Source organism: Streptomyces sp. NPDC054813 (genome assembly GCF_053611365.1).
This window is the reverse complement of record NZ_JBSHAF010000021.1, coordinates 154601-205866: the sequence shown is the minus strand read 5'-3', so window position 1 is coordinate 205866 and position 51266 is coordinate 154601. Positions and strand designations below refer to the sequence as shown.

At 71.4% G+C, this 51266-nt stretch carries 40 protein-coding genes, 1 tRNA gene and 1 rRNA gene; 23 read left to right on the top strand and 19 right to left on the bottom strand.

The annotated features are described in order from the left end of the window. From rrf to ACWGJB_RS35240, 3 genes are all read left to right on the top strand, one after another. Positions 1–93 (top strand): 5S ribosomal RNA (gene rrf, locus ACWGJB_RS35250); the annotation flags it as partial. Between the two features lie 114 nt (positions 94–207). After that, a complete protein-coding gene (locus ACWGJB_RS35245; protein ID WP_453384109.1) occupies positions 208–870 on the top strand; it encodes a DegT/DnrJ/EryC1/StrS family aminotransferase in 663 nt (220 codons plus the stop codon). A 76-nt stretch (positions 871–946) separates the two neighbouring features. Next, a tRNA-Thr gene (locus ACWGJB_RS35240) sits at positions 947–1022 on the top strand. Positions 1023–1081: 59 nt separating this feature from the next. Here the strand turns inward: ACWGJB_RS35240 and ACWGJB_RS35235 are convergent. Beyond that, positions 1082–3838, bottom strand: coding sequence for a SpoIIE family protein phosphatase (locus ACWGJB_RS35235; RefSeq protein WP_453384102.1), 2757 nt, complete (start codon positions 3836–3838; stop codon positions 1082–1084). 428 nt (positions 3839–4266) lie between these two features. On the opposite strand from ACWGJB_RS35235, the gene ACWGJB_RS35230 reads away from it, so the two are divergent. The 9 genes from ACWGJB_RS35230 to ACWGJB_RS35190 all read left to right on the top strand — a co-directional run bounded on the left by ACWGJB_RS35230 (position 4267) and on the right by ACWGJB_RS35190 (position 18842). Continuing rightward, positions 4267–9726 carry a HAMP domain-containing protein gene (locus ACWGJB_RS35230; RefSeq protein WP_453384101.1) on the top strand — a complete coding sequence of 1820 codons (5460 nt, stop codon included), beginning with the start codon at positions 4267–4269 and terminating at the stop codon, positions 9724–9726. Between the two features lie 274 nt (positions 9727–10000). Continuing rightward, the gene (locus tag ACWGJB_RS35225) at positions 10001–10681 is read left to right on the top strand and encodes a response regulator (protein WP_351728264.1); all 681 of its coding nucleotides are present in this window, start codon (positions 10001–10003) and stop codon (positions 10679–10681) included. Between the two features lie 124 nt (positions 10682–10805). Beyond that, the gene (locus ACWGJB_RS35220; protein ID WP_453384100.1) at positions 10806–13562 is read left to right on the top strand and encodes a DNA translocase FtsK; all 2757 of its coding nucleotides are present in this window, start codon (positions 10806–10808) and stop codon (positions 13560–13562) included. Positions 13563–13837: 275 nt separating this feature from the next. Beyond that, entirely contained in the window at positions 13838–14680 is an 843-nt protein-coding gene (locus tag ACWGJB_RS35215) for a helix-turn-helix domain-containing protein (RefSeq protein WP_453384099.1), read from the top strand. A gap of 91 nt (positions 14681–14771) precedes the next feature. After that, positions 14772–16244, top strand: coding sequence for a 30S ribosomal protein S12 methylthiotransferase RimO (rimO, locus tag ACWGJB_RS35210; RefSeq protein WP_453384098.1), 1473 nt, complete (start codon positions 14772–14774; stop codon positions 16242–16244). Continuing rightward, positions 16241–17140: a CDP-diacylglycerol--glycerol-3-phosphate 3-phosphatidyltransferase gene (gene pgsA, locus ACWGJB_RS35205; protein ID WP_453384097.1), complete on the top strand. Its 900-nt coding sequence runs from the start codon at positions 16241–16243 to the stop codon at positions 17138–17140. The genes rimO and pgsA overlap by 4 nt, the downstream gene beginning before the upstream one ends. Continuing rightward, entirely contained in the window at positions 17137–17682 is a 546-nt protein-coding gene (locus tag ACWGJB_RS35200) for a CinA family protein (RefSeq protein ID WP_453384096.1), read from the top strand. Before pgsA ends, ACWGJB_RS35200 begins: the two co-directional genes overlap by 4 nt. Positions 17683–17791: 109 nt before the next feature. Beyond that, a complete protein-coding gene (locus tag ACWGJB_RS35195) occupies positions 17792–18166 on the top strand; it encodes a helix-turn-helix domain-containing protein (RefSeq protein ID WP_132894382.1) in 375 nt (124 codons plus the stop codon). A 205-nt stretch (positions 18167–18371) separates the two neighbouring features. Beyond that, positions 18372–18842: a Dps family protein gene (locus ACWGJB_RS35190; protein WP_453384095.1), complete on the top strand. Its 471-nt coding sequence runs from the start codon at positions 18372–18374 to the stop codon at positions 18840–18842. Between the two features lie 327 nt (positions 18843–19169). Here the strand turns inward: ACWGJB_RS35190 and ACWGJB_RS35185 are convergent, their stop codons facing one another. The 3 genes from ACWGJB_RS35185 to ACWGJB_RS35175 form a co-directional block, all read right to left on the bottom strand. Beyond that, positions 19170–19934 carry an SDR family NAD(P)-dependent oxidoreductase gene (locus ACWGJB_RS35185; protein ID WP_453384094.1) on the bottom strand — a complete coding sequence of 255 codons (765 nt, stop codon included), beginning with the start codon at positions 19932–19934 and terminating at the stop codon, positions 19170–19172. 32 nt (positions 19935–19966) lie between these two features. Further along, positions 19967–20809, bottom strand: coding sequence for an Fpg/Nei family DNA glycosylase (locus ACWGJB_RS35180; RefSeq protein ID WP_453384093.1), 843 nt, complete (start codon positions 20807–20809; stop codon positions 19967–19969). Positions 20810–20903: 94 nt separating this feature from the next. After that, positions 20904–25892, bottom strand: a complete 4989-nt coding sequence (locus ACWGJB_RS35175) for an ATP-dependent helicase (RefSeq protein ID WP_453384092.1) — start codon at positions 25890–25892, stop codon at positions 20904–20906. 170 nt (positions 25893–26062) lie between these two features. Between ACWGJB_RS35175 and ACWGJB_RS35170 the strand changes: the two genes are divergently transcribed. The 3 genes from ACWGJB_RS35170 to ACWGJB_RS35160 are packed head-to-tail and all read left to right on the top strand — an operon-like array spanning position 26063 to position 28087. Continuing rightward, complete coding sequence (locus ACWGJB_RS35170; protein WP_453384091.1) at positions 26063–27025, top strand: AraC family transcriptional regulator; 963 nt, start codon at positions 26063–26065, stop codon at positions 27023–27025. A 10-nt stretch (positions 27026–27035) separates the two neighbouring features. Next, positions 27036–27782 carry an AzlC family ABC transporter permease gene (locus ACWGJB_RS35165; RefSeq protein WP_453384090.1) on the top strand — a complete coding sequence of 249 codons (747 nt, stop codon included), beginning with the start codon at positions 27036–27038 and terminating at the stop codon, positions 27780–27782. Beyond that, positions 27779–28087, top strand: a complete 309-nt coding sequence (locus tag ACWGJB_RS35160; RefSeq protein ID WP_453384089.1) for an AzlD domain-containing protein — start codon at positions 27779–27781, stop codon at positions 28085–28087. Before ACWGJB_RS35165 ends, ACWGJB_RS35160 begins: the two co-directional genes overlap by 4 nt. Positions 28088–28126: 39 nt before the next feature. Here ACWGJB_RS35160 and ACWGJB_RS35155 read toward each other — a convergent pair whose 3' ends face one another. Further along, on the bottom strand, positions 28127–29071 hold the full coding sequence (locus tag ACWGJB_RS35155; protein ID WP_453384088.1) for a hypothetical protein: 945 nt from the start codon (positions 29069–29071) through the stop codon (positions 28127–28129). Between the two features lie 80 nt (positions 29072–29151). Between ACWGJB_RS35155 and ACWGJB_RS35150 the strand changes: the two genes are divergently transcribed. After that, a complete protein-coding gene (locus ACWGJB_RS35150) occupies positions 29152–29346 on the top strand; it encodes a DUF3046 domain-containing protein (RefSeq protein WP_453384087.1) in 195 nt (64 codons plus the stop codon). Positions 29347–29406: 60 nt separating this feature from the next. Next, positions 29407–30660 carry an AI-2E family transporter gene (locus ACWGJB_RS35145; RefSeq protein ID WP_453384086.1) on the top strand — a complete coding sequence of 418 codons (1254 nt, stop codon included), beginning with the start codon at positions 29407–29409 and terminating at the stop codon, positions 30658–30660. 87 nt (positions 30661–30747) lie between these two features. On the opposite strand, the gene ACWGJB_RS35140 is transcribed toward ACWGJB_RS35145, so the two are convergent. The 4 genes from ACWGJB_RS35140 to ACWGJB_RS35125 form a co-directional block, all read right to left on the bottom strand. After that, positions 30748–31575, bottom strand: a complete 828-nt coding sequence (locus ACWGJB_RS35140; RefSeq protein ID WP_453384085.1) for a hypothetical protein — start codon at positions 31573–31575, stop codon at positions 30748–30750. Between the two features lie 100 nt (positions 31576–31675). Further along, positions 31676–32836, bottom strand: coding sequence for an oxygenase MpaB family protein (locus ACWGJB_RS35135; protein ID WP_453384084.1), 1161 nt, complete (start codon positions 32834–32836; stop codon positions 31676–31678). Positions 32837–32915: 79 nt separating this feature from the next. Further along, entirely contained in the window at positions 32916–33968 is a 1053-nt protein-coding gene (locus ACWGJB_RS35130; protein ID WP_453384083.1) for a polyprenyl synthetase family protein, read from the bottom strand. Then, entirely contained in the window at positions 33961–34236 is a 276-nt protein-coding gene (locus tag ACWGJB_RS35125; protein ID WP_453384082.1) for a polyprenyl synthetase, read from the bottom strand. Before ACWGJB_RS35125 ends, ACWGJB_RS35130 begins: the two co-directional genes overlap by 8 nt. Before the next feature lie 575 nt (positions 34237–34811). Between ACWGJB_RS35125 and recA the strand changes: the two genes are divergently transcribed. From recA to ACWGJB_RS35110, 3 genes are all read left to right on the top strand, one after another. Continuing rightward, positions 34812–35942 carry a recombinase RecA gene (recA, locus tag ACWGJB_RS35120; protein WP_450767132.1) on the top strand — a complete coding sequence of 377 codons (1131 nt, stop codon included), beginning with the start codon at positions 34812–34814 and terminating at the stop codon, positions 35940–35942. A 4-nt stretch (positions 35943–35946) separates the two neighbouring features. Then, on the top strand, positions 35947–36852 hold the full coding sequence (gene recX, locus ACWGJB_RS35115) for a recombination regulator RecX (protein ID WP_453384081.1): 906 nt from the start codon (positions 35947–35949) through the stop codon (positions 36850–36852). Positions 36853–36984: 132 nt separating this feature from the next. After that, complete coding sequence (locus tag ACWGJB_RS35110) at positions 36985–39513, top strand: ABC transporter permease (RefSeq protein ID WP_453384080.1); 2529 nt, start codon at positions 36985–36987, stop codon at positions 39511–39513. Here ACWGJB_RS35110 and ACWGJB_RS35105 read toward each other — a convergent pair. The 8 genes from ACWGJB_RS35105 to ACWGJB_RS35070 form a co-directional block, all read right to left on the bottom strand. After that, positions 39510–39929: a rhodanese-like domain-containing protein gene (locus tag ACWGJB_RS35105; RefSeq protein ID WP_453384079.1), complete on the bottom strand. Its 420-nt coding sequence runs from the start codon at positions 39927–39929 to the stop codon at positions 39510–39512. The genes ACWGJB_RS35110 and ACWGJB_RS35105 overlap by 4 nt on opposite strands. After that, on the bottom strand, positions 39926–40480 hold the full coding sequence (locus ACWGJB_RS35100; protein ID WP_453384078.1) for a cysteine dioxygenase: 555 nt from the start codon (positions 40478–40480) through the stop codon (positions 39926–39928). Before ACWGJB_RS35100 ends, ACWGJB_RS35105 begins: the two co-directional genes overlap by 4 nt. 75 nt (positions 40481–40555) lie before the next feature. Then, positions 40556–40627, bottom strand: a complete 72-nt coding sequence (locus ACWGJB_RS35095) for a putative leader peptide (RefSeq protein ID WP_311737274.1) — start codon at positions 40625–40627, stop codon at positions 40556–40558. A gap of 78 nt (positions 40628–40705) precedes the next feature. After that, positions 40706–42322 (bottom strand): FAD-dependent monooxygenase, encoded by a 1617-nt coding sequence (locus tag ACWGJB_RS35090; protein WP_453384077.1) that lies wholly within the window; start codon positions 42320–42322, stop codon positions 40706–40708. A gap of 235 nt (positions 42323–42557) precedes the next feature. Next, positions 42558–43460, bottom strand: coding sequence for an amino acid ABC transporter permease (locus ACWGJB_RS35085; protein ID WP_453384076.1), 903 nt, complete (start codon positions 43458–43460; stop codon positions 42558–42560). Further along, complete coding sequence (locus ACWGJB_RS35080) at positions 43457–44122, bottom strand: amino acid ABC transporter permease (RefSeq protein ID WP_453384108.1); 666 nt, start codon at positions 44120–44122, stop codon at positions 43457–43459. The genes ACWGJB_RS35085 and ACWGJB_RS35080 overlap by 4 nt, the downstream gene beginning before the upstream one ends. A 149-nt stretch (positions 44123–44271) precedes the next feature. Continuing rightward, complete coding sequence (locus ACWGJB_RS35075; RefSeq protein WP_453384075.1) at positions 44272–45108, bottom strand: glutamate ABC transporter substrate-binding protein; 837 nt, start codon at positions 45106–45108, stop codon at positions 44272–44274. Positions 45109–45167: 59 nt separating this feature from the next. Continuing rightward, complete coding sequence (locus ACWGJB_RS35070; protein ID WP_453384074.1) at positions 45168–45944, bottom strand: amino acid ABC transporter ATP-binding protein; 777 nt, start codon at positions 45942–45944, stop codon at positions 45168–45170. A gap of 319 nt (positions 45945–46263) precedes the next feature. On the opposite strand from ACWGJB_RS35070, the gene ACWGJB_RS35065 reads away from it, so the two are divergent. Both ACWGJB_RS35065 and ACWGJB_RS35060 read left to right on the top strand, forming a co-directional pair. After that, positions 46264–46950, top strand: a complete 687-nt coding sequence (locus tag ACWGJB_RS35065; protein ID WP_453384073.1) for a response regulator transcription factor — start codon at positions 46264–46266, stop codon at positions 46948–46950. Between the two features lie 9 nt (positions 46951–46959). Further along, positions 46960–48357 (top strand): sensor histidine kinase, encoded by a 1398-nt coding sequence (locus ACWGJB_RS35060; protein WP_453384072.1) that lies wholly within the window; start codon positions 46960–46962, stop codon positions 48355–48357. A 52-nt stretch (positions 48358–48409) separates the two neighbouring features. On the opposite strand, the gene ACWGJB_RS35055 is transcribed toward ACWGJB_RS35060, so the two are convergent. Next, the gene (locus tag ACWGJB_RS35055; RefSeq protein WP_453384071.1) at positions 48410–49408 is read right to left on the bottom strand and encodes a TAXI family TRAP transporter solute-binding subunit; all 999 of its coding nucleotides are present in this window, start codon (positions 49406–49408) and stop codon (positions 48410–48412) included. Positions 49409–49502: 94 nt separating this feature from the next. Between ACWGJB_RS35055 and ACWGJB_RS35050 the strand changes: the two genes are divergently transcribed. Next, positions 49503–49913 carry a pyrophosphohydrolase domain-containing protein gene (locus ACWGJB_RS35050; protein ID WP_453384070.1) on the top strand — a complete coding sequence of 137 codons (411 nt, stop codon included), beginning with the start codon at positions 49503–49505 and terminating at the stop codon, positions 49911–49913. A gap of 7 nt (positions 49914–49920) precedes the next feature. Here the strand turns inward: ACWGJB_RS35050 and ACWGJB_RS35045 are convergent, their stop codons facing one another. Then, positions 49921–51063, bottom strand: coding sequence for a hypothetical protein (locus ACWGJB_RS35045; protein WP_453384069.1), 1143 nt, complete (start codon positions 51061–51063; stop codon positions 49921–49923). Positions 51064–51266: the final 203 nt, after the last annotated feature.

Here is a 51266-nt window from a genome sequence, read left to right as displayed (position 1 = left end):
ACGCCCGGTTACATTCCGAACCCGGAAGCTAAGCCTTACAGCGCCGATGGTACTGCAGGGGGGACCCTGTGGGAGAGTAGGACACCGCCGAACAATCATTCAAAGGGCTGGACCCGGAACTTCCGTTCCGGGTCCAGCCCTTTTTTGGTATGCGTAACGCAAAGTTCACGTTGCGCGCCGAGCATCGCTGCCATGGGTACTGCTGCAATGCTCAGGGCCGCCGGCGTCGGAGTCGGCGACGAGGTCATCGTGCCGGCCTTCGGGAACGTGGAAGTCGCCGAGGCCGTGACACTCGCCGGCGCGCTTCCGGTGTTCGCCGACATAGATCCGGTGACCTACTGCCTCGACGTCTCGGCGGTGGAAGCGGCGGTAACCGCCCGGTCCGCAGCCGTGGTTGTCGTGCACCGATTCGGACGATGGGCCGACATCCGGGGGTTGCACGCGCTGGGGCAGCGACACGGGCTGCTGGTCCTGGAGCAGGGCGAGTCCGAGGCCCCGTACGACGAGATCGCACAGCGGCGGCAGCGGGCCGCCTACCTCGATGCGAAGCTGCGTGGCGTGCGGACGCCGGACGGTGGCGACGGGCACACCTACCAGCAGTACGTCGTGCGGGTGCCGGGGAACGGCCGGCCCGACCGGGACGCTTTCGCGCGGGCTCTACGGGGCAAGGGAGTTGACTGCCGGGTGCCGGTGAAGACGCCCGTGCACCGGTTGCCGGAATTCCGGCGTTGTGTCTCGCTGCCGGAGACCGAGCTGGCGGCCGACGGGACGCTGGCGCTGCCCGTGGACGCCTCGTTGACGAAGCGGGAGATGCAGCGGATCGTCTCCGCCTGCAACGCTCTGGGCGGACTGCTCCAGCCCGCCTTCTGAACGGGTTTGGGAACTCGGCTTCGTTCGGGGTATGATCTATTCCGTTGCCGCGGGGGAAACTCCGAAAAGGCAACAGGCCCCTATAGCTCAGTCGGCAGAGCGTCTCCATGGTAAGGAGAAGGTCAACGGTTCGATTCCGTTTGGGGGCTCCAGCAAGAAAAGTCCCGCCCTTTAGGGCGGGACTTTTTTGTGTCCTCCTCCGCCCCCGCCCTCAGTCCTTCTGAAGGCCGGGGACCCGCATCGCGAGAATCGCCATGTCGTCCGACGGGGCGTCGGACGCGAAGCGCTCCACCGCGCGCATGATGCGTGCGGCGACCGCACCCGCCGTCAGGCCCGTGCAGGTCGTGAGGACGTCCGCGAGACCGTCGTCGCCGAGCATGCGGGTGCCCTCCCGGCGCTCCGTCACGCCGTCCGTGACGCACAGGAGGACATCACCCGGGTCGAGGGTGATCGTCTGCTCGTAGAGCTCCAGGTCCTCGATGACGCCGAGCAGCGGCTGGGGTTCGGCGGCGGCCTCCACCGTGCCGTCCTGGCGCAGGCGCAACGGCAGCGGATGGCCGGCGCACACCACCTTCATCTCCGCGCTGCCGTCCTCCTGCGGGCGCATCTCGCCGTACAGGAGGGTCAGGAAGCGGCTGCGGGCGCCCTCGTCCAGAATGGCCGAGTTGAGGCGCTCCAGGACCGCGGGGCCACTGAGACCCTCCCGGGCCAGGAGCCGGAGCGCGTGCCGCGCCAGCCCCGTCACGGCGGCCGCGTTGGGGCCCGTACCGCAGACGTCGCCGATGGCGAAGCCGTACGTGCCGTCGGAGATGGGGAAGACGTCGTAGAAGTCGCCGCCGACCTCGTTGCCCTCGCCGGCCGCGCGGTAGATGACCTCGACCTCGACGCCGTCGATGTGCGGGGTGCCCGGGGGCAGGAGGCTGCGCTGGAGGGCCTGGCTGATGGCCGTGCGCTCCGAGTACAGGCGGGCGTTGTCCAGGGCGAGGGCGGCCCGGCGGGACAGGTCCTCGGCCAGTTCCAGGATCTCCTGGCGGAAGTGTTCGTCGGTGGGCTTGCCCAGGGTGAGCATGCCGATGACACGGTTGCGGGCCACCAGGGGGAGAACGACGGTCTCGCCGCCCACGGCGGAGGCGGTCGCGAGCGTCGGGCCGATGGCGGAGGAGACCTGGCGGGCGGGGCCGCCGGTCATGCCCAGACTGCGCATGGAGCTGCGCAGAGCGGCCCGGTGGGCGTGCTCGCCGGGGGCCGCCCAGACGCGGGCGCCCGGGGTGGGTACCGGGTCCGGCGGGGGCACCTTGGAGAGCAACGACTTGATGCCGTCGATGAGTTCCTCGTCCTCGTGCAGGACGTACGACAGGTAGGGCTCGGAGGCCTGGTCGGCGATCGTGTAGACCGCGCACCAGGTGGCGAGGGTCGGAACCGTCATCTGTGCCATCAGGGCGAGGGTCTGGTCGCGGTCCAGGGTGCCGGCGAGCAGGTCGGAGGCCTCGACCAGGAAACTGAGCGAGCCGCGGCGCAGCCGCTCCAGTTCGCCCAGGCGGGCCGACTCGACGGCGAGGGCGATGCGGTCGGCGGCGAACTGGAGGCGCAGTGCCTCCTCGTTGGAGTATCTGCCCTGGGCCTCCGCGGCGACGCCCAGGGAGCCCGTCAGGCGGCCCTCGACCTTCAGCGGGACCGTGACGACCGAGCGCATGCCGGTGCCGCCCAGGAGGGGGACCGCGCCCGGAACGGCCATCAGATCCTCGTGGACGGCGGGCATACGGGCCGAGCCGTAGCGGCCGGGGCCGGCTTCGACGGGCACGCGCGCGAAGCGCTGACGGGCGGACGGCAGCCCCGTGGAGGCGCGGACCTCCAACTCGGTCTCGTCGTCGGTCGCCAGGAGCAGGAACGCGGAGTCGCCGTCGAGCATGTCGCGGGCGCGCTCGACCGTGCGCTGGAGGAGGCCGTCGAGGTCGTCGGGGGCCGGTGAGCCGATGAACACCTCGAAGGGGTCGGTGCTCTGGCCGTCGGGGGCGCCGCCGCCGTCGGAGGCGGGCAGGCGCAACGGGGTCTGCAGGACGGCCCGTTCGTGGTCGCGCACCAGCAGGCAGACGGTGGAGGGCTCGCCGCCGGTGTCGCGGACCCTCAGGTGCGAGGCGTAGACGGGAGTGACGCGGCCGTCGGCGCCGCGGATGCCGTAACTGCCCTCCCAGCGGGAGAGCTGCAGGGCCTCGGCGACACCGGTGCCGGTGCCGGGGGTGTGCGGCCAGGCGGCGAGGTCGGCCAGCGGCTTGCCGGTGACCTCGGCGGCGGTGTGGCCGAAGAGTTCCTCGGCGTCCTCGTTCCAGGCCGTGACGGAGCCCTTGCGGTCGATCTGGACGACCGCGACCCGGACCCGGCCGTCCGCGAGGGGCAGCAGGTCGGCGGGGAGCGACGGGCCGGCCGCGCGCGTGCCCACCGGACGCTCGGGGAGATCGATCTGGAACCAGACATTCTTGTACGTGGGCGTGTACTCGACACCCCAGCGGGCGGCGAGGGCCGCGCAGAGCTGGAGACCGCGGCCGCCCTCGCGGTCGGGGCTGCCCATGTTGACGGCGGAGCCCTGGAGCGGGACCTCGCGTTCCGGGTAGCGGTCGGCGACCTCGATGCGCACCCCGTCGTCCGCGCGCAGGCACAGGACGTCGGCGTGGGTGCCCGCGTGCACCACCGCGTTGGTCACCAGTTCGCTGGTGAGGACCACGGCGTCGTCGACGACGTCCGCGAAGCCCCAGCCCTGGAGTGTGTCGCGGACGAAGGCCCGGGCGGTCGCGACCGATCGCCCGACGGGCTCGAAGCTGGCGGCCGCGCGCGCGGTGATCACAGAACTCCTCGACCGGTTCTCGACATGCGGGCTTACCTGGCCGGCCGGCTCGTGCCGCTGCTGCGGCATCCGCTCGCCCGTGGGACGTGGCTCCGGGGTGTGTCCCCCGGGGATCACTCCGGTGGTCATGGTCTGCGGCCGCCCCTCCGAATGCCCGCTCGTTCTCGTGCCACCGCCCAGGCCGAACAAACCGGCGCGGCTGGACAGCCGCATGCAAGGTTACTTACCTTCGCCGTCCGAGCGGATGCCGGTCGCCAGTGTTTACGCCCCAGGGTGTGCGGACGATGTGCGAAGCTGCCGAACTGTTATGGCCTGGTTCGGACAGGGTGAAACACTGGGCAAGCTTCTGATGAAGGTACGGGCAGGCTGAGTGCGTTGCGTGTACAGCGGGCAGCAGCCCCTGGTGTGGCCGGATCCGATCTGGCAGAAATACGCAGCAGTAACGGGTACGCAGCAGTAACGGGTACGCCGGAGTAAGCGGTACGCCGACTCTGGCGGTATCCCAGCACAGTGGTACGGGCACAGTGGTAACGGTCGACCCCTGCGGGAGGGACACAGTGGAGTCTGGCGCAGCGGCGCGGGGCACTAAGGCGCGCGCGAAAGGCGGACCGTCCCTGAGCAGGCAGCGGGGCGGTGACGGGACCACGGCGGTGGACACGGCTGCCCTGAACCGGCTGCTGGTGGCTCTCGAGGCGATGCGCGACGGGAACTTCCGCAAGCGGCTCACGGTGTCCGGTGACGGCGTGATGTCGGAGATCGCGGCGGTCTTCAACGAGGTCGCCGACCGCAATCTCCACCTCACGGGTGAGCTGTCACGGGTGCGGAGGGTCGTCGGGCGTGAGGGAAAACTCACGGAACGGCTGGAGACGGGTGCCTGTGAAGGCTCCTGGGCGGCCGCCGTGGACAACTCCAACGCCCTTGTCGACGACCTCGTGCGGCCGGTCTCCGAGGTGGGCCGGGTCCTGACGGCGGTGGCCGAGGGTGACCTGTCGCCGCGGATGGATCTGCGGTCGCCGTCGGTGGACGGGGCCGGGCACCCGCTGCGCGGTGAGTTCCTGAAGGTCGGCCGGACCGTCAACAACCTGGTGGACCAGCTGTCGACGTTCACCGACGAGGTCACCCGCGTGGCCAGCGAGGTGGGTACCGAGGGCAAGCTGGGTGGGCAGGCCCGGGTGCGCGGTATGTCCGGTTCGTGGCGGGATCTCACGGACTCGGTCAATACGATGGCGTACCGGCTGACGGCCCAGGTGCGGGACATCGCGCTGGTGACGACCGCGGTCGCCAAGGGTGATCTGTCCCGGAAGGTCACGGTTCAGGTGGCCGGCGAGATGCTGGAGCTGAAGGAAACCGTCAACACGATGGTGGACCAGCTGTCGGCCTTCTCCTCCGAGGTGACCCGGGTCGCCCGTGAGGTGGGTACGGACGGCATCCTGGGCGGCCAGGCGCACGTGCCGGGGGTCGCCGGCACGTGGAAGGAGCTCACCGACTCCGTCAACACCATGGCGGGCAATCTGACGGCTCAGGTGCGCGGGATCTCCGAGGTGACCACCGCGGTCGCCAGCGGTGACCTGTCGCGCAAGGTGACCGTTCCGGCCCGCGGTGAGGTGGCGCAGCTCGCCGAGACGATCAACCAGATGACCGAGACGCTGCGGATCTTCGCGGACGAGGTCACGCGCGTGGCCAACGAGGTCGGTGCCGAGGGGCAGCTCGGCGGGCAGGCGAACGTGCCGGGCGCGGCGGGGACCTGGAAGGACCTGACGGACTCCGTCAACACGGTCTTCCGGAACCTGACCACGCAGGTGCGGGACATCGCCGCGGTGACGACGGCGGTGGCCAACGGTGACCTTTCGCAGAAGGTCACCGTGGACGTGGCCGGCGAGATGCTGGAGCTCAAGAACACCGTCAACGGCATGGTCGACCAGCTGTCGTCGTTCGGCGCCGAGGTCACCCGCGTGGCCAGGGAGATCGGTGTCGAGGGTGAACTGGGCGGCCAGGCCCAGGTGGCCGGGGCCGCCGGCACCTGGAAGGACCTGACCGACTCCGTCAACACCGCCTTCCGCAACCTCACCGGCCAGGTGCGCAACATCGCCCAGGTGACGACGGCGGTGGCCAACGGCGACCTCTCGCAGAAGGTGACGGTCGACGTCTCCGGCGAGATGCTTCAGCTGAAGAACACCGTGAACACGATGGTGGACCAGCTCTCCAGCTTCGCCGACCAGGTGACGCGGATGGCCAGGGACGTGGGCACGGAGGGCCGCCTCGGCGGTCAGGCCCGCGTGGACGGCGTCTCGGGCACCTGGAAGGAGCTCACGGACTCCGTCAACTTCATGGCGGGCAACCTCACCTCGCAGGTACGCCAGATCGCCCAGGTGACGACGGCGGTGGCACGGGGCGACCTGTCCCAGAAGATCGACGTCGACGCGCGCGGCGAGATCCTCGAACTGAAGAGCACGATCAACACGATGGTCGATCAACTCTCCGCCTTCGCCGACCAGGTCACCAAGGTGGCCCGCGAGGTGGGTACGGAGGGCCGGCTCGGCGGTCAGGCACAGGTGCCCGGTGTGGCCGGGGTGTGGCGGGACCTGACGGACTCGGTGAACGGCATGGCCGGCAACCTCACCGCCCAGGTGCGCAACATCGCCCAGGTGGCGACCGCGGTGGCCCGGGGTGACCTCTCCCAGAAGATCACCGTGGACGCGCGCGGTGAGATCCAGGAGCTGAAGAACACCCTGAACACGATGGTCGACCAGCTGTCGTCGTTCGCCCAGGAGGTCACGCGCGTGGCGCGCGAGGTGGGCACCGAGGGCATCCTGGGCGGCCAGGCCGAGGTGCAGGGGGTGGCGGGCACCTGGAAGGACCTCACCCAGTCCGTGAACTTCATGGCGAACAACCTGACCATCCAGGTCCGCAACATCGCCGAGGTCACGACGGCGGTCGCCAAGGGCGACCTGTCGAAGAAGATCACTGTTGACGCGAAGGGCGAGATCCTCGAACTCGTCACGACGGTCAACACGATGGTCGACCAGCTGTCCAGCTTCGCCGAGCAGGTGACCCGGGTGGCCCGTGAGGTGGGTACCGAGGGCATCCTGGGCGGTCAGGCGCATGTTCCGGGTGTCACGGGCATCTGGAAGGACCTCAGCAACAACGTGAACCTGATGGCCAACAACCTGACCATGCAGGTGCGGAACATCTCCCAGGTGTCGGCGGCGGTCGCCAACGGTGACCTGACCCGGCAGGTCACCATCGAGGCGAGCGGTGAGGTGGCCCAGCTCGCCGACACCATCAACACGATGGTCAAGACGCTGAGTTCGTTCGCCGACCAGGTCACCAAGGTGGCCCGTGAGGTGGGCACGGACGGCATTCTGGGCGGTCAGGCGCACGTACCGGGTGTGGCGGGTACGTGGAAGGACCTCACCGAATCGGTGAACGGGATGGCGTCCAACCTGACCGGCCAGGTGCGCAACATCGCGATGGTCACCACGGCCATCGCCAAGGGCGACCTGACCAAGAAGATCGACATCGACGCCCGCGGCGAGATCCTCGAACTCAAGACGACGATCAACACGATGGTCGACCAGCTGTCCAGCTTCGCCGAGGAGGTCACCCGGGTGGCCCGCGAGGTGGGCACCGAGGGGCAGCTGGGCGGTCAGGCACGGGTGCGTGACGTGGACGGCACCTGGCGGGACCTCACCGAGTCCGTGAACGAGATGGCCGGGAACCTGACCCGGCAGGTGCGTGCCATCGCACGCGTGGCGACCGCCGTGACCCGCGGCGACCTGAACCTGAAGATCGACGTGGACGCCTCCGGCGAGATCCAGGAACTCCAGGACTACATCAACAAGATGATCGCCAACCTGCGCGACACCACGGTCGCCAACCAGGAGCAGGACTGGCTCAAGGGCAACCTGGCGCGTATCTCGGCGCTGATGCAGGGCCGCCGCGACCTGGCGGACGTGGCCTCGCTGATCATGAGCGAGCTGACGCCGGTGGTCACCGCGCAGCACGGCGCGTTCTTCATGGCGATGCCCCTGGTCGACGGCAAGGACCTGAGCGCGGAGACCGAGGAGGCCTACGAGTTGCGCATGCAGGGGTCGTACGGCTACTCGATGGGCTCCATGCCGACGTCGTTCCGGCCGGGTGAGGCGCTGATCGGCACGGCCGCCCAGGAGAAGCGCACGATCCTGGTGGAGAAGGCGCCCACCGGCTACCTGAAGATCTCCTCCGGGCTCGGCGAGGCCCCGCCGGCGCAGGTGATCGTGCTTCCGGTGCTGTTCGAGGGCAATGTCCTCGGGGTGATCGAGCTGGCGTCCTTCACGCCGTTCACCCAGATCCAGAAGGACTTCCTCAACCAGATCGCCGAGATGATCGCGACCAGCGTCAACACCATCTCCGTCAACACCAAGACCGAGGTGCTGCTGAAGCAGTCGCAGGAGCTGACCGAGCAGCTGCGGGAGCGGTCGGCGGAGCTGGAGAACCGGCAGAAGGCCCTTCAGGCGTCCAACGCCGAACTGGAGGAGAAGGCCGAGCTGCTGGCCCAGCAGAACCGCGACATCGAGGTGAAGAACACCGAGATCGAGGAGGCCAGGCAGGTCCTGGAGGAGCGTGCCGAGCAACTCGCCGTCTCCATGCGCTACAAGAGCGAGTTCCTCGCCAACATGTCGCACGAGCTGCGCACCCCGCTCAACTCGCTGCTGATCCTGGCCAAGCTGCTCGCCGACAACGCCGAGGGCAACCTCTCCCCGAAGCAGGTGGAGTTCGCCGAGACCATCCACGGCGCGGGATCCGACCTGCTCCAGCTGATCAACGACATCCTCGACCTGTCGAAGGTCGAGGCGGGCAAGATGGACGTCTCCCCGACGCGTATCGCGTTGGTCCAGCTGGTGGACTACGTGGAGGCCACCTTCCGGCCGCTGACCGCGGAGAAGGGCCTCGACCTGTCGGTGCGGGTCTCCCCGGAGCTGCCCGCCACCCTGCACACCGACGAACAGCGGCTCCTTCAGGTGCTACGCAACCTGCTGTCGAACGCGGTGAAGTTCACCGACTCCGGCTCGGTGGAGCTGGTGATCCGGCCGGCGAGCGGCGATGTGCCGGTGGGGATCAGGGAGCAGCTCCTGGAGGCCGGCTCGCTCAGCGATCCGGACGCGCCGCTGATCGCGTTCTCGGTCACCGACACCGGGATCGGCATCGCGGCCAGCAAGATGCGGGTCATCTTCGAGGCGTTCAAGCAGGCCGACGGTACGACCAGCCGCAAGTACGGCGGTACGGGCCTCGGTCTGTCGATCTCGCGGGAGATCGCGCAGCTGCTCGGCGGTGAGATCCACGCGCAGAGCGAGCCGGGCCGCGGCTCGACGTTCACGCTGTACCTGCCGCTGCACCCCAGCGAACTGCCGCCGCAGGGCTACCAGCAGTCCATGCCGGCGCTGGAGGCCGGGGACCTGGTCGCCTCGCAGAACCACGGCTCGGAGCTGTCCGGTGTGGAGATCGAGACGCCGGCCGAGGTGAAGTCGTACCAGGAGACCCAGAACGGTGCCGCGGCGCTCTTCCGGCGCCGTCGCCGGGCCACCCCGCAGATCGCCGAGTCGTGGCCGGTGCTGGCCGAGCAGGAGGCGATGGCTCCGGCGCCGCGCCGGGGCGTACGGTTCACCGGGGAGAAGGTGCTGATCGTCGACGACGACATCCGCAACGTCTTCGCGCTCACCAGCGTCCTGGAGCAGCACGGCCTGTCGGTGCTGTACGCCGAGAACGGCCGCGAGGGCATCGAGGTCCTGGAGCAGCACGACGATGTCGCGGTCGTTCTGATGGACATCATGATGCCCGAGATGGACGGCTATGCGACGACCACGGCGATCCGTCGGATGCCGCAGTTCGCGGGGCTGCCGATCATCGCGCTGACCGCCAAGGCGATGAAGGGTGACCGCGAGAAGGCGATCGAGTCCGGCGCTTCCGACTATGTCACCAAGCCGGTCGACCCCGATCACCTGCTGGCGGTGATGGAGAAGTGGATGCGCGAGGAGTGACCGGAACGGGCGGGTGTGATGTGAACGTTTCGGGAACCTTCCGTGTGCACGGGGAGTTGCTGACTCAGGGTTGTCGAACCCGTGTAGAAGTGCGGGATTGGGGGAACCTTCTGGTCCCCGGCTGCGTTTCTGCTACGTGCACAGTGACATCGCGGTGACAGGGTGTGGCGACAGGCGGGGTGCGGCTACCATGACCGGCACAAGGACGGGCGGCGAAAGGGAGTCGTCCCCTGGGGCGGCGCCCGGTGCACATCCGGGGCGAGGAGGGCGGGCCATGGTGCAGAAGGCCAAGATCCTCCTGGTCGATGACCGGCCGGAGAATCTGCTGGCGCTGGAGGCCATCCTCTCTGCGCTCGATCAGACACTGGTGCGGGCATCGTCCGGGGAGGAAGCACTCAAGGCACTGCTCACGGACGACTTCGCGGTCATTCTGCTGGACGTCCAGATGCCGGGCATGGACGGTTTCGAAACCGCGGCGCACATCAAGCGGCGGGAGCGGACCCGGGACATCCCGATCATCTTCCTCACCGCCATCAACCACGGCCCGCACCACACCTTCCGGGGTTACGCGGCCGGCGCGGTGGACTACATCTCCAAGCCCTTCGACCCGTGGGTGCTGCGCGCCAAGGTCTCGGTCTTCGTCGAGCTGTACATGAAGAACTGCCAGCTCCGTGAGCAGGCGGCGCTGCTTCGGCTGCAGTTGGAGGGCGGCGGCAAGGGCGCGGTCGCCGGCAAGGAGTCCGCGGGGCTGCTCGCCGAGCTCTCCGCGCGGCTCGCGGCGGTCGAGGAGCAGGCCGAGGCGCTGTCCAAGCAGCTGGACGACGAGTCCGCGGACGCGGCGGCGGTGGCCACGGCGGCCCATCTGGAGCGCAAACTCACCGGCCTGCGCCGGGCGCTGGACGCTCTCGAACCGGGTACCGGCGGCGGCGCGCCACCGCTTCCCTCGCAGAACTGACCACGGTGGCGGCCACAGTTGCCCATGAGAGCGCGTCAGTTCCGCGCCCCCACCGGGGCGACACGAACGGGTGAAGCAGTGGGCACACGTGTCCGCTGCCGCATCCCCCGGTAACCTCACACCCATGGCCTCACGTCCCTCGGCAGCCAAGAAGCAGCCCCCGAAGAAGGCCGCTCCCTCGAAGGCGCCGGCGAAAAAGGCCGCCGTGAAGAAAGCCCCGGCCAAGAAGGCGCCCGCCAAGAGGGCCGCGGCGAAGAAGGCCGCGCCGGCACCCAAGCCGGCGCCCAGCCCGACCGGGGGCGTCTACCGCCTGGTGCGCGCCCTCTGGCTCGGCCTCGCGCACGCCGTCGGCGCCGTCTTCCGCGGCATAGGACAGGGAGCCAAGAACCTGGACCCGGCCCACCGCAAGGACGGCGTCGCGCTGCTCCTGCTGGGTATCGCCCTGATCGTCGCCGCCGGCACCTGGGCCGACCTGCGCGGCCCGGTCGGCGATCTGGTGGAGATCCTGGTCACCGGTGCTTTCGGCCGCCTCGACCTGCTGGTGCCGATACTGCTCGTGGTGATCGCCGTACGGTTCATGCGCCACCCCGAGCAGCCGGAGGCCAACGGCCGGATCGTTATCGGCCTGTCCGCGCTCGTCATCGGCGTGCTCGGCCAGGTCCACATCGCCTGCGGCTCGCCCGCACGCGGCGACGGCATGCAGGGCATAAGGGACGCCGGCGGCCTCATCGGCTGGGCGGCGGCGACCCCGCTGACGTACACCATGACCGAGGTCCTCGCCGTACCGCTGCTGGCGCTGCTCACGGTCTTCGGGCTGCTCGTCGTCACCGCGACCCCGGTGAACGCGATCCCGCAGCGGCTGCGCGCGCTCGGTATCCGCCTCGGGCTGCTGCACGACATCGAACCCGACGAGTACGGCGAGTACGGCGAGCAGACCGACGACGAGCGCTACGACGAGCAGTGGCGCGAGGCGCTGCCCGCACGCTCGCGCAGGCGCTCCGGCGCCCCCCAGGACTACGACCCGGACGTCGCCGAGCAGGAGGCCCTCGCCAAGCGCCGGGGCCGCCCGCGGCGCTCCGCCGTGCCGCAGCCCGAGATGGGCCGTCGGATGGACGCCGTGGACGTCGCCGCGGCGGCCGCCGCCGCGCTCGACGGGGCGGTCATGCACGGGATGCCGCCCTCGCCGCTCGTCGCCGACCTCACCCAGGGCGTCAGCGTCGGCGACCGCGAGGACACCACGCCCACGCCCGTGCCGGCCCCCAGCCCCAGCCCGAGTCCGGTCCCGGCCGCGCGGCCCAAGCAGGAGAAGCTCAAGGTCGAACCGGTCGTCGCCGACCTGACCAAGCCGGCCCCCGAGAAGCCCCGCGACCTGCCGCCGCGCGCCGAGCAGCTCCAGCTCTCCGGCGACATCACCTACTCGCTGCCCTCCCTGGACCTGCTCACCCGGGGTGGCCCGGGCAAGTCGCGCAGCGAGGCCAACGACAAGGTCGTCGCCTCGCTCTCCAACGTCTTCTCCGAGTTCAAGGTCGACGCGCGCGTCACCGGCTTCACCCGCGGCCCGACGGTCACCCGGTACGAGGTCGAGCTCGGCCCCGCCGTCAAGGTCGAGCGGATCACCGCCCTCACCAAGAACATCGCGTACGCCGTCGCCAGCCCGGACGTGCGGATCATCAGCCCGATCCCCGGCAAGTCCGCGGTCGGCATCGAGATCCCCAACACCGACCGGGAAATGGTCAACCTCGGTGACGTGCTGCGGCTCGCCGAGTCCGCCGAGGACGACGACCCGATGCTGGTCGCCTTCGGCAAGGACGTCGAGGGCGGCTACGTCATGCACTCGCTGGCGAAGATGCCGCACGTGCTCGTCGCCGGCGCCACCGGCTCCGGCAAGTCGTCCTGCATCAACTGCCTGATCACCTCGGTCATGATGCGGGCGACCCCGGAGGACGTCCGGATGGTCCTGGTCGACCCCAAGCGGGTCGAGCTGACCGCCTACGAGGGCATCCCGCACCTGATCACGCCGATCATCACCAACCCGAAACGGGCCGCCGAGGCGCTCCAGTGGGTCGTGCGCGAGATGGACCTGCGCTACGACGATCTGGCGGCGTTCGGGTACCGGCACATCGACGACTTCAACCGGGCCATCCGCGACGGCAAGCTGAAGACGCCGGAGGGCAGCGAGCGGGAGCTCAAGACCTATCCGTATCTCCTGGTGATCGTCGACGAGCTCGCCGACCTGATGATGGTCGCGCCCCGGGACGTCGAGGACTCGATCGTGCGCATCACGCAGCTCGCGCGGGCGGCCGGCATCCACCTGGTGCTCGCCACCCAGCGCCCGTCGGTCGACGTGGTCACCGGCCTCATCAAGGCGAACGTGCCCTCCCGGCTCGCCTTCGCCACCTCCTCGCTCGCCGACAGTCGCGTCATCCTCGACCAGCCCGGCGCCGAGAAGCTGATCGGCAAGGGCGACGGCCTGTTCCTGCCGATGGGGGCGAACAAGCCGACCCGTATGCAGGGCGCGTTCGTCACCGAAGAAGAGGTCGCGGTGATCGTCCAGCACTGCAAGGACCAGATGGCGCCGGTCTTCCGGGACGACGTCACCGTGGGCTCCAAGCAGAAGAAGGAGATCGACGAGGACATCGGCGACGACCTCGACCTGCTGTGCCAGGCGGCCGAGCTGGTCGTCTCCACGCAGTTCGGCTCCACCTCCATGCTTCAGCGCAAGCTGCGGGTGGGCTTCGCCAAGGCGGGCCGGCTCATGGACCTCATGGAGTCGCGCGGGGTGGTCGGGCCCAGCGAAGGGTCCAAGGCGCGCGACGTTCTGGTGAAACCCGATGAGCTGGACGGAGTGCTTGCTGTGATCCGTGGGGAGTCTGAGGGGTAGGTCTGTTTCAGGGCTTCGGGCGCCTGTAGGCCGGTGGAGGCATGTCGTGATCCACCCGTTAGAGACCGTCGGGCAACCGTTTCCCTTTGACGTACGTCAAGTTGAGCGAGAGGAAAGGTGGGTACCCCACCCTGGGGCGCACGCCTGACCCGTCATCGGGATGCCCGGCCATACCGATGGCGTACAAAGTCCCACCGCCCGGTTGCCCCACCCTTTCGTACCCCCCATAGACTGAACTTCCAGCACAGGTGGCTACACGCTCGAAAGGCGCCCCCGTGTCCATCGGCAGCAACTCCCCTGAAGACGAGCGTCCGTTCCCAGACGTGTCCGAGGAAAACCGCCCCTCCGTAGGCCGAGCCCTCAAGCAGGCCCGCATCGCCGCCGGGCTGACCGTCGACGAGATCAGCGGGAGCACCCGGGTCCGCATCGCCATCGTGCACGCCATCGAGGCCGACGACTTCGCCCCCTGCGGCGGCGACGTCTACGCCCGCGGGCACATCAGGACCCTCGCCAAGGCCGTCGGCCTCGACCCCGAACCGCTGCTGGCGCAGTTCGCGGCCGAACACGGTGGTGGGCGGCCCGCGCCGACGCCCGCCGCCCCGCTGTTCGAGGCGGAACGTATCCGCCCCGAGCGCCGAGGACCCAACTGGACGGCGGCCATGGTCGCCGCGATCGTCGTCGTGATCGGATTCGTCGGCTTCACCGCCTTCAAGGGCGGCAACGGCGACGACGCCAAGGCGTCGGTCGCCGAGGGAGCCACCCCGACGACCAGCAAGCCGGCCTCGCCGACCCCGAAGGAAAGCAAGCCCGACAAGACCCCCGAGCCCTCCGACAGCGCGATCGCCGCCGCACCCCAGGACAAGGTCACCGTCCAGGTCAGCGCGGTGAACGGACGCAGCTGGATCTCGGCCAAGGACCACAACGGCCGGATGCTGTTCGACGGGCTTCTGAAGAAGGGCGAGTCCAAGACCTTCCAGGACAGCTCCAAGATCAACCTGATCCTCGGCGACGCCGGAGCCATCCAGCTCTACGTCAACGGCAAGAAGATCGAGGACCAGTTCCGGCCCGGAGCCGTGGAGCGCCTGACCTACACCAAGGGCGACCCGGAAGTCGGATAACCGTTCGGATCCAGCACGTACCAAGGGGTTGGCCATGATCGGCCAGCCCCTTCGACGTGGGCTGTCGGTGGGACGAAGTAGTCTTGAGCCCATGCCTGAACGCCGTACCGTCGCACTAGTCACTCTCGGCTGCGCCCGTAACGAGGTGGACTCGGAGGAGCTCGCAGGCCGTTTGGAGGCGGACGGCTGGCAGCTCGTCGAGGACGCCGAGAACGCGGATGTCGCCGTGGTCAACACCTGTGGATTCGTCGAGGCCGCCAAGAAGGACTCCGTCGACGCCCTCCTCGAGGCCAACGATCTCAAGGGGCACGGCAGAACCCAGGCCGTCGTGGCGGTGGGCTGCATGGCCGAGCGGTACGGCAAGGAACTCGCCGAGGCGCTGCCGGAGGCGGACGGCGTGCTCGGCTTCGACGACTACGCCGACATCTCCGACCGGCTGCAGACCATCCTCAACGGCGGCATCCACGCCTCGCACACCCCGCGCGACCGGCGCAAGCTGCTTCCCATCAGCCCGGCCGAGCGGCAGGACTCGGCCGCCTCGGTGGCACTGCCCGGGCACGGCCCGTCCGATCTCCCGGAGGGCCTGGCGCCCGCCTCCGGCCCGCGTGCGCCCCTGCGCCGCCGGCTGGACGGCGCCCCGGTCGCCTCGGTCAAGCTCGCCTCCGGCTGCGACCGGCGCTGCTCCTTCTGCGCCATCCCCTCCTTCCGCGGCTCCTTCATCTCACGCCGCCCCAGCGACGTGCTGAACGAGACCCGCTGGCTGGCCGAGCAGGGCGTGAAGGAGGTCATGCTGGTCTCCGAGAACAACACCTCCTACGGCAAGGACCTGGGCGACATCCGCCTTCTCGAGTCCCTGCTGCCGGAGCTGGCCGAGGTCGACGGCATCGAGCGGGTGCGCGTCAGCTACCTCCAGCCGGCCGAGATGCGCCCCGGCCTGATCGACGTCCTCACCTCCACGCCGAACGTCGTCCCGTACTTCGACCTGTCCTTCCAGCACTCCGCCCCGGGCGTGCTGCGGGCCATGCGCCGCTTCGGGGACACCGACCGCTTCCTGGAGCTGCTCGACACCATCAGGTCCAAGGCACCGCAGGCCGGCGTCCGCTCCAACTTCATCGTCGGCTTCCCCGGCGAGTCCGCCTCCGACCTGGCCGAGCTGGAGCGCTTCCTGAACGGCGCGCGGCTCGACGCGATCGGTGTCTTCGGGTACTCCGACGAGGAGGGCACCGAGGCCGCCACGTACGAGAACAAGCTGGACGAGGACCTCGTCGCCGAGCGGCTCGCGCGGGTCTCCCGGCTTGCCGAGGAACTCGTCTCGCAGCGGGCCGAGGAGCGCGTCGGCGAGACCGTGCACGTCCTCGTGGAATCCGTCGACGACGAGGACGGCGTCCACGGCCGGGCGGCCCACCAGGCGCCGGAGACGGACGGGCAGGTACTGCTCACGAGCGGCGAAGGACTGCGCGTCGGCCGTATCGTCGAGGCGAAGGTGGTCGGTACGGAGGGTGTCGACCTGGTGGCCGAGCCGCTGCAGGGCGTGCCCGCGTGGAGTGAGGAGGCCGGCAGATGACCGGAGTCCCGGCGTCCGCCGCGGGCGGCTCCTCCGGCGCACAGGGCGCCGTCCCGGGCTCCGCCGCCACCTCCGGTGCCGCTCCGGATCCCGCCGCTCCGGATCTCTCCGGTCCGCAGGACGCCGGTGTCGAGAAAACTGGTCCGCAGAACGTCGGTGTCGAGAGCGCCGGTGTCGAGAGCGCCGGTGCCACGGGTTCCTCAGGTGCCGAGCACGCTGGTGCCCCGAGCCTCGGCGCCGGGGATTCCGGTTCCCGTGACGGCGAGCGACCCGTGCGGGGCGGGAAGATCGCCGCTGCCGCCGTCAACCAGGCCAGCCTGTGGAACGTCGCCAATCTGCTGACCATGCTCCGGCTGGTCCTGGTCCCCGGCTTCGTCGCCCTGATGCTGGCCGGCGGCGGATACGACCCGGCCTGGCGCTCGCTCGCCTGGGCCGCCTTCGCCATCGCCATGATCACCGACCTGTTCGACGGCCATCTGGCGCGCACCTACGACCTGGTCACCGACTTCGGGAAGATCGCCGACCCCATCGCCGACAAGGCGATCATGGGGGCGGCGCTGATCTGTCTCTCCTCGCTCGGCGACCTGCCCTGGTGGGTGACGGTCGTGATCCTCGGCCGGGAACTCGGGATCACCCTGCTGCGTTTCCTGGTCATCCGCTACGGCGTGATCCCGGCCAGCCGCGGCGGCAAGCTCAAGACCCTCACCCAGGGCGTGGCCGTGGGGATGTACGTGCTGGCGCTGACGGGGTGGCTGGCAACGCTGAGGTTCTGGGTGATGGCCGCGGCCGTCGTGCTGACAGTGCTGACCGGCCTCGACTATGTGAGACAGGCCATTGTGCTGCGGCGGCAGGGAATCGCCGAGCGCGCAGCGGCGTTGGAGGAGACAGAAGCGTGAGTTCCACGGCCGCCGAACTGGTGCGACTACTGACGGTGAGGGGGCAGACCCTGGCTGTCGCCGAGTCGCTGACCGGCGGCCTGGTAGCGGCGGAGATCACCACGGTCCCCGGGGCGTCCAAGGCGTTCCGGGGTTCGGTCACCGCCTACGCCACCGAGCTCAAGCACGACGTGCTGGGTGTCGACGCCACTCTGCTGGCCCAGCACGGCGCGGTGGATCCGCAGGTCGCGGCCCAGATGGCGGCCGGAGTGCGGCAGGCGCTGGGCGCCGACTGGGGCCTTGCGACCACCGGGGTCGCCGGCCCCGAACCCCAGGACGGCCGTCCGGTCGGCACGGTTTTCGTGGCCGTCGACGGCCCCTTCGCAGCAGGTTCCGGTTCTGCCGCTGGCGGAAAAGTGGAGGCCCTGCGGTTGAACGGCGACCGTGCGGAAATTCGTAGAGAGAGTGTACGGAGCGTGCTCGCGCTGCTTCTGAGGGAGCTCGCGAGCGAACAGACCGGGAATGAGCGGACACAGGATACGGAACAGAACGGGGGGTTTTGATGTTTGCAGCCCTGAGTGAACACGACATCGCTCCCCGCACGGCCGCGGCGCAAGGCGGTACGGTGGGGCGTGAAGGATGCGGCTACGCGGTCCGAGGAGGGAGCCACCGATGATTCTGCTCCGTCGCCTGCTGGGTGACGTGCTGCGTCGGCAGCGCCAGCGCCAGGGCCGTACTCTGCGCGAAGTCTCCTCGTCCGCCCGAGTCTCACTCGGCTATCTCTCCGAGGTGGAGCGGGGGCAGAAGGAGGCTTCCTCTGAGCTGCTCTCCGCCATCTGCGACGCGCTGGACGTACGGATGTCCGAGCTCATGCGGGAAGTGAGCGACGAACTCGCCCTCGCCGAGCTGGCCCAGTCCGCTCAGGCCACCGAGTCCGTGCCCACGCCGGTTCGCCCGATGCTGGGTACCGTCTCGGTGACCGGTGTGCCACCGGAACGGGTGACCATCAAGGCACCCGCCGAGGCAGTGGACGTGGTCGCCGCGTGACGCCTGTGCGGGCGTAGCCCGACGCGGCGCCGACCCGGCGTCGAAAAAGTGTACGTTGCCCCGGCCGGGGCCTCTCCAGGCAGACCTGGGGAGGCCCCGGCCGGGGCCTTCGTATGCCCGGGGACGGGGTGCGTCCATTTGCCGGTGTCGGGTGCTGCGGTCATGGTGGGAGGACCGACAGGGGGCGAAACGACCGGAGAGACGCATGTACGTCGTGAAGAGCCCGCTGTCCGACGCGGACCTGAAGACCGTGGCCGAGGCGCTCCAGGGCGCCCTCGTCGATCTCGTGGACCTGGCGCTGATCGCCAAGCAGATCCACTGGAACGTGGTCGGTCCCCGCTTCCGGACCGTCCACCTCCAGCTCGACGAGGTCGTCGGCACGGCCCGGACGCACTCCGACACGGTCGCCGAGCGGGCTTCGGCGCTGGGCGTCTCGCCGGACGGACGTGCGGTGACGGTGGCCGCCGGCAGCGGCATCGCCGCGGCCCCCGGGGGCTGGGTCAAGGACTCGGACGCGGTGGGTGCCCTGGTGGACGCGCTGGGCGCGGTGATCACCCGGATGCGGGAGCGGGTCATGGCCACCGCTGAGCCGGATCCGGTCTCCCAGGACATCTTCATCGGGATCACGGCGGATCTGGAGAAACATCACTGGATGTTCCAGGCGGAGAACGCGTAGCTGTGGCTGACGCCGGCCGACGGCCGTTGCATCGGTGAGCCCTCGGTGCGCCTCCCCGGTGGACCGGGCGGCGTTCTAGCGTCCGGCTGGAGGTGGCGGCCATGGTGGGACGGATAGTGCGCTGGGGGGTTGCCCTGGGATTCGCGGCGGTGTGGTGGTGGGCCGTGCTGCGGATCACCTTCGCCGACGGCGCCGGGGCCCTGGAGGGGACCGTGGCCGCCGGAGGCTGGGGACTGAGCCTGCTGCCGGTGAACTGCGTGCCGAGGAACCGGGCGGCGGGAGCCCTGGGCCCCGGGCGGTGGCGGGCCGCGTGGCGGACGCAGGGCGCTACCAGGGCATCGCGACCCCTCCGTTCGGGCGCAGGATCTGGCCCGTAGTGAACGAGGAGGCGTCGGACGCCAGATACAGCACGGCATGTGCGACGTCCGCCGCCTCGCCGACCCGGCCCAGGGGCGACAGCCGGGCCATCCACGCCTCCGTCTGCCGCTGCTCCTCACCGTCGTCGCGCTCGGTCATGGGGGTGCGGGTCCAGCCCGGGGCGACCGCGTTGACGCGGATGCCCTGCCGGCCGACCTCGTTCGCGAGCGTCTTGGTCAGCTGGACCACGGCCGCCTTGGCGGCGCCGTAGCAGAGCAGGCCGGGGCCCCCGGTGTCGATCGCACCGGACGCCATGGTGATGATGCTGCCCCCGGTCCGCCGGTCGAGCATCAACCGCGCCGCCTCCTGACAGGAGTGCAGGACGCCCTTGAAGTTGACGTTCAGCACCCGGTCGAGGTCCTCGTCCCTTGTCTCCAGCACCGGGCTGCGGTGCATGATCCCGGCGATGGCCGCCATGACGTCCAGCCGCTCGCAGGACCGGACGGCCTGCCCGAGCTGTGTCCGGTCGGTGACGTCGACGGTGTGGGTGTGGGCGGTGCCGCCGCCGTCCTTGATCAGCGTGGCCGTCTCGTGCAGGCCTTCCGCGTTCCGGTCGGCACAGTGCACGGTCGCACCCGCCTCGGCGAGCAGCACGGCGGAGGCCCGGCCGATACCTCCGGCGGCCCCGGTGACGAATGCGGTGCGTCCGGTGAGGTCGTACGCCTTGAGGGACATGAAGGGACGGTACGAGCGGATCTGACGGGTCGTCAATTGGTCGGGCGGCGGCGGCTTCTCGGGGCGCGGCGGGCGCCCGCGGCGGGGGCGGGGCCGGTCTGGCAGGCGGGGCACCAGTAGGTGGGGCGCTCGCGGGAGCCGTCGCCCTGGTCGGCCACCCGGATCGGGGTGTGGCAGCGCAGACAGGGGCCGGGTGCACGGCCGTAGACGAACAGGTCCTGGTCGCGCAGGCCCGTGGTGCGACGGACCGGGCGCTCGCGGTTGGCCTCCAGGAGCCGCTTGGCGAGGTCGGGGAGTTTCGCGGCGCGCTCGGCGGGGAGCGCACCGACCGGGAGCCAGGGAGTCGCGCCGATCAGGAAGCAGAGCTCGCTCTTGTAGACGTTGCCGATGCCGGCGAGGTTGCGCTGGTCGAGAAGGGCCTCGCCGAGCTGGCGGGCAGGGTCGGCGAGCAGGTTGGCGAGGGCGCGGTCGGGGTTCCAGTCGGGGCCCAGCAGGTCGGGGCCGAGGTGGCCGACCGCGCGTTCCTCCTCGCCGGTGCGCAGGAACTCCAGGACCTGGAGGCGGTAGCCGACGGCCGTGCGGTCGGCGGCGCCGAGGATGGCCCTGATCTGGTGGGCGGGACCGCCCTTCCAGCGTTCGCCGCTCCCGTAGACCTTCCACGCGCCCTCCATCCGCAGATGCGTGTGCAGGGTCAGGCCGCCCTCGAAGCGGGTGAGCAGATGCTTGCCGCGCGGGGTGGTGCCGAGGACGGTACGGCCGGTGAGGTCGACGGTGGCGTACTTGGGCACCCGGAAGTCGCTGCGGGTCAGCACCTGGCCGGCGAGCGCGTCGTGCAGGCGCCGCGCGGCCTGCCAGACCGTGTCACCTTCGGGCATGGGTCAAGGGTGACACGGGGGCGTGGAGGGTGGACCGGGGGCGGCGAGGGCGCGGGCGGCGCACCGGGGGCGCGGTCTTCATGTTCCTGCTGGTTCACGCCCGTAGGCGCAGGCCGCGCGGGGTCGCGATGAAGCCCGCTCCTTCCAGCAGGGTGCCCAGCGGCGAGGTCAGGGCCGTGGCGCCGTTGACGCGCTCCACCGTCACCGTGCCGAGGGTGCCGGCGCGGGCGGCGGCCGCGAGGGCCTCGGCGGCCGTACGCAGGCGGGGGTCGTCGCCGGCGTCCGTGTCCGGGGCGGAGGGCCAGGCCAGCAGGGTCTTGCCGCCGCGCTCCATGTAGAGGGTCAGCTCGCCGTCCACCAGGACGACCAGCGAGCCCGCCTTGCGGCCCGGCTTGTGCCCGGCGCCGGTCGGCGGCTCGGGCCAGGGCAGGGCGGCGCCGTAGGCGTTGGCGGGGTCGGCGGCGGCGAGGACCACGGCTCTGGGGTCGGGCGTGGTGGGGGTACGGGTGTGGCGGTTGCCGTAGGTGTAGGGGTTCGCGGGGCTGCCGCCTCGGGGGCCGCCGTAGCCGGGGGCGGCGAAGGGGTCCGCGGGGGCGCGGTCCTTCGGGGAGACGTAGTCCCCGGGGGCGGTGGGGGGCTCGGGGGGCCAGGTGAAGTCGCCGTCCAGGACCTGGAAGTCGGCCTCGTCGATGGGGCCGAGGGGGGTCTCGATACCGAAGCCGGCGGGGGTGGCCGGGCCGCTGTCTCCGAAGCCGGCGGGATGGACCGGGCCGCCGTTCGTGAAGCCCGTGGGAGTGGCCAGGGCGTGGTCTCCGAAGGTGGTGCCCAGGGGTGCCTCCCCGCGCTCGCGGGCGTTGGACACCGCGCGCAGCCGGTCCACCGCGCCGTCCATCGCGAACTGGGCCGCGCCGAGCCCCTCGACGACGTAACCCCGGCGGGCCTGCCCGCTCTCCTCGAACGCCGACAGGATGCGGTACACCGCCGAGAAGCCGCCCTCGACACCCTCCGCCGCGACCGCTCCCCGGGTGACCACACCGTGCCGGTCGAGCAGGGTGCGGGCCAGGGCATGGGCGCGCACGGTGGTGTCCGGCTCCCGCTGCGGGAGCAGGGACCAGCGGCCGGCGACGGTCGGCGGGCCGGTACGGGAGGCGGTGCGGGCGGCGGCCGTCAGGGAGCCGTAGCGGCCGCGTGGGACGGCGCGCTTGGCGCGGTGGGCCGTGGCGCCCGCGGTACGGCCCGAGCCCAGCAGGGAGCGCATCGGGGCCAGCGTGTCGTTGGTGAGCCGGCCGTACCAGGCCAGGTCCCAGACGGCGTCGGCCAGTTGGGGGTCGGTGGCGTCGGGGTGGGTGGTGGCGCGGACCTGGTCGGCGATCTGACGGAAGAACAGGCCGTAGCCGCCGGAGAGGGTGTCCAGGACGGACTGGTGGAGGGCCGTCAGCTCCAGGGGGTGCGGCGGGGGCAGGAGCAGTGGGGCCGCGTCCGCCAGATACAGGCAGACCCAGCCGTCCTTGCCCGGCAATGCGCCCGCGCCGGCCCACACGATCTCTCCGGCGGCGGTGAGTTCGTCGAGCATCGAGGGCGTGTAGCCGGCCACCCGGGACGGCAGGACCAGCTTCTCCAGGGCCGACGCCGGTACCGAGGCGCCCTGCAACTGCTCGACGGCGCGCACCAGTCCGTCGATGCCGCGCAGCCCGTGCCCCTTGCCGATGTGCTGCCACTGCGGCAGGAACTGTGCGAGCGCGGCCGGTGCCACCGGCTCCAGCTCGTGCCGGAGCGCGGCCAGGGAGCGGCGGCGCAGCCTGCGCAGCACGGCCGCGTCGCACCACTCCTGGCCGATGCCCGCCGGATGGAACTCGCCCTGCACCACCCGGCCGCCCGCGGCCAGCCGCTGCAACGCGCCCTCCGTCACCGCCACCCCGAGCCCGAACCGGGCCGCCGCCGTGGCCGACGTGAACGGGCCGTGCGTGCGGGCGTACCGGGCGAGGAGGTCGCCGAGCGGGTCCTTCACCGGTTCGGTGAACGCCTCGGGGACACCGACCGGCAGGGCGGTGCCGAGGGCGTCGCGCAGCCGGCCCGCGTCCTCGATCGCCGCCCAGTGGTCGGTGCCGGAGATCCGGACCCTGATCGCCCGGCGGGCACCGGCCAGCTCCTTGGCCCAGTGCGGCTCGGCGCCCCGCTCGGCCAACTCGGCGTCCGTGAGCGGCCCGAGCAGCCGCAGCACGTCGGCGACGCCTTCCGGGTCCTTGATCCGGCGGTCCTCGGTCAGCCACTGGAGCTCGCGCTCCAGCTCGGTCAGCACGTCCGCGTCGAGCAGCTCGCGCAGCTCCGCCTGGCCCAGCAGCTCGGCGAGCAGCCGGGAGTCCAGGGAGAGTGCGGCCGCGCGGCGCTCGGCGAGCGGGGAGTCGCCCTCGTACAGGAACTGGGCGACGTATCCGAAGAGGAGGGAGCGGGCGAACGGGGACGGCTCCGGGGTGGTGACCTCGACCAGGCGGACCTTGCGGGATTCGAGGTCGCCCATCAGCTCGACGAGCCCGGGGACGTCGAAGACGTCCTGGAGGCACTCGCGCACCGCCTCCAGGACGATCGGGAAGGACCCGAACTCGCTCGCCACCTGGAGCAGTTGGGCGGCGCGCTGACGCTGCTGCCACAGTGGGGTGCGCTTGCCCGGGCTGCGGCGGGGCAGCAGCAGCGCGCGGGCCGCGCACTCGCGGAACCGGGAGGCGAACAGGGCCGAGCCGCCCACCTGGTCGGTGACGATCTGGTTGACCTCGCCCTTGTCGAAGGCGACGTCCGCCGCGCCGACGGGCGCCTGCTCGGCGTCGTATTCGGTGCCCGACTTCGTGGGGGCCTGGTCGAGCAGGTCCAGGCCCATCAGATCGGCGTCGGGCAGCCGCAGCACGATGCCGTCGTCGGCGTGCATGACCTGGGCGTCCATGCCGTACCGCTCGGACAGCCGGGCGCCGAGGGCCAGTGCCCACGGGGCGTGCACCTGGGCGCCGAAGGGGGAGTGGACGACGACCCGCCAGTCGCCCAGTTCGTCGCGGAAGCGCTCCACGACGATCGTCCGGTCGTCGGGGACATGGCCACAGGCCTCGCGCTGTTCGTCGAGGTACGACAGCACGTTGTCCGCCGCCCAGGCGTCCAGGCCCGCCGCGAGCAGGCGCAGCCGGGCGTCGTCCTTGGAGAGCGAGCCGACCTCGCGCAGGAACGCGCCCACCGCGCGGCCCAGTTCGAGCGGGCGGCCCAGCTGGTCGCCCTTCCAGAAGGGCAGCCGGCCCGGCACCCCGGGGGCCGGGGAGACCAGGACGCGGTCCCGCGTGATGTCCTCGATGCGCCACGAACTGGTGCCCAGGGTGAAGACATCACCCACCCGGGACTCGTACACCATCTCCTCGTCCAGCTCGCCGACCCGGCCGCCGCCCTTCTTGGGGTCGGCTCCGGCCAGGAAGACCCCGAAGAGGCCGCGGTCGGGAATGGTGCCGCCGGAGGTGACGGCGAGCCGCTGGGCGCCGGGGCGGCCGGTGACCGTGCCCGCGACCCGGTCCCAGACCACGCGCGGGCGCAACTCCGCGAAGGCGTCGGACGGATAGCGGCCCGCGAGCATGTCCAGGACCGCGGTGAACGCCGACTCCGGGAGCGAGGCGAACGGAGCCGCCCGGCGGACCATGGCGAGCAGGTCGTCGAACTGCCAGGTGTCCAGCGCGGTCATCGCGACCAGCTGCTGTGCCAGCACGTCGAGGGGGTTGGCCGGCACCCTCAGGGACTCGATGGAGCCGGTGCGCATCCGTTCGGTGACCACGGCCGCCTGCACCAGGTCGCCCCGGTACTTGGGAAAGACCACGCCGGTGGAGACCGCGCCGACCTGGTGTCCCGCGCGGCCGACGCGCTGCAGGCCGGAGGCCACCGAAGGCGGCGACTCGACCTGGACGACCAGGTCCACCGCGCCCATGTCGATGCCCAGTTCAAGGCTGGAGGTGGCCACCACGGCGGGCAGCCGGCCGGCCTTCAGGTCCTCCTCGACCAGGGCGCGCTGCTCCTTGGAGACCGAGCCGTGGTGCGCGCGGGCGATGACCGGCGGGGCGCCCTGGGCCGCGCCCGAGCCGCCCATCAGCTCGGCGGGGGAGTGGTGCTCGTCCAGCGGCTCGCCCGTCACGCGCTCGTAGGCGATCTCGTTGAGCCGGTTGCACAACCGCTCCGCCAGCCGGCGCGAGTTGGCGAAGACGATGGTCGAGCGGTGGGCCTGCACCAGGTCGGCGATCCGCTCCTCCACATGCGGCCAGATCGACGGCCGGTCCCCGCCCTCCTTGGCGTCGGTGGCCGGGGAGCCGCCCAGCTCGCCCATGTCCTCCACGGGTACGACGACGGAGAGGTCGAACTCCTTGCCGGACCGGGGCTGGACGATCTCCACTTTGCGGCGCGGCGAGAGATAGCGGGCCACCTCGTCGACCGGGCGGACGGTGGCCGACAGGCCGATGCGGCGGGCCGGCTTCGGCAGCAGCTCGTCCAGCCGCTCCAGGGAGAGCGCGAGATGCGCGCCGCGCTTGGTGCCTGCGACCGCGTGCACCTCGTCCAGGATCACCGTCTCGATGCCGGTCAGCGCGTCGCGCGTGGCCGACGTCAGCATCAGGAACAGGGACTCCGGGGTGGTGATCAGGATGTCCGGCGGGCGGGTGGAGAGGGCGCGGCGCTCGGCGGGCGGGGTGTCACCGGAGCGGATGCCGACCCTGATCTCCGGCTCGGGCAGGCCGAGGCGCACGGACTCCTGGCGGATGCCGGTCAGCGGACTGCGCAGGTTCCGCTCGACGTCGACCGCGAGGGCCTTGAGCGGAGACACGTACAGCACCCTGCAGCGCTTCCTCGGGTCGGCCGGGGGCGGGGCCGAGGCCAGCTGGTCCAGGGCGGCGAGGAAGGCGGCCAGCGTCTTGCCGGAGCCGGTCGGGGCGACCACCAGCACGTCCGAGCCCGCCCCGATGGCCTGCCACGCGCCCGCCTGGGCCGCGGTGGGCGCGGAAAACGCCCCCGTGAACCAGCCGCGGGTCGCGGGGGAGAAGCCGTCGAGGGCCCGGTGCGCGGATTTCGCCATGCGTCCATCCTGCACCCGGCCACTGACAACCAGGTCTGACCTTCGGATATGAGGGAGGTGGGGGTGCAGGGAAGAGGGGCGCGGGGTGGCAACCGAGCCAGGCGGCCCGGCGGGAGCCGAGGTGCGGGGTGCGGTCGGTCGGGTGGGGCGGGGCGGTCGACAATGGGCCTATGACGGGATCGGACGAGCGGGCGCGGCACTGGCGGTACGAGGCGCTGCCCGACGTCGATCTGCTGCGTGCCCGGTATGTCCGGAAGACGTTCGTCCGGCACACCCACGAGCATTTCGTGATCGCCGGGATCGCGGACGGGGTCGAGGTCTTCCGGCACCGGGGTTCCGACGTGACCGTCGGCGCCGGGGCGCTCGCGCTCGTCAACCCCGACACCGCGCACACCGGCCGGGCCGGGGTCCCCGAGGGCTGGCGGTACGGGGCGGTCTACCCGTCCCCGGAACTGGTGGCGGCGATCGCCGCGGAGACCACCGCGATCCGGGGCACCCCCGGCTTCGTCAGCCCGATGCTCGACGACCCGTACTCCGTCGCCCTGGTGCACCGGGTGCTGCGCGCCGCCGACGAGGGCAACGCGCTCGCCGCCGACACGCTGCTGCGGGTGGCGGTGACCCGGCTGCTGCGGTCGAACGGCGGTCCGCTGCCACAGCGGCAGGTCCGCACCGCCGGCGCCCTGCTCGCCGCACGCGCGCGTGCCGTGCTGGAGGAGCGGATGGCCGAGCCGCCGACCCTGGAGCGGCTCGCCACCGACCTCGGCACCAGCCCCTTCGCACTGCTGCGGGCGTTCCGCGACGCCTACGGCATGCCCCCGCACACCTGGCTGACCGACGCCCGGGTGCGCCGCGCCCGGCTGCTGCTGGACGCGGGCACGGCACCCGCCGAGGCGGCCGTCGCCGTCGGCTTCACCGACCAGCCGCACCTCAACCGGCACTTCGCCCGGATCGTCGGCGTCCCGCCGGGCGCCTACCAGCGCGAGCGCGGATCCGGAGCGGACCCGCGCGGGCGGGGTCCCGGGCCGGACCCGCGCGGGCACGGTTCCGGAGCGCACCCGCGCGAGCGCGGTCCCGGCGTCGCGCGCCCGAGCGGGCGCAAGAACGTACAAGACGCGCGGGACGGCGGTACGTAACGTCCTGGGCGTGGCACAACAGACAGCACTCGCAGACATACGTGGCGAAGGCGAGCCGAAACCGGACTCCGCCGTCGTCCGGGACGCCCTCGGGGTCGGCGTCGCCGTGGGACTCTCCGGGTTCGCCTTCGGGGTGACCTCGGCCGGCAGCGGGCTCGGCCTGCTTCAGACCTGCGCACTCAGCCTCCTGGTGTTCACCGGCGCCTCCCAGTTCGCCCTGGTCGGGGCGCTCGCGGCCGGCGGCAACCCGCTCACCGCGGCCGCCGGCGCCTTCTTCCTGGGGGTGCGCAACGCGTTCTACGGGCTGCGTCTGTCGCAGGTGCTGGCCCTCCCGCGCGCGCTCCGGCCGCTGGCCGCCCAGTGGGTGATCGACGAGACCACCGCGGTGACGCTCGCCCAGCCGACACGGCGCGCCGCGCGGATCGGCTTCACCGTCACCGGACTCAGCCTGTACGTGCTGTGGAACCTCACCACCCTGCTCGGCGCACTCGGCGCCAAGGCCGTCGGCGACACCGGCGCCTGGGGACTGGACGCGGCCGGACCCGCCGTCTTCCTGGCACTGCTCGCCCCCATGCTGAAGACCACGACCGACCGCGCGGTCGCCGCTCTCGCGGTGCTGCTGGGACTCGGCCTGCTGCCCGTGCTGCCCGCCGGGGTGCCGGTCCTGGCGGCCGCGCTGGCGGCACCGGCCGTCCTGTACGTCTCCGGCCGCCGGTCCGGTCGTACCCGCGACGACGCTGCTGAGGAGACCCGATGAACACCTGGATCGCGATCGCCGCGACCGTCATCGGCTGCTACGCCGTCAAGCTCGCCGGCCTGCTGGTGCCCGCGGGCGTCCTGGAGCGGCCGGTGGTGCGGCGGCTGGCCGCCCTGCTGCCGGTGGCCCTGCTCGCCGCCCTCACGGCCCAGCAGACGTTCGCCGACGGGCACACGCTCGTGCTGGACGCCCGGGCCGCGGGGCTCGGGGCGGCCGCCGTGGCGCTGGTGCTGCGCGCGCCCTTCCTGGTCGTCGTCGGCGCGGCCGTGCTGGTGACCGCGGGGGTGCGGGCCATCGCGGGCTGAGCGGGGCCAGGGCTGGGAGGGCAGCGGCTGAGAGATGGGTCACCCCACGAAGCGGCCGTACGCCTTGAGCGTGCGCAGCGCCTCGACCGTCACCGTCGGGCGGGCCTCCAGGGCGGTGGTCGGCGCCCACTGGAGCCAGCCGATCGGCCAGCCGCCGTCCTCCTGCTGCTCGGCGGCGAGGTGGTCCAGGGAGCGGGCCATCTCCTCGTCGGTGAACCACGCGCGCGCGAGCGAGTGCGGGGACTTCGCGAAGTCGTGCGGGAAGTGGTGCTCACCCGGGGCGTAGCCGGGCGCCACCGGGTACGCGTCCAGGTGCTCCGGGTCCAGCGCGGCCAGCCGGTGCTCGCGCACCAGGCGGCCCAGCCGGTCGGCGGCCGCCTCCGCCCGGGCGCGGTCGGGTACCGCGTCCAGGAAGGCGACGGCGGCCTCGACCTCGTAGGGATGCGACTTCTCCAGGGACTCCACCGCCTCCCAGCAGAAGTCGGTGGCCCGGAACAGCCAGGCGTGCCAGACCTCGTTGCGGTGCAGCAGACCCACTACCGGTCCGGTGGCGAGCAGCTCGCTGGGCGGGTCGTCGGTGATCGGGATGAACGGGGCGGCCGGGTAGCCGCGCTGGCTCGGATGGATCGCCGGCAGCGCCCCGTCCGCCGTGGAGACGGACGTCAGATAGCGGCACACCCGCTCCACCCGCTGCCCGCCGCAGCGCCCGATGGCGTCCAGGACGGCCAGCGCGTGCCCGGTGTGCAGCGGCTGGCTCACCGGACCGCGCAGGTCGGGTTCCAGCGCATGGCCGTACCCGCCGTCCTCGTTGCGGTAGGCGTCCAGCGCCGTCTCCACGGGATCGGGGCCGCCGTTCAGGAAGTGATACGCGAAGAGGCGCTGCTCCAGCACGCGCGCGGTGAGCCACATGAACTGTTCGGCGCGGAAGAGCGGGGAGTGCGCCGGGGGCGTAGGGGGGAGTGGGGAAGCTCCGGTTTCGGCCATGCGTCAGACCGTAGGACGGAAAGCGGTCTCGGCAGGCGGTCCCGGGCAGGGCCCACTCTCAGGGGCGGGATACTGGTGTCATGCGGTTGACGGTCTTCTGGCAGCGGATGGCGGAACACTTCGGTTCCGGGTACGCCGACACCTTCGCACGCGATCATGTGATGACGGAGCTCGGCGGACTCACGGTGCACGAGGCGCTGGACGCCGGCTGGGAGGCCAAGGAAGTGTGGCGTGTGGTCTGCACGGCCATGAACGTTCCCGGGGAGAAGCGCTGAACGTGCCCAAAGATCGGATACGGGCCACACCTTGTCAGTGGCGTCGGCGAGACTTGCACCGTGGCACCCACTGACGACGACGGGCGGACCGCCCAGGACGCATCCCAGGTCGACACGACGCCGCCCGCCGGACCCCCGGCCGCCGGCGCCGCGCTACGTGGCGCCCGCATGCCGCGCTGGCTGCCGCGCGCCATGGTGCTGGCGCTCGCCCTCATCGCCGCCTTCCAGCTGGGCAGCTGGGCCTTCCACCAGCTCACCGGTCTGCTGATCAACATCCTCATCGCGTTCTTCCTGGCGCTCGCCATCGAGCCCGCGGTGAGCTGGATGGCCTCCCGTGGCATGCGCCGCGGGTTCGCGACCTTCCTGGTCTTCCTCGGCCTGGCCATCGCCGTCGCGGGATTCGTCACGCTGCTCGGCTCGATGCTGGCCGGCCAGATCATCAAGATCGTCGAAGACTTCCCGGACTACCTGGACTCGGTCATCAACTGGGTCAACCACACCTTCCACACCGACGTGAAGCGGGTCGACGTCCAGGAGGGTCTGCTGCACTCCGACTGGCTGCGCAAGTACGCGCAGAACAGCGCGGCCGGTGTGCTCGACGTCTCCGGGCAGGTGCTCGGCGGCCTCTTCCAGCTGCTGACGGTCACCCTGTTCGCCTTCTACTTCGCCGCCGACGGCCCCCGGCTGCGCCGTACCCTGTGCTCCGTCCTGCCGCCCGCTCGCCAGGCCGAGGTGCTGCGCGCCTGGGAGATCGCCGTGGACAAGACCGGCGGCTATCTGTACTCGCGCGGTGTGATGGCGCTGATCTCCGGCATCGCCCACTACATCCTGCTGGAGGCCCTGGGCGTGCCGTACGCGCCCGTGCTCGGCGTCTGGGTGGGCCTGGTCTCGCAGTTCATCCCCACCATCGGCACCTATCTCGCGGGTGCGCTGCCGATGCTGATCGCGTTCACCGTCAACCCCCTGTACGCGGTGTGGGTGCTGGTGTTCGTCGTGATCTACCAGCAGTTCGAGAACTACATGCTCCAGCCCAAGCTGACCTCCAAGTCCGTCGACATCCACCCGGCGGTCGCCTTCGGCTCGGTCATCGCGGGCACCGCGCTCCTCGGCGCCGTCGGCGCCCTGATCGCGATCCCCGCGGTGGCCACGCTCCAGGCGTTCCTCGGCGCCTACGTGAAGCGGTACGACGTCACGGACGACCCCCGGGTGAACGGCCGCACCAGGCGCGGCACGACCGGCCCCGGGCTGCTCACGCGCGCGCGGCGCACGATATGGCAGCGGCCGGCCGAGGACTCCGGGGAGGGCCCGGCCTGAGGGCCGCCGTGATCGGTAACGGTCGCGCCGGATCCGTGACGGCCGCCGCGCTCAGTACGGTCACCGGATCGGTGACGGCCGCCGCGATCAGTAGGTGAGCACCGCCCACACCCCGGCGGCGGCCACGGCGGCCACGTAGCAGCCCACCGCCGTGGCCACGATCCGCCACCGGACCCGTTCGCTCCAGGAGCTGCGGGACAGCAGCCAGGCCAGCGCGGGCAGCACCAGCACCGCGTGCAGACTGACCCCGTGCAGCGGCTTGAGCGGGGCCGTCGAGTCGTACGCCGCCTCCTGGTGCCCGGTCCGGACGAGCACCACCCCGCGCGCGATCATCGCGGCCCCCGAGGCCAGCGCCACGAGCAGGACCGCGAACCCGGAGCGCACGGCGAGCGCCATGCCCACGGGACCGGCCGGCCGCCGCCGGAACGACACCACGGCGAAGACGGTGAGCAGCACCACCAGGACCCCGCCGCCCACCGCGAGCGTCATCGACACTGCCGTGTCGAACGGCGTCTCCATGTCGAGGTGCGAGGGCACCCGGCGCCACGCCTGCAGGGTGATCCCGCCGACCTCCACCACACAGTCGGCGGCGAACACCAGGAGCAGCACGGTCCGCAGCCGCTCCCCGATCCTCAGATACGAGGTGACCCAGGTGACCGCGATCAGCGTCAGCCCGAAGGACAGCCCGAAGGTGACCGGCTTGCGCCAGGAGACCGGGCCGTACCAGGGGCCGCCGTCGACCGCGAACACCACCAGATGCACCAGGCCGGAGAGGACGAGGAACACCCCGGTCGCATGACAGAGACGCTCGGCGGGGCGGACCCGGCGCAGGCGGCTCGCCGGTGGATTCCGGAGCGGACCCGCCAGGGAGGGTGGAGTCTCCGCGGAGGACGGACTTTCCAGGGGTGAGGGCATGCGACCACCCTCCCGGGAGCTGTCCGCGCGGTCGTCGTCCGACTGAAGTCACCCGTCGTACGCCGTCGGGAGTAGGCGTGGGCCGTAGGAGTGCGGACGGTCAGTAGACCGTGGCGGCCGGCGGGGTCCACCGCCGGGTGCGGGGCACCGTGCCCGAGACGCCGTAGTCCTTCCTGAGGTGTTCGGGGATGGCGTAGTGCATGACGCGGCCACGGGTGAGGGAGGACAGTTCGAAGACGGTGGTGAGATGGCCGAGGCGGTCCAGGGCCCAGGCACCCAGCGGGGAGCGGTCCTCGATGGTCTCCAGGACGCCCAGGAGGTGCGGTACGGCCTTGACGACGGTGTCCCACGGGGTGCGCGGCACGTCCAGCCAGTCCGCGCAGGTGTCGCCGACGAGGTGGCGGACGAGGGCCGGGACGATCGGGTCGAAGAAGGTGCCGGGGACGACCTCCTCGTAGAGCTCGATGAGCTGCCGGGTCAGGTGGGCGCCCTCTTCGGAGGGGCCCATGTACCGGATCATGTACAGGTCGAGGAAGCGGCGGGCCTCGTCGAGGGTCTTGGGAACGGCCTCCTGGTCGACGCCGAGCATGGCGCCGACCACCCGCCACGCGTAGTAGTACGCCTCCGCGCCCTCCGTGGACAGATGGATGCCCAGCCGGTGCAGGCTGTCGAGGACCAGCAGCGAGAAGAACATCTGCCCGCCGATCATGTCCTCCTGGCAGATCGGCGTCCCCAGCGCCTCGGTGTCCCAGCGGTTCTCGCGCTTGAGGTGGTGTCGGATGGAGGCGTGCAGCAGGCGCACCTTCTGGGCGGCGGGGACGAAGCGGCCGCCGGCCTCGAAGGCGTCGGGCTGCATCAGGTAGACGGTGAACTGGCCGGTCTCCGCCATGCGCTTGGAGGGATAGCTGAGCCCGTGCGTGGCCGACAGCAGCTTCGCCACGCGTGGGACGACATAACAGGCGGGCATGGAGGCGAAGGAGAGCGCGGTCGCGATGTGCACGTTGTTGTCGATGAAGAACAGCCGGGCCTTCTCCATCTCGCCCCAGTCCACCCATGACGGCGGGACCCGGGTGGCCTCCAGATACTCCCGCGCGACGTCGGGCAGCCCGTCGGGCAGGGGAGCGCCGACGGTGGAGACATAGCGCATCAGGGTGTTGAACGTGCCCACCTCCCCGCGCTCGAAGAGTGCGGCGACCGTGGCGTCGGCGAGTTCGTCACCGGCGTACCGCAGGGCGTCCGACGATGCCTCGGTGTGGGTCACGCAGGCTCCTTGTCTTCGCGGGTCTCTTCGTCGTGCGTGTCTTCGTGGGTCGGGTGTCGTCCGTGCCACCGGGTGGGTGTCAGGAAAGGCGGACCGCCGCCGAGTGGGCCAGCGCGGTCAGGGCGGCGGCGGCCGGGGCCGGCACGTCCAGTGAGTGGAGGGCGTCGAGCGCTTCCACGACCCGCGCGCCGATCATGTGCTCGATCCGGTCGGGCGCCCCGAGCCGGCACATCACCTCGCGGACCGCGTCCAGGCCCTCCGCACCCAGATCACGCTTGCCGAGCAACGCGCCGAGCCGCTCCCGGTCGTCGTCACGGGCGAGCCGCCAGGTCTCCGCGAGCAGCGCGGTGGGCCGATGGCCGCGCACGTCGTCGGCGTTGGCCTTTCCGGTGTGCTCCGGTTCCCCGAACAGGCCGAGCAGGTCGTCGCGGAGCTGGAACGCCTCGCCCAGCGGCAGCCCGTACGCGGAGTATCCCGCCCGCAGCCGCTCGCCGGCCCCGGCCAGGGCGCCGCCGATCAGCAGGGGCTGCTCGACGGTGTACTTGGCGGTCTTGTAGCGGATCACCTTCAGCGAGGCCGTCGTGTCCGGACCGGTGCCGGTGCGCAGGATCTCCAGGCACTCGCCCGCGATCAGCTCCCGGGCCAGCAGCGACCACAGGGGGCGGCCCCGGGCGAGATAGGCGGCGGGCAGACCGCAGGTCGCGAACAACTGCCCGGCCAGCGACATCAGCAGATCGCCCACGAGCATCGCCAGCGACCGCGCGGTGCCGTCGGCACACGGGCGAGCCGGTACGGCGGCGCGCAGGGCGACATGTGCCGTGGGACGCCCGTGCCGCAGCGGGCTGTCGTCGATGAGGTCGTCGTGCACGACGGCGGCGGCGTGCACCAGCTCCATGGAGGCCGCCGCCCGCACCAGCGCGTCGCTGTCCGGCTGCCCCACCGCACGCCAGCCCCAGTAGCAGAACGCCGCCCGCAGTCGTTTGCCGTCCGTGACCGCCGCCTCCAGCTGTTCGGCCACCGGGCCCAGGAGCGGATCGATCGCCGCGAACAGGTCGGCCTCCTGGGCGACGAACCGGCGCAGTACCTCGTCGACGCGGGCCTTGAAGGCGGTCGGATCCCACCGGTCAGCCATGGTCGGCGGTCCGCCGGGCGAGGGCGTGCCGGGCGAGGGTCTCCAGATGGGCCGGGGGCACGGTCGCGTACCGGTCCAGGACCAGGCGTCCGCGCGCGGTGAGGTCGTGCTCGGCCTCCGCCGCCAGTGCGCCGGCGTCCGAGCGGCGCAGCAGCCCCCGTACCGTGCCGACGGCGGTGCCCAGCGTGCTCACCGCCAGATCGGCCAGCCCTGCCGCCAGCAGTACGGCCTGCTCGTCCAGGCCGCGTCGTCCCGTCTCACGTGTCATGCGCTCTCCCACCCACGGCACACAGAGGCGCCGCCTACCGGCACACAGGGGCGCCGCCTACCGGCCGCCTCTTCGAGGATCGCGGCACGGCGGGAGCGGGCATGCGGAAACTCACGATCGGGTGAACGCCTTGCCGGGTGGTGTGGATCGCCGTGCCGCGGTTCCGCTTCCGGCTGCCACCCCCAGCGCACCGTGCGCTCCCGCCCGCGTGCCGCGTACGCCCGATTCCCGGGCGCCCCCGTCCCCGCCCCGCGCGCCCCGCCCCGCGCGCCCCGTCACTGGCCGACGCACCGCCCGGAGTCCGTGGGCGAGCGGTGGGTGATCGGTGGGTGAGCACCCTGCGGGGAAGTGGCGGGAGTACCGCGTGGTGCGCTTGACACGAAAATCGAACATCCATTCTTATGGAGGCTCCGGCGAAGGCTCTCGACGGGGACTCCAGTGGCGGTTCGACACGGTTTGGGCGGATAAGTCCCCGAGTTGTCCACAGGCCGGACAGGCGTCGGGGCGCATTGTCAGTGGCAGGCGTTAGCGTCTTTGACGTGAAGCGATCGACTCAAGCAAACCGGGTGGAACCCATGGCAGGTACCGACCGCGAGAAGGCTCTCGAAGCCGCACTCGCACAGATTGAACGGCAGTTCGGCAAGGGCGCGGTCATGCGCATGGGTGACCGGACGAAGGAGCCCATCGAGGTCATCTCGACCGGGTCGACCGCGCTCGACGTCGCCCTCGGTGTCGGCGGCCTGCCGCGCGGCCGGGTCGTGGAGATCTACGGACCGGAGTCCTCCGGTAAGACGACCCTGACCCTGCACGCCGTGGCCAACGCGCAGAAGGCCGGCGGCCAGGTCGCGTTCGTGGACGCGGAGCACGCCCTCGACCCCGAGTACGCGCAGAAGCTCGGCGTCGACATCGACAACCTGATCCTCTCCCAGCCCGACAACGGCGAGCAGGCCCTGGAGATCGTGGACATGCTGGTCCGCTCCGGCGCCCTCGACCTCATCGTCATCGACTCCGTCGCCGCGCTCGTGCCGCGTGCGGAGATCGAGGGCGAGATGGGCGACAGCCACGTCGGCCTCCAGGCCCGCCTGATGAGCCAGGCGCTGCGGAAGATCACCAGCGCGCTCAACCAGTCCAAGACCACCGCGATCTTCATCAACCAGCTCCGCGAGAAGATCGGCGTGATGTTCGGCTCCCCGGAGACCACGACCGGTGGCCGGGCGCTGAAGTTCTATGCCTCGGTGCGACTCGACATCCGCCGCATCGAGACCCTGAAGGACGGCACGGACGCGGTCGGCAACCGCACCCGCGTCAAGGTCGTCAAGAACAAGGTCGCGCCGCCCTTCAAGCAGGCCGAGTTCGACATCCTCTACGGCCAGGGCATCAGCCGCGAGGGCGGTCTGATCGACATGGGCGTGGAGAACGGCTTCGTCCGCAAGGCCGGCGCCTGGTACACGTACGAGGGCGACCAGCTCGGCCAGGGCAAGGAGAACGCGCGCAACTTCCTCAAGGACAACCCCGACCTGGCCAACGAGATCGAGAAGAAGATCAAGGAGAAGCTGGGCGTCGGCGTCCGCCCGCAGGAGCCCGCCGCCGAGCCCGGTACGGACGCGGCGGTCACCACCGCGGCCCCGGCCGACGCCGCGAAGACGGTGCCCGCCCCGGCCGCCGCCAAGGTCACCAAGCCCAAGGCCGCCACCGCCAAGAGCTGACGCCGTGACACGACGAACCGACTGGGCCGACCACGAGTACACGTCCCCCGGTGCCCCCCGGGGGAGGGGCACCGGGGACGGTTCCGGGGCCTACGGCACGGGCGGCGACGGATACGGGGGCGACAGCGAGGGACACCCGGTGGCAGGTCGGCGCCGGGACGGGGGTGCGACACGGGGGAGCGATGGCTCATACGGGCGTGACGGCCCGTACGAGGACGACGGCCCGCCCGACTCGTACAGCGCGTACGAGAACGGCACGCACGAAGGCCCGGACGGGCCCCGCGGGCACGGATCACCCGGCCGTGGCTCGCGGCGGCCCGGGACGCGCCGTCGGCGTGGCTCCGGGGGGCCGTCAGGTGAGGACGGAGGTTCCTCCTCCTTGTCGAGGGCCGAGCAGGGGGAGTCTCCGGCGGACCCGGCTGAGCGGGCGCGGGCGATCTGTCTGCGCCTGCTCACCGGGACCCCGCGCACCCGGAAACAGCTTGCGGACGCCCTGCGCAAGCGGGAGATCCCGGACGATGTCGCCGAGGAGGTGCTGTCGCGGTTCGAGGAGGTCGGGCTGATCAACGACAGCGCGTTCGCGGACGCGTGGGTGGAGTCCCGGCACCACGGCCGGGGGCTGGCTCGCCGCGCGCTCGCCCAGGAACTGCGGACCAAGGGCGTCGAATCGACGCTCATCGACGAGGCCGTCGCCCAGCTCGACTCCGAGCAGGAGGAGGAGACGGCCCGCGAACTCGTCGCCCGCAAGCTCCGCTCCACCCGGGGCCTCGACCGGGACAAACGCCTCCGCCGCCTCGCCGGCATGCTCGCCCGCAAGGGATACCCCGAGGGCATGGCCCTCAGGGTCGTCCGGCGAGCCCTGGAGGAGGAGGGCGAGGACACGGACTGCCTCGAGGACGGGGACTTCTGACGGACAGGCAGGTCTGACGGACGGCCAGGGCTGAGGACTCACCGGCCTGTAGGGGTGGTGGGGTTATCCCCCTCCCAAGACACCGGACCACCGCAGTGCCCGGGGACCCGTGTGTGAACAACCGTGTACGCCATGATGCTGCGTTACGCCCTCAGGACCGTCCGCGCCCGCAAGGCCGGGTTTCTCGGCGCCTTCCTCGCCCTGCTGTGTGCGGCGGCGCTGATCTCCGCGTGCGGCACCCTCCTCGACACCGGCCTGCGCGGCACGATCCGCACCGAGCGCTACGCGGCGACGCCCGTCGTGGTCTCCGGCGACCAGTACGTCCACCGCACCACCGTCAAACACAGGAAGGGCAAGACCAAGGTCAAGCACAAGGCGAAACCCATCGCCGAACGCGCCTGGCTGTCGGCGGACCTGGCGGGAAGGCTCGCCCATGCACCCGGCGTCGCCCGTGTCGTGCCCGAACTCACGTTCCTCGCCCAGCCGTCGACCCCGGCCGGCACCGGTGGCCGTACCGCCTACGGGCACGCCTGGGAGTCCGCCGCGCTCACCCCGTACCGGCTGGTCACCGGCACCGCGCCCAGGGCCGCCACCGACCTGGTCGTCGACCGCGACCTCGCCGCACGCGCCCGGCTGCGCCCCGGTGACCCACTCACCGTGCAGTCGACGCAGGCCCCGCGCGTCTACCGGATCACCGGAATCGCCGCCCCGGCCACCGAAGTACGCCACCAGACGTCCCTCTTCTTCTCCACGGCCGAGGCCCACCGGCTGGCCGCACACCCCGGGCAGGTCACCGCGTTCGGTGTACTGCCCGCCCACGGCACCGACCCTGACCAGCTGAAGCGGACGGTGACGCGGGCACTGCGTGGCACCACCGCCCAGGTCTCCACCGGGAACGGCCGTGGCCCCGTCGAGTTCCTGGACGCGGCCGCCGCCAGGGTCCGGCTGGTCAGCATGGGCGGCGCCATGGGCGGCACCGCCCTGCTCGTGGCGATCCTGGTGGTCGTCGGCACCTTCGGGCTCACCGTCCAGCAGCGCCACCGCGAACTCGCCCTGCTGCGGGCCATCGCCGCCACCCCCGGCCAGATCCGCCGGCTGCTCGGCCGCGAGGCACTGATCGTCGGCGCGGTCGCCGGCACCGTAGGCGCACTGCTCGGGCTTCCGCTCGGCGCCTGGCTGCACACCAGGTTCGTCGCCCTGGGCGCCGTACCGGCCACGCTTCAGCACACCACCGGTGTCTTCCCGCCGCTTGCCGCGCTCGCCGCGACCCTGATCGGCGCCTGGGCCGCCGCCCGTATCGCCTCCCGGCGCATCACCCGGATCCGGCCGACCGAGGCGCTGGCCGAGTCCCGGATCGAACCCGCCCGGCCCGCCTGGGGGCGGATCGCCGCCGGTCTGCTGCTGCTCGCCGGCGGAGTCGTGCTCGTCGTCCTGCTCACCTCCCTGCGCACCGAACCCGCATCGACTCCCGTCACATTCCTCGCCGTCGTGGTCCTCTCCACCTCCGTCGCCCTGCTCGGCCCGCTGCTGGTCAGGGCGGCGGCGCTGCTGCTCGCCGGACCGCTGCGGCTCACCGGTCACGGCGGCCGGCTCGCCACCGCCAACCTGCGCGGCAATGCCGCCCGGATGGCTTCCGTCGTCACCCCGCTCACCCTGCTCATCGGCATGACCTGCACCGTGTTGTTCGTCCAGTCCACACTGGGCGACGCCGCCCGTGTCCAGGCCCGCGCAGGGGTCACCGCCGACTGGGTCGTCGCCGCCCGGGGACCGGGCGTCCCGGCCGAAGCGGCACAGCGGTTGCGTACCCACCACAACGCCGTCACCGAAGTGGTCCGCACGACCGTCCGCGTCGGACTCGACAAGTACCCAGCCCAGGGCGTCACCCCCGAGGGCCTCACCCGCACCTGGGACCCCGAGGTCACCGCGGGCTCCCTCACCCGCCTCACCGACCGCACCGTCGCCGTCAGCGAACTGGCCGCCGACCAGCACCACTTGGCGCCCGGCAGCACTCTGAGACTCACCCTCGGCGACGGCACGCCCGCCACGCTCACCGTCGCCGCCGTCTACGCCCGGGGTCTGGGCTTCGGCGATCTCACCTTCGCCCACGACCTCGTCTCGCACCACGTGGACAACCCGCTCGCCTCCTCCGTCCTCGTCAGCACGGCCCGTACACAGACACAACTCGCGACTACGCTCCGTGAGTTCCCGGGTCTGCGGATTCTTTCGCCGGCCGCCGCCGATTCCCTCCAGGCCGACCGTCAACAGGACAACGCCGAGGTCAACTACCTGGCCATGGGGCTGGTCCTGGCCTTCACCGCAATCGCCGTCGTCAACACGCTCGCCATGTCGGTCGCCGCACGCGTCCGGGAGTTCGCGCTGCTCAGGCTGGCCGGGGCCACCCGCCGTCAGGTGCTCCGGATGCTGCGGACCGAGGTGCTGTCGGTGCTGGCACTGGCGACGGCCCTCGGCAGCGGCATCGCGCTCGCGGTACTGACCGCGTTCAGCGTGGGCATGGCGGGCCGGGCCGCACCGACGGTCACGCCGTTGCTGTACGTGACCGTCGTCGCGACCGCCGCGCTGCTCGCGCTGGTGGCCGCCGCCCTTCCCGGCCGGGTGGCGCTGCGGGTGCCGGCGGTGACGGTGGCGACGGCGAAGGACTAGAGGTCGGCGTCGTTGTCAGGGTTGACCGGCAGTCCCGCTGACTTCCAGGCCTGGAAGCCGCCGACCAGGTCTGTCGCGCGGTGCAGGCCCAGCTGGTGGAGGGAGGCGGCGGCCAGGCTGGAGGCGTAGCCCTCGTTGCAGATCACGATGACCTGGAGGTCGTGGCCGGTGGCCTCGGGGGCCTTGTGGCTGCCCTGGGGGTCCAGGCGCCACTCCAGCTCGTTGCGCTCTATGACGAGGGCGCCCGGGATCACCCCGTCCCGGTCGCGCAGCGCCGCGTACCGGATGTCGACCAGCAGGGCGTCTCCGGCCTGCGCCGCCTCGTACGCCTCGTGCGCCGCCACGCGCCGGTAGTCGGCCCGCACCCGGTCCAGCAACTCGTCGATGCCCACGGGGTGCTGTCCGGCGCCGCTCACTGCCAGTCCTCCGGGCGTTCGACCTGCTCCAGGCGCAGCACCGGTCCGCTGCGGCTGTAACGGCGGATCCGCGGCAGCGGCGGGTAGTAGGCGTGGACGGAGATCGCATGGTGCTCGGGGGACTCGTTGAGCACCTCGTGGACGTGGTCGCGGCCGAAGGAGCGGCCCTTTCCGGCGGGCAGCCGACGCTCGCGGTCGACGTCCTCGGAGAGCTCCAGGGTCTTCCAGCCGTCGGTGGGCAGCCGGGTGGCGAGCGAGTACTCCTTCAGCTCACCGGTGGCGGTGAGGAAGGCGCCGACCGACTCGGCGTGGTCGTGCCAGCCGGTGCCGGAGCCGGGCGGCCAGCCGATCAGCCAGGCCTCGCTGCCGCCGGGACCGTCGAGCCGTACCCAGGTGCGGCCCTCCGGGTCGAGCGGGAGCGAGGAGATCAGCTCGGTGTCGGCGGCCGTACGCCGGACGAAGTCGAGGAGGTCCGCCTGGGTGGGCGCGGCGCCGGGCGCGGAGGCGGACGAGGAAACGGGGGAGGACGGGGTGGAGAGAGAGGCAGACACGTGCACCGTTCCTGATGAAGATTCGCCGAAGGGGGCGCAGACGGCGCCCCGGAGAAGGAAGGAGAAAAAGCGAATTCAGCAGGACGGAAGACACACGCAGCCCGCATAGCGGACCAGGTCAACATGGACCTTCCGCCACAGGCGCACAGTGGTGTCGTTCACGTTGCGGAGTAGACCACGCCGGTGCGGACGGGTCAACTCACTGTCAGCATGTGGACCGCGGGATCACCGCGCGCCGGATCCGGCCTGTGCCTCCGCCTCCGTGGTCTCGGGGTTCTTGCCGCCCAGCGTCGCCTCGGCGGCCGCGTACAGATCGGCCGGGCGGACGCCGTTGAGGGCGGTGACCAGATGGCCGTCGGGGCGCACGAGCAGCACCGAGTGCGCCGGTGCGCCCGGGTAGGCCTCGGCGACCAGCAGCTCGGCGGGGTGCGGCAGCGCGGTCACGGCCGCGGCCAGCCGGGGCATGATCCCGGCGGAGACCCAGTGCTTGCGGTCCCACACCCCCGTACCGGGCGCGATGAGGACGACGAGCAGCGCGCCGCGGCCGAGCCGTGAGCGCAGCTGTACGAAGGTGCCGTCCTCCGCGGTGACCCGGACGTCGGTGACTGGCTCTCCCAACGGGGTGTCGACCGGGATCTCGTGCTCCAGATGCCGGGGCGCGAGCGGCGAGTCGGCGTACGCTCCCGGCGCGCCGAGCGGGCCGTGCCCCAGGTGACCGTCGGTGAGGAGCGCGTCGTGCCCCCGGGCCGTGCCGGGCACGATCCCGCGCAGCCCGCCACCGCCGCGCAGCACCGGCAGCACCTGGTCGGCGGCGCGCAGCCGGGCGGCGACCACCGCCCGCCGCTCGATCTGGTAGCTGTCCAGCAGCGCCTCGTGCGGACCGTGGTGCCAGGCCGGGGCCAGCTTCCAGGCGAGATTGTCCGCGTCCCGCAGGCCCTCCTCCAGCCCGTGCGTGCCGAACGCGCCGAGGAGATGCGCCGCGTCCCCGGCGACGAACACCCGGCCCACCCGCCACCGCCGGGCGAGACGGTGGTGGACGGTGTGCACGCCGGTGTCGAGCAGGTCGTACGGCGGTGTGGTGCCGTCCGTCCAGCCCGCGAGGGTCTCGCGGATCCGGTTCACCAGGAGTTCGGGGGTGACCAGGTCCTTGCCGGGCGGCAGCAGCCAGTCCAGGCGCCAGGCGCCGTCCGGGAGGGGGCGGGCGGTCACCTCTCCGGCCGAGGGCCCGGACATCCGCCACGGCGGGGTCCGATGGAGCAACGCCTGACCGGGCCACGGAAGTTCCGTGCGGAGCGCGGCGACCGCGTGCCGTTCCACCGCCGTACGGCCCGGGAAGCGGATGTCGAGGAGCTTGCGCACGGTCGAGCGGGGGCCGTCGCAGCCCACCAGGAAACTGCCGCGCCACCAGGTGCCCTTGGGGCCACGGGTGTGCGCGGTGACGCCGGAGCGTTCCTGCTCCACGGTGTCCAGCCGGCTCTCCGTGGCGACCCTGACCAGCGGCTGGTCGGCGATCGCGGCGCGCAGGGCGTTGGTGAGCGTGTGCTGGGCGATGTGCAGCGGGGAAGGTTCGCCGGCCTCGTCGAAGACGACCTCGCGCATCACCTGCTTGCGGCGCATCGAGCGCCAGCCCGTCCAGCGGGTGCCCAGCTCGTCCAGCGGGGCGCCGGACAGTCGCGTCAGCAGGGCGGCGGTGTCCTCGCGCAGCACCACCGTGCGCGCCGGGCGCGGTTCGTCCTTGCCCGGGCCCTCGTCCAGGACGACGGACGGCACCTCCTGACGCGCCAGCGCCAGGGCGAGCGTAAGCCCGACGGGCCCCGCTCCGACGATGATCACCGGGTCCACGGCGCGGCGCCCCCTGCCCGTACGCAAGTCCCGACGGACACGGATGAACAGGTCGGTGGAGCAGGGTGCACGATCACAGAACGTATGCAACAGACTGGGCGCCACCCGGTCAAGCGGCGCACCCGGGGACACGTCAGCATGGCGGGCGCGCGGGCCCGCCGACGGCCCGGAAAACGGCGGAGGCAGCGATCGTAGGACCGCTGCCTCCGTGGGTGTCACCCGGGTTGACTCCCTGTCAGGCGGACGCTCCCGTGGCGAACCCGCCGCCGACCTCGGCCACGTTCAGGTCGTTGACTTCCTCGGCCCCCAGGACCGCGCCCGTGCCGCGCTTGCTGCGCCGCAGCCGGCGCTCCAGCCAGGAGGCGAACGTGGTGAGGACCAGGTTCAGCAGGATGAAGATGATCGCCACGACGATGAAGCTGGGGATGACGTTGGCGTAGTTGGCGGCCAGGGTGCCGCGGGCGTTGAGCAGATCGGTGAACTGGAGCATCACACCGCCCAGCGCGGTGTCCTTCACGATCACCACGAGCTGGCTGACGATGGCCGGCAGCATCACGGTGACCGCCTGCGGCAGCAGGATGCCGGTCATGGTCTGTCCCTTGCGCAGACCGACCGCGTACGCCGCCTCCGTCTGCCCCTTCGGCAGGGCCAGGACACCGGCCCTTACTACCTCGGCGAGCACCGAGGCGTTGTAGAGAACCAGGCCGGTGACGACCGCGTACAGCGGCCGTTCGTCGCTGCCGACGTCGGTGGAGCGGACGTAGAACTCCATGGCGAACAGCATCAGCAGCAGGACGGGGATGGCGCGGAAGAACTCCACGACGGCGCCGGCCGGGATACGTATCCACGCGTGGTCGGACATCCGGGCTATGCCGAAGACCGCGCCCAGCGGAAGGGCGATGACCATGGCGAGGGCCGCGGCCTTGAGGGTGTTGCCGAGGCCCGGCAGCAGATACGTGGTCCACGCCTCGGAGGTGGTGAACGGCTGCCACAGGGCCCACTTCAGCTGGCCCTTGTCGTCCATCTTCTGCCACACCCACCAGAGCAGGAGGGCGAGCAGCAGGACGAAGACGACGGAGAGGAGGACGTTGCGCCGCTTGGCGCGGGGCCCGGGGGCGTCGTACAGAACCGAGCTCATCGCTTCACCGCCAGGCGCTTGGCGAGCCAGCCGAGGAACAGGCCGGTCGGGAGGGTCAGGACCACGAAGCCGAAGGCGAAGACCGCGCCGATGGCCACCGTCTGGGCCTCGTTCTCGATCATCGTCTTCATCAGGGCGGCGGCCTCGGCGACGCTGATCGCGGCGGCCACGGTGGTGTTCTTGGTCAGGGCGATCAGGACGTTGGCCAGCGGGCCGATCACCGCGCGGAAGGCCTGCGGCAGCACGATCAGCCGCAGCGTCTGCGAGAAGTTCAGCCCGATCGCGCGGGCCGCCTCGGCCTGTCCGACGGGCACCGTGTTGATGCCGGAGCGGATCGCCTCGCAGACGAAGGCCGCGGTGTAGGCGATGAGACCGAGTACGGCCAGCCGGAAGCCCTGGACCGCGAAGTCGTCGGCGCCCAGGGTGACGCCGAAGATGTCGGCGAGACCGAGCGAGGTGAAGATGATGATGACCGTCAGGGGGATGTTCCGGACGATGTTGACATAGGCCGTGCCGAACCCGCGCATCAGCGGGACCGGGCTGACCCGCATCGCGGCCAGCAGGGTGCCCCAGACCAGGGAGCCCACGGCGGAGAAGACGGTCAGTTTCACCGTCGTCCAGAACGCCCCTAGGACGTCGTAGCCTTGAAGAAAGTCGAACACGATTTCCCGCGCTTCCGGGTGTGTGGCGTAGGTGGAGGGCATGGCGCGCCGCCGCCAGGGGAAGCGGCGGCGGCGGCGCGCCCGAGGAACCGTGCGACCTGCCGGGTCCCTGCGTCGGCGGAGTTCCGCGGGGCGCGCGGATCGGCGCCTTACTTGACGATCACGCCAATCTTCGGGGCGGGCTCGTTCTTGTACTCGGCCGGGCCGAAGTTGGCGTCGACCGCCTTCTGCCAGGAGCCGTCGCTGACCATCTTCTCCAGCGCCTTGTTGATCTTGTCGAGAGTCGCGGAGTCGCCCTTCTTGACGCCGACGCCGTAGTTCTCGTTGCTCAGCTTCAGACCCGCGAGCTTGAACTGGCCCTTGTACTTGTCCTGCGCGGCGAAGCCCGCGAGGATCGAGTCGTCCGTGGTCACGGCGTCGACGGACCCGCTCTGGAGGCCGGCGATGCACTCCGAGTAGGTGCTGACCTCCTTGAGGTTGGCCTTCGGGGCGATCGTGTCGTGGAGGTTCTGCGCCGAGGTCGAACCGGTCACGGAACACAGCTTGTTGCCGTTGAGGTCCGTGCCCTTGGCGATCGTCGAGTCCTTCTTGACCAGCAGGTCCTGGTGGGCCAGCAGGTACGGGCCGGCGAAGTCCACCTTCTGCTTGCGCTCGTCGGTGATCGAGTAGGTGGCCGCGATGAACTTCACGTCACCACGTGCGAGGGCGTTCTCGCGGTCGGCGCTCTTGGTCTGCACGAACTCGATCTGGTCCGGCTTGTAACCGAGCTGTCCGGCGACGTACGTGGCCACGTCCACGTCGAAGCCCGAGAAGGAGCCGTCCGGCTCCTGGAGGCCGAGGCCGGGCTGGTCGTACTTGATGCCGACCTTGATCTTGCCGCCGCCCGACGAGCTGTCGTCGCCCTTGTCGCTGCCGCCGCACGCCGTGGCGGACAGGGCGAGCGCGAGCACGGCGGCCGAGGCGGCGGTGACCTTGCGGAGCTGCATGATGAACATCCCTCGTTTTGGTGAAGACGTCTGGGAAAGGAAGCGGGTCCCGCCGCGCCTCAGTGGTGCAGGATCTTCGACAGGAAGTCCTTGGCCCGGTCGCTGCGCGGGTTGCTGAAGAACTGGTCGGGCGTGGCCTCTTCGACGATCCGGCCGTCCGCCATGAAGACCACCCGGTTCGCGGCCGACCGCGCGAAGCCCATCTCGTGGGTGACGACGATCATGGTCATGCCGTCCCGGGCCAGTTGCTGCATGACCTCCAGGACCTCGTTGATCATCTCGGGGTCGAGGGCCGAGGTCGGCTCGTCGAAGAGCATGACCTTCGGGTCCATCGCCAGCGCCCGCGCGATCGCCACGCGCTGCTGCTGGCCGCCGGAGAGCTGTGCGGGGTACTTGTCGGCCTGGGTGCCCACACCGACCCGGTCGAGCAGGGTGCGGGCCTTCTCCTCGGCCTGCTTCTTGTCCGTTTTGCGGACTTTCACCTGACCGAGCATCACGTTCTCGAGCACCGTCTTGTGCGCGAAGAGGTTGAAGGACTGGAAGACCATGCCGACATCGGCGCGCAGCCGGGCCAGCTCCTTGCCCTCCTGGGGCAGCGGCTTGCCGTCGATCGTGATCGTTCCGGAGTCGATGGTCTCCAGACGGTTGACGGTGCGGCACAGAGTCGACTTACCGGACCCGGAGGGCCCGATCACCACGACGACCTCGCCGCGGGCGATCGTCAGGTCGATGTCCTGGAGCACGTGCAACGCGCCGAAGTGCTTGTTGACGCTCTTCAGGACGACCAGTTCGCCGGTCGCGGCCACATCTTCCTTGGCCACCGATACTTCGGTCATCGCTATCGGGCTCCGTCCTCCTCGGTTGCGGAGGAATGTAGTTACCGCGCATGACCAGCGTCATTACATCTGAGGGAGATCTGAGCATCACGATCCGATAGCATTCGGGCACATGTCGTAGCAGCCGTGACCTGTGTGCGTATCGGCCGGGTAACGGAACCTGCGCGCCGCCGAAACCCACTTGACGTCATCGTCGTCCATCAGCGTGACTGCCATCGTGCACGCGCGCGTACGCGCGTTTTTTACAAGGCACAGGTTCTCCGCAGGCAAGCCGAGAACGAACCAGGACGAAACGAACGTTGAACCGGAGGGGGCCGGGATGAGACTGCTGCTCGTCGAGGACGACAACCACGTCGCCGCCGCACTCTCCGCGGTCCTGGCCCGGCACGGGTTCTCCGTCACCCACGCCCGCAGCGGCGAGGAGGCCCTCCAGGCGCTCGTCCCCGAGGGCGACGGCTACGACGTCGTCCTGCTCGACCTCGGACTGCCCGACCAGGACGGCTACGAGGTCTGCGGCAAGATCCGCAAGCGCACCAGCACCCCGGTCATCATGGTCACCGCCCGCGCCGACGTCCGCTCCCGCATCCACGGCCTCAACCTGGGCGCGGACGACTACGTGGTGAAGCCGTACGACACCGGGGAACTGCTCGCCCGGATCCACGCCGTCAGCCGGCGCACCCACCACGAGGACGGTCCGGCCGACGGCGACGACACGCTCAGGCTCGGCTCCGTCCACATAGAACTGCCCACCCGCCAGGTCAGCGTGGACGGCAAGGTCGTCCAGCTCACCCGCAAGGAGTTCGACCTGCTGGCGCTGCTCGCCCAGCGGCCCGGCGTGGTCTTCCGCCGGGAACAGATCATCAGCGAGGTCTGGCGCACCAGCTGGGAGGGGACCGGCCGCACCCTGGAGGTGCATGTCGCCTCCCTGCGCGCGAAGCTGCGCATGCCCGCGCTCATCGAGACCGTACGCGGCGTGGGCTACCGGCTCGTCGCCCCGGCCGCGTAGCGGGGACGGGTGCGCACACGTCTGCTTCCGCTGCTCATCGTCCTGCTGGCGGCAGTCCTGCTCGCGCTCGGCATCCCCCTCGCGGTCAGCGTGGCCGCCGCCCAGCAGCAGAAGGTCGTCGTGGACCGGATCGACGACACCGCGCGGTTCGCGGCCCTCGCCCAGTTCGTCACCGGCCCGCCCACCAGCGCGCGTCCCATGCGCACGGACGACCGGCAGGAGACCCTCCACCGCGAACTCATCAGCTACTACGAGGTGTACGGCATTCGCGCGGGCGTCTTCTACCGCAACGCGTCCTCCATGGCCAACGCGCCCGACGACTGGGTGCTGCCGCAGACGGGCGAGGTACGTGACGCCTACGCCGAGGCGCTGCTCAGCCGGCGCAGCCATGACCCGCAGCAGGTGTGGCCCTGGCAGCGCACCCGGCTCGTGGTGGCCTCGCCGGTGATCCGCGACGGTGACGTCGTCGCCGTGGTGGTCACCGACTCGCCCACCGGGCCGATGCGTTCACGGACCCTGCGGGGCTGGCTGTTCATCGGTGCCGGCGAGATCGCCGCGATGCTGCTCGCCGTCGGCGCGGCGCTACGGCTGACCGGGTGGGTGCTGCGACCCGTACGAGTGCTCGACGCCACCACCCACGAGATCGCCAGCGGCCGGCTCAAGTCCCGGGTCGCGGCGGCCGGCGGTCCGCCGGAACTCAGACGGCTGGCCCGGGCGTTCAACGAGATGGCGGACAACGTAGAGGACGTGCTGGAGCAGCAGCGTGCGTTCGTCGCCGACGCCTCCCACCAGCTGCGCAACCCGCTGGCCGCACTGCTGCTGCGCATCGAACTGCTCGCCCTCGAACTCCCCGAGGGCAACGAGGAGATCGCCTCGGTCCGCACCGAGGGCAAGCGGCTCGCCCAGGTGCTGGACGACCTGCTCGACCTGGCGCTGGCCGAACACGCCGAGGCGGACCTGATGCTGACGGACATCGGGCGGCTGGCGGCGGAACGGGTCGCGGCGTGGGCACCGGCCGCGGCGGCGAAGGGGGTCCGGCTGACCGGGGAGTGCCCGGCGACCACCGGATGGGCCGACCCGATCACGCTGTCCAGCGCGCTGGACGCGGTGATCGACAACGCGGTGAAGTTCACACCGAAGGGGGGTTCGGTGGAGGTGGGCGTCGCGGCCGACGGTGGCGTGTCCAAGGTCGTGGTGACCGACACGGGGCCGGGGCTGACCGCTGAGGAACTCGCGCGCGTGGGGGACCGGTTCTGGCGGAGCGGTCGGCATCAGAACGTGAAGGGGTCGGGGCTGGGGCTGTCGATCACGCGGGCGTTGCTGGCGGCGGGTGGGGGCTCGTTGTCCTACGAGCACCGCGAGCCGCGGGGGTTGCGGGTGACCGTTTCGGTGCCGCGGAGCGGGTGAGGAATGCGGGGTGGTTGCGGGGCGCGGGTGGTGGGGGTTGATCAGGGGTGCTTCAAGGTTTCACCGAGCGGTAGTACCGTCGCGCGCCCTCCTGCAAGGGGAGCGGGTCCGTGTAGATCGCCGTGCGGAGGTCCACCAGCTGGGCCGAGTGGACGTGGGCGCCGATGTCGTCCCGGCTCTTGATGACCGTGCGGGTCACCCATTCGGTGAGACGCGGGTCCATGTCCTTGCGGGTCATGAGGAGGTTGGAGACCGCGATCGTCGCCACCGCCGTGCCCTGCTGCACCGACGGATACGCCGACTCGGGCATGTTGGTCGCCCGGTAGTAGAGCGCGGCCTCGCTCTCGGAGTGCAGCTTGGAGACGAGGCCGCCGTCTATCGGGACGAACGTGAAGCTGAACTTCCGCGCGAGGTCCAGCAGCCCCTTGGTCGGCAGTCCGCCCGACCAGAAGAACGCGTCGATCTTGCCCTGCCGCAGCCGGTCCGGGCCGGTGTCGATGCCGTCGGCCATCGGGGTGATGTCCTTCCCGGGGTCGATCCCGGCGGCCCTGAGCACCCGGTTGGCGATCAGCCGGACACCCGAGTTGGGCAGTCCTATCGCCACCCGCTTGTGCCGCAGCTGCGCGACGCTGGTGATGCCCGAGTCGCGCCCCACCACGAGCTGGACGTAGTCGTCGTAGAGCCGCGCCACCCCGCGCATCCGGTCGGCGCCCCGGCCGCCGTTCAGTTCGTACGTCTCCACCGCGTCGGCCGCCGCGATGGTGAAGTCGGCCTGACCGGTCGCCACCCGCTGGACGTTCTCGTACGACCCCGCGCTCTGGACCAGCTTCACCTTCAGCCCCGGCATGTCCCGCCCCAGTTCGGTGCGCAGCCGCACGCCGTACTCCTGGTAGACCCCGCTCAGCGTCCCCGTGCTGAAGGTGATCGTCCCGGTCGGCGGGTTCTCGCCCAGCGGCAGCAGCCACCACAGCAGCAGGCCGAACGCGACGACGCCCGCGGCCGAGCCCTGGAGAGCGCGGCGCCTGCCGATACGGGGGAACACCTTTGACATGCGCGCGATCCTGCCAGCCGGTCCCGCTCCTGACCAGGGCCGGGTGCCCGGCGGCGGACCGGGAGTGTCAGTGGCGGCCGCTAGAGTCGTTCGCATGACCAGCTCCTCGCCCGCCCGCCTCGTCCGAGAGTTCCACCACGCCTTCGGTCTGGACGCCCGCACCACGCCCGCGGAGGTGTCCCCCGAGCTGGCCGCGCACCGCGGGGAGCTGCTCGCCGAGGAGGCCGCGGAGGTCGCCGAGGTGTCTGTCGCCGGGCCCCTGGACCGGCTCGCGCACGAACTGGCGGACGTGGTCTACGTGGCGTACGGCACCGCGCTGGTGCACGGCATCGACCTCGACGCGGTGATCGCCGAGATCCACCGGTCCAACATGAGCAAGCTGGGGCCCGACGGGCAGGTCGCCCGCCGGGCCGACGGCAAGGTACTGAAGGGCGAGCACTACCGGGCGCCGGACGTCTCGGCCGAGCTGCGCCGGCAGGGCTGGATATCCGGCGGCGAGGCCTGACCGGGGCTCAGAGCGAGCCGCCCGCCAGCTTCCACTCGCGGTGCAGGGCGCCCAGCGGGACGCTCCGCTGCAGCACCGGCGTACCGAAGATCGACAGCTGGAGGCGCAGGGTGCCGGAGAGGTCGACACCGCCGTACAGGCTCCAGGCGCCCCGGGCGTCCGCACCCGGGGTTGCGGAGTCGGCCGTGACCGTGCCGGAGGCCTCTCCGCGCAGATAGGGGGCCAGGTCGGCGGTGACGCCCACGGTGCCGTAGAGGCCGACCGAGGCCTCGGCGCCCAGCGCGGTCTTGACGCTGCCGGCGGTGGTCACCGAGGTGCGCACCGGCGTGCTCGTCATGTCGGAGCTGCTCACCGGCGTCCAGCCCTGGGCTGTGCCGAAGGTGCCGCCCGCCTTGAAGTCGCCCTTGAGGCTCTGCTCCACGTCGACGGTGATCCTGCCGTCGCCGGAGACCTGGAGGTAGCAGGTCAGGTCGAGGTTGACCACGACGGGCACCGGGCCGACCTGGAGGACGGGGTCGGCGTGCAGCTTGGCGAACGGGACGCGCAGCGGGGTGGCGGTGGCCGCCGCGGCCCGGCCCCTGACCGCCCAGCCCGAGTTCCAGTCGCCGGACACGCCGAGGTAGGCGGAGCCGGGCGCGCTGCCGGTGCCCGCGCCGCCGTAGGCGAAGTCGACCTGCGGGGCGACCTGGACGAAGCCGGACACCGAGGCGGAGGCGGCGGCCGGAGCGCCCGCGGCGGTCGGGATCTCGGCGCTGACGTCCAGCCGGAGGCTGCCGAGCGGCACGGTGGCGCCCTCCGGGCCGACATGCACATCACCCGACCTGGCCCAGGACACCTTGACGTCGGGCAGCAGCTTGTCCACGTCGAAGGCGTCCGGATCGACCGGTACGGTGCCCTTCGCGGTGTCGTCGCCGAGCAGGGCGTCGAGCGTGGCGGGCTCGGTCTGCACCTCGGTGCCCTCGTCGGTCTCGCCGATCACCTTGGTGACCTTGGCGAGCAGTCCGTCCGGGGCGCCGGGCGCGGGGGCGCTGGCGATCACGTCACCGACGGCGGCCTGCCCGGTCGCGGCCGACGCCGACGGCGACGGCGACGCCGAAGTGCTGGGGGAGACGGTCGGGGACGCCGGGCTCCCCTTGGCCGTCTTGGACATGACGGCTCGTCGGGTCTTGCTGTCGTACGAGCTGACGGTGAGCGTGGTGCGGTGTGCAGGACGGCCCGAACCCGCCGAACCGGCGGCCGCGGGGGCGGGGGCGGGGGGGGGCGCGGCGGCCCCCCGCGGCCCGCCGGCCGTGGGGGCGGCGGGGGGGGTGGGGTGGGGGGCCCCGGGGGGGTGCGGGGCGGGGGCCCCCGGGG

Coding starts and splice junctions, on each gene's coding strand:
- ACWGJB_RS35170 (WP_453384091.1), top strand. CDS start 26,063: ATGACGGGATCGGACGAGCGGGCGCGGCACTGGCGGTACGAGGCGCTG.
- ACWGJB_RS35220 (WP_453384100.1), top strand. CDS start 10,806: ATGGCCTCACGTCCCTCGGCAGCCAAGAAGCAGCCCCCGAAGAAGGCC.
- recA (WP_450767132.1), top strand. CDS start 34,812: ATGGCAGGTACCGACCGCGAGAAGGCTCTCGAAGCCGCACTCGCACAG.
- ACWGJB_RS35055 (WP_453384071.1), bottom strand. CDS start 49,408: ATGTCAAAGGTGTTCCCCCGTATCGGCAGGCGCCGCGCTCTCCAGGGC.
- ACWGJB_RS35085 (WP_453384076.1), bottom strand. CDS start 43,460: ATGAGCTCGGTTCTGTACGACGCCCCCGGGCCCCGCGCCAAGCGGCGC.
- ACWGJB_RS35225 (WP_351728264.1), top strand. CDS start 10,001: ATGGTGCAGAAGGCCAAGATCCTCCTGGTCGATGACCGGCCGGAGAAT.
- ACWGJB_RS35140 (WP_453384085.1), bottom strand. CDS start 31,575: ATGCCCTCACCCCTGGAAAGTCCGTCCTCCGCGGAGACTCCACCCTCC.
- ACWGJB_RS35150 (WP_453384087.1), top strand. CDS start 29,152: ATGCGGTTGACGGTCTTCTGGCAGCGGATGGCGGAACACTTCGGTTCC.
- ACWGJB_RS35050 (WP_453384070.1), top strand. CDS start 49,503: ATGACCAGCTCCTCGCCCGCCCGCCTCGTCCGAGAGTTCCACCACGCC.
- ACWGJB_RS35125 (WP_453384082.1), bottom strand. CDS start 34,236: ATGACACGTGAGACGGGACGACGCGGCCTGGACGAGCAGGCCGTACTG.
- ACWGJB_RS35155 (WP_453384088.1), bottom strand. CDS start 29,071: ATGGCCGAAACCGGAGCTTCCCCACTCCCCCCTACGCCCCCGGCGCAC.
- ACWGJB_RS35110 (WP_453384080.1), top strand. CDS start 36,985: ATGATGCTGCGTTACGCCCTCAGGACCGTCCGCGCCCGCAAGGCCGGG.
- ACWGJB_RS35175 (WP_453384092.1), bottom strand. CDS start 25,892: ATGGCGAAATCCGCGCACCGGGCCCTCGACGGCTTCTCCCCCGCGACC.
- pgsA (WP_453384097.1), top strand. CDS start 16,241: ATGACCGGAGTCCCGGCGTCCGCCGCGGGCGGCTCCTCCGGCGCACAG.
- ACWGJB_RS35065 (WP_453384073.1), top strand. CDS start 46,264: ATGAGACTGCTGCTCGTCGAGGACGACAACCACGTCGCCGCCGCACTC.
- ACWGJB_RS35160 (WP_453384089.1), top strand. CDS start 27,779: ATGAACACCTGGATCGCGATCGCCGCGACCGTCATCGGCTGCTACGCC.
- ACWGJB_RS35185 (WP_453384094.1), bottom strand. CDS start 19,934: ATGTCCCTCAAGGCGTACGACCTCACCGGACGCACCGCATTCGTCACC.
- ACWGJB_RS35180 (WP_453384093.1), bottom strand. CDS start 20,809: ATGCCCGAAGGTGACACGGTCTGGCAGGCCGCGCGGCGCCTGCACGAC.
- ACWGJB_RS35045 (WP_453384069.1), bottom strand. CDS start 51,063: ATGTCCAAGACGGCCAAGGGGAGCCCGGCGTCCCCGACCGTCTCCCCC.
- ACWGJB_RS35075 (WP_453384075.1), bottom strand. CDS start 45,108: ATGCAGCTCCGCAAGGTCACCGCCGCCTCGGCCGCCGTGCTCGCGCTC.
- ACWGJB_RS35245 (WP_453384109.1), top strand. CDS start 208: ATGCTCAGGGCCGCCGGCGTCGGAGTCGGCGACGAGGTCATCGTGCCG.
- ACWGJB_RS35070 (WP_453384074.1), bottom strand. CDS start 45,944: ATGACCGAAGTATCGGTGGCCAAGGAAGATGTGGCCGCGACCGGCGAA.
- ACWGJB_RS35190 (WP_453384095.1), top strand. CDS start 18,372: ATGTACGTCGTGAAGAGCCCGCTGTCCGACGCGGACCTGAAGACCGTG.
- ACWGJB_RS35195 (WP_132894382.1), top strand. CDS start 17,792: ATGATTCTGCTCCGTCGCCTGCTGGGTGACGTGCTGCGTCGGCAGCGC.
- ACWGJB_RS35130 (WP_453384083.1), bottom strand. CDS start 33,968: ATGGCTGACCGGTGGGATCCGACCGCCTTCAAGGCCCGCGTCGACGAG.
- ACWGJB_RS35235 (WP_453384102.1), bottom strand. CDS start 3,838: ATGACCACCGGAGTGATCCCCGGGGGACACACCCCGGAGCCACGTCCC.
- rimO (WP_453384098.1), top strand. CDS start 14,772: ATGCCTGAACGCCGTACCGTCGCACTAGTCACTCTCGGCTGCGCCCGT.